Source organism: Agrobacterium sp. CFBP2214 (assembly GCF_030209895.1).
Classification (GTDB): Bacteria; Pseudomonadota; Alphaproteobacteria; order Rhizobiales; family Rhizobiaceae; genus Agrobacterium; species Agrobacterium radiobacter.
In genome coordinates, this window is record NZ_JARVRC010000006.1 from 115,344 (window position 1) to 173,014 (window position 57,671).

48 protein-coding genes and 1 riboswitch (2 of these 49 cut by a window edge) are annotated in these 57,671 nt (G+C 60.4%); of the genes, 13 read left to right on the forward strand and 35 right to left on the reverse strand.

Going from position 1 to position 57,671, the window contains the following annotated elements; all coding sequences use genetic code 11:
* The 8 genes from QRN60_RS16250 to QRN60_RS16285 form a co-directional block, all read right to left on the reverse strand.
* Positions 1-1,348 carry the 5' portion of a hydantoinase/oxoprolinase N-terminal domain-containing protein gene (locus QRN60_RS16250; protein WP_111817674.1) on the reverse strand. Its footprint begins 191 nt before the window's first position, so the window shows 1,348 of its 1,539 coding nt (coding positions 1-1,348); it begins with the start codon at positions 1,346-1,348; the stop codon falls past the left edge of the window.
* Positions 1,345-2,421: an S-methyl thiohydantoin desulfurase family protein gene (locus tag QRN60_RS16255; protein ID WP_003506758.1), complete on the reverse strand. Its 1,077-nt coding sequence runs from the start codon at positions 2,419-2,421 to the stop codon at positions 1,345-1,347. Before QRN60_RS16255 ends, QRN60_RS16250 begins: the two co-directional genes overlap by 4 nt.
* 115 nt (positions 2,422-2,536) lie before the next feature.
* Entirely contained in the window at positions 2,537-4,132 is a 1,596-nt protein-coding gene (locus QRN60_RS16260) for an ABC transporter substrate-binding protein (protein WP_162686914.1), read from the reverse strand.
* Positions 4,133-4,175: 43 nt separating this feature from the next.
* Complete coding sequence (locus QRN60_RS16265) at positions 4,176-5,309, reverse strand: S-methyl thiohydantoin desulfurase family protein (protein ID WP_013761623.1); 1,134 nt, start codon at positions 5,307-5,309, stop codon at positions 4,176-4,178.
* A complete protein-coding gene (locus QRN60_RS16270) occupies positions 5,302-6,858 on the reverse strand; it encodes a hydantoinase/oxoprolinase N-terminal domain-containing protein (protein WP_111817685.1) in 1,557 nt (518 codons plus the stop codon). Before QRN60_RS16270 ends, QRN60_RS16265 begins: the two co-directional genes overlap by 8 nt.
* A gap of 17 nt (positions 6,859-6,875) precedes the next feature.
* A complete protein-coding gene (gene nikE / locus QRN60_RS16275) occupies positions 6,876-8,522 on the reverse strand; it encodes a nickel ABC transporter ATP-binding protein NikE (protein ID WP_111817672.1) in 1,647 nt (548 codons plus the stop codon).
* Positions 8,523-8,526: 4 nt separating this feature from the next.
* Positions 8,527-9,408 (reverse strand): ABC transporter permease, encoded by an 882-nt coding sequence (locus QRN60_RS16280; protein ID WP_019564714.1) that lies wholly within the window; start codon positions 9,406-9,408, stop codon positions 8,527-8,529.
* Positions 9,408-10,436 carry an ABC transporter permease gene (locus tag QRN60_RS16285; RefSeq protein WP_111817671.1) on the reverse strand — a complete coding sequence of 343 codons (1,029 nt, stop codon included), beginning with the start codon at positions 10,434-10,436 and terminating at the stop codon, positions 9,408-9,410. Before QRN60_RS16285 ends, QRN60_RS16280 begins: the two co-directional genes overlap by 1 nt.
* A 136-nt stretch (positions 10,437-10,572) precedes the next feature.
* Between QRN60_RS16285 and QRN60_RS16290 the strand changes: the two genes are divergently transcribed.
* Positions 10,573-12,924 (forward strand): helix-turn-helix transcriptional regulator, encoded by a 2,352-nt coding sequence (locus QRN60_RS16290; RefSeq protein ID WP_162686913.1) that lies wholly within the window; start codon positions 10,573-10,575, stop codon positions 12,922-12,924.
* A gap of 3 nt (positions 12,925-12,927) precedes the next feature.
* Here QRN60_RS16290 and QRN60_RS16295 read toward each other — a convergent pair whose 3' ends face one another.
* The 10 genes from QRN60_RS16295 to QRN60_RS16340 are packed head-to-tail and all read right to left on the reverse strand — an operon-like array spanning position 12,928 to position 23,845.
* Entirely contained in the window at positions 12,928-13,638 is a 711-nt protein-coding gene (locus tag QRN60_RS16295) for a ribonuclease activity regulator RraA (protein ID WP_060724819.1), read from the reverse strand.
* Positions 13,639-13,672: 34 nt separating this feature from the next.
* Positions 13,673-14,482 (reverse strand): NAD-dependent epimerase/dehydratase family protein, encoded by an 810-nt coding sequence (locus tag QRN60_RS16300; RefSeq protein WP_111817670.1) that lies wholly within the window; start codon positions 14,480-14,482, stop codon positions 13,673-13,675.
* 11 nt (positions 14,483-14,493) lie between these two features.
* Positions 14,494-16,218 carry an L-arabinonate dehydratase gene (araD, locus tag QRN60_RS16305; RefSeq protein WP_111817669.1) on the reverse strand — a complete coding sequence of 575 codons (1,725 nt, stop codon included), beginning with the start codon at positions 16,216-16,218 and terminating at the stop codon, positions 14,494-14,496.
* 37 nt (positions 16,219-16,255) lie between these two features.
* Entirely contained in the window at positions 16,256-17,335 is a 1,080-nt protein-coding gene (locus tag QRN60_RS16310; protein WP_111817668.1) for an ABC transporter ATP-binding protein, read from the reverse strand.
* Between the two features lie 22 nt (positions 17,336-17,357).
* Positions 17,358-18,401: a carbohydrate ABC transporter permease gene (locus QRN60_RS16315; protein ID WP_060724823.1), complete on the reverse strand. Its 1,044-nt coding sequence runs from the start codon at positions 18,399-18,401 to the stop codon at positions 17,358-17,360.
* Entirely contained in the window at positions 18,394-19,362 is a 969-nt protein-coding gene (locus QRN60_RS16320; RefSeq protein WP_003506778.1) for a carbohydrate ABC transporter permease, read from the reverse strand. The genes QRN60_RS16315 and QRN60_RS16320 overlap by 8 nt, the downstream gene beginning before the upstream one ends.
* Positions 19,363-19,419: 57 nt before the next feature.
* The gene (locus tag QRN60_RS16325) at positions 19,420-20,691 is read right to left on the reverse strand and encodes an ABC transporter substrate-binding protein (protein WP_020808679.1); all 1,272 of its coding nucleotides are present in this window, start codon (positions 20,689-20,691) and stop codon (positions 19,420-19,422) included.
* Positions 20,692-20,713: 22 nt separating this feature from the next.
* The gene (locus QRN60_RS16330; protein WP_111817667.1) at positions 20,714-21,787 is read right to left on the reverse strand and encodes a Gfo/Idh/MocA family protein; all 1,074 of its coding nucleotides are present in this window, start codon (positions 21,785-21,787) and stop codon (positions 20,714-20,716) included.
* Positions 21,784-22,800 carry a Gfo/Idh/MocA family protein gene (locus QRN60_RS16335; RefSeq protein WP_020808678.1) on the reverse strand — a complete coding sequence of 339 codons (1,017 nt, stop codon included), beginning with the start codon at positions 22,798-22,800 and terminating at the stop codon, positions 21,784-21,786. The genes QRN60_RS16330 and QRN60_RS16335 overlap by 4 nt, the downstream gene beginning before the upstream one ends.
* Positions 22,793-23,845, reverse strand: a complete 1,053-nt coding sequence (locus tag QRN60_RS16340) for a Gfo/Idh/MocA family protein (RefSeq protein ID WP_111817666.1) — start codon at positions 23,843-23,845, stop codon at positions 22,793-22,795. The genes QRN60_RS16335 and QRN60_RS16340 overlap by 8 nt, the downstream gene beginning before the upstream one ends.
* Positions 23,846-23,948: 103 nt before the next feature.
* Between QRN60_RS16340 and QRN60_RS16345 the strand changes: the two genes are divergently transcribed.
* Both QRN60_RS16345 and QRN60_RS16350 read left to right on the forward strand, forming a co-directional pair.
* Positions 23,949-24,662 (forward strand): GntR family transcriptional regulator, encoded by a 714-nt coding sequence (locus tag QRN60_RS16345; RefSeq protein ID WP_020808676.1) that lies wholly within the window; start codon positions 23,949-23,951, stop codon positions 24,660-24,662.
* 33 nt (positions 24,663-24,695) lie between these two features.
* Entirely contained in the window at positions 24,696-25,616 is a 921-nt protein-coding gene (locus QRN60_RS16350; RefSeq protein ID WP_162686912.1) for an SMP-30/gluconolactonase/LRE family protein, read from the forward strand.
* Between the two features lie 24 nt (positions 25,617-25,640).
* Here the strand turns inward: QRN60_RS16350 and QRN60_RS16355 are convergent, their stop codons facing one another.
* The 10 genes from QRN60_RS16355 to QRN60_RS16400 form a co-directional block, all read right to left on the reverse strand.
* Complete coding sequence (locus QRN60_RS16355; RefSeq protein ID WP_111817665.1) at positions 25,641-26,954, reverse strand: HlyD family type I secretion periplasmic adaptor subunit; 1,314 nt, start codon at positions 26,952-26,954, stop codon at positions 25,641-25,643.
* Positions 26,941-28,788 (reverse strand): type I secretion system permease/ATPase, encoded by a 1,848-nt coding sequence (locus QRN60_RS16360; RefSeq protein WP_111817664.1) that lies wholly within the window; start codon positions 28,786-28,788, stop codon positions 26,941-26,943. The genes QRN60_RS16355 and QRN60_RS16360 overlap by 14 nt, the downstream gene beginning before the upstream one ends.
* Positions 28,789-28,802: 14 nt before the next feature.
* Entirely contained in the window at positions 28,803-29,558 is a 756-nt protein-coding gene (locus tag QRN60_RS16365; RefSeq protein ID WP_111817663.1) for a hypothetical protein, read from the reverse strand.
* Positions 29,559-29,661: 103 nt separating this feature from the next.
* Positions 29,662-32,433, reverse strand: coding sequence for a TonB-dependent receptor (locus tag QRN60_RS16370; protein WP_111817662.1), 2,772 nt, complete (start codon positions 32,431-32,433; stop codon positions 29,662-29,664).
* Between the two features lie 149 nt (positions 32,434-32,582).
* Positions 32,583-33,578 carry a FecR family protein gene (locus tag QRN60_RS16375; protein WP_111817683.1) on the reverse strand — a complete coding sequence of 332 codons (996 nt, stop codon included), beginning with the start codon at positions 33,576-33,578 and terminating at the stop codon, positions 32,583-32,585.
* A gap of 109 nt (positions 33,579-33,687) precedes the next feature.
* Positions 33,688-34,188, reverse strand: coding sequence for an RNA polymerase sigma factor (locus QRN60_RS16380; protein ID WP_003506803.1), 501 nt, complete (start codon positions 34,186-34,188; stop codon positions 33,688-33,690).
* A gap of 206 nt (positions 34,189-34,394) precedes the next feature.
* The gene (locus QRN60_RS16385) at positions 34,395-35,147 is read right to left on the reverse strand and encodes an ABC transporter ATP-binding protein (protein ID WP_003506804.1); all 753 of its coding nucleotides are present in this window, start codon (positions 35,145-35,147) and stop codon (positions 34,395-34,397) included.
* The gene (locus QRN60_RS16390; protein ID WP_003506805.1) at positions 35,141-36,208 is read right to left on the reverse strand and encodes a FecCD family ABC transporter permease; all 1,068 of its coding nucleotides are present in this window, start codon (positions 36,206-36,208) and stop codon (positions 35,141-35,143) included. Before QRN60_RS16390 ends, QRN60_RS16385 begins: the two co-directional genes overlap by 7 nt.
* A complete protein-coding gene (locus QRN60_RS16395) occupies positions 36,205-37,344 on the reverse strand; it encodes an ABC transporter substrate-binding protein (protein ID WP_111817661.1) in 1,140 nt (379 codons plus the stop codon). Before QRN60_RS16395 ends, QRN60_RS16390 begins: the two co-directional genes overlap by 4 nt.
* Positions 37,345-37,440: 96 nt before the next feature.
* Positions 37,441-38,574 (reverse strand): ABC transporter substrate-binding protein, encoded by a 1,134-nt coding sequence (locus QRN60_RS16400; RefSeq protein ID WP_111817660.1) that lies wholly within the window; start codon positions 38,572-38,574, stop codon positions 37,441-37,443.
* Positions 38,575-38,687: 113 nt separating this feature from the next.
* Here QRN60_RS16400 and QRN60_RS16405 point away from each other — a divergent pair, with 113 nt between their 5' ends.
* Positions 38,688-39,512, forward strand: coding sequence for a class I SAM-dependent methyltransferase (locus tag QRN60_RS16405; protein WP_111817659.1), 825 nt, complete (start codon positions 38,688-38,690; stop codon positions 39,510-39,512).
* A 39-nt stretch (positions 39,513-39,551) separates the two neighbouring features.
* Here QRN60_RS16405 and QRN60_RS16410 read toward each other — a convergent pair whose 3' ends face one another.
* The 5 genes from QRN60_RS16410 to QRN60_RS16430 form a co-directional block, all read right to left on the reverse strand.
* The gene (locus QRN60_RS16410) at positions 39,552-40,031 is read right to left on the reverse strand and encodes a pseudoazurin (RefSeq protein WP_060726926.1); all 480 of its coding nucleotides are present in this window, start codon (positions 40,029-40,031) and stop codon (positions 39,552-39,554) included.
* Positions 40,028-40,828, reverse strand: a complete 801-nt coding sequence (locus QRN60_RS16415; RefSeq protein WP_099087199.1) for an ABC transporter ATP-binding protein — start codon at positions 40,826-40,828, stop codon at positions 40,028-40,030. Before QRN60_RS16415 ends, QRN60_RS16410 begins: the two co-directional genes overlap by 4 nt.
* Positions 40,825-41,853: a FecCD family ABC transporter permease gene (locus tag QRN60_RS16420; RefSeq protein WP_003506816.1), complete on the reverse strand. Its 1,029-nt coding sequence runs from the start codon at positions 41,851-41,853 to the stop codon at positions 40,825-40,827. Before QRN60_RS16420 ends, QRN60_RS16415 begins: the two co-directional genes overlap by 4 nt.
* Positions 41,850-42,881 carry an ABC transporter substrate-binding protein gene (locus QRN60_RS16425; protein ID WP_060726927.1) on the reverse strand — a complete coding sequence of 344 codons (1,032 nt, stop codon included), beginning with the start codon at positions 42,879-42,881 and terminating at the stop codon, positions 41,850-41,852. The genes QRN60_RS16420 and QRN60_RS16425 overlap by 4 nt, the downstream gene beginning before the upstream one ends.
* Before the next feature lie 158 nt (positions 42,882-43,039).
* Positions 43,040-43,274: riboswitch (cobalamin riboswitch) on the reverse strand.
* Between the two features lie 39 nt (positions 43,275-43,313).
* Positions 43,314-44,192 (reverse strand): GNAT family N-acetyltransferase, encoded by an 879-nt coding sequence (locus QRN60_RS16430; RefSeq protein WP_080864845.1) that lies wholly within the window; start codon positions 44,190-44,192, stop codon positions 43,314-43,316.
* A gap of 203 nt (positions 44,193-44,395) precedes the next feature.
* Here QRN60_RS16430 and argE point away from each other — a divergent pair, with 203 nt between their 5' ends.
* The 9 genes from argE (at position 44,396) to QRN60_RS16475 (ending at position 55,579) form a co-directional block, all read left to right on the forward strand.
* Positions 44,396-45,520, forward strand: coding sequence for an acetylornithine deacetylase (gene argE / locus QRN60_RS16435; RefSeq protein WP_111817658.1), 1,125 nt, complete (start codon positions 44,396-44,398; stop codon positions 45,518-45,520).
* 23 nt (positions 45,521-45,543) lie between these two features.
* Complete coding sequence (locus QRN60_RS16440; RefSeq protein WP_111817657.1) at positions 45,544-46,467, forward strand: 2-hydroxyacid dehydrogenase; 924 nt, start codon at positions 45,544-45,546, stop codon at positions 46,465-46,467.
* A 26-nt stretch (positions 46,468-46,493) separates the two neighbouring features.
* Positions 46,494-46,850: a cupin domain-containing protein gene (locus QRN60_RS16445; RefSeq protein WP_003524651.1), complete on the forward strand. Its 357-nt coding sequence runs from the start codon at positions 46,494-46,496 to the stop codon at positions 46,848-46,850.
* On the forward strand, positions 46,847-47,302 hold the full coding sequence (locus tag QRN60_RS16450; RefSeq protein WP_111817656.1) for a GNAT family N-acetyltransferase: 456 nt from the start codon (positions 46,847-46,849) through the stop codon (positions 47,300-47,302). Before QRN60_RS16445 ends, QRN60_RS16450 begins: the two co-directional genes overlap by 4 nt.
* A gap of 128 nt (positions 47,303-47,430) precedes the next feature.
* The gene (locus QRN60_RS16455) at positions 47,431-49,473 is read left to right on the forward strand and encodes a hydantoinase/oxoprolinase family protein (protein WP_111817655.1); all 2,043 of its coding nucleotides are present in this window, start codon (positions 47,431-47,433) and stop codon (positions 49,471-49,473) included.
* A 3-nt stretch (positions 49,474-49,476) separates the two neighbouring features.
* Entirely contained in the window at positions 49,477-51,444 is a 1,968-nt protein-coding gene (locus QRN60_RS16460; RefSeq protein ID WP_003506832.1) for a hydantoinase B/oxoprolinase family protein, read from the forward strand.
* 141 nt (positions 51,445-51,585) lie between these two features.
* Positions 51,586-53,049 (forward strand): aldehyde dehydrogenase family protein, encoded by a 1,464-nt coding sequence (locus QRN60_RS16465; RefSeq protein WP_003506835.1) that lies wholly within the window; start codon positions 51,586-51,588, stop codon positions 53,047-53,049.
* A 13-nt stretch (positions 53,050-53,062) separates the two neighbouring features.
* Positions 53,063-54,106 (forward strand): tartrate dehydrogenase, encoded by a 1,044-nt coding sequence (locus QRN60_RS16470; RefSeq protein ID WP_111817654.1) that lies wholly within the window; start codon positions 53,063-53,065, stop codon positions 54,104-54,106.
* 15 nt (positions 54,107-54,121) lie between these two features.
* Entirely contained in the window at positions 54,122-55,579 is a 1,458-nt protein-coding gene (locus tag QRN60_RS16475; protein ID WP_111817653.1) for an NAD-dependent succinate-semialdehyde dehydrogenase, read from the forward strand.
* A 216-nt stretch (positions 55,580-55,795) separates the two neighbouring features.
* On the opposite strand, the gene QRN60_RS16480 is transcribed toward QRN60_RS16475, so the two are convergent.
* Together QRN60_RS16480 and QRN60_RS16485 are read right to left on the reverse strand one after the other, a co-directional pair.
* Complete coding sequence (locus QRN60_RS16480; protein ID WP_003506840.1) at positions 55,796-57,070, reverse strand: NAD(P)/FAD-dependent oxidoreductase; 1,275 nt, start codon at positions 57,068-57,070, stop codon at positions 55,796-55,798.
* 15 nt (positions 57,071-57,085) lie between these two features.
* A protein-coding gene (locus tag QRN60_RS16485) for a haloacid dehalogenase type II (RefSeq protein WP_003506842.1) crosses the window boundary here: on the reverse strand, positions 57,086-57,671 show its 3' portion. Its footprint extends 83 nt past the window's final position; only the last 586 of its 669 coding nucleotides appear in the window; its start codon lies beyond the right edge, outside the window; its stop codon occupies positions 57,086-57,088.

The window sequence follows — 57,671 nt, forward strand, 5'->3', positions numbered from 1 at the left end:
CCTGATCCACCTCACCGGACACCTGCGCCATCGCTGCGCCGAGCGCATTGGCAACGCCAGCATTTTCCACACGCAGCACCTCGGATGCGCCCGGCACCTGCTCCGGTATCAGGAATGCGCCGCCGCCGACCGCAACCAGCGGCACGTCTTCGGCTGATGTCTTCATCTGGTCGAAACTGTCGGCCACCATGTCGCGGATACGGCCGAGCGTCGCCTGCACGAATGCCGGATCGAGGCCCTTCACACGATCCCTGTCGCCCATCTCGATCAGGCCTGCCGCAACGGCGATATCCGATGCCGTCAGTGTCTCACCGCCGAAAACGCGGGCTTCGGTCAGGATGCGATACCCAACCGAGCGCGGGCCGATCTTGCCTGTCTGCGGGTCGACAATGGTGCCGCCGCCCAGTGCTATAGGTAGAAGATCGGGCATGCGGAACAGGGTGCGGACCCCGCCAATATGGACGATATTATTTGCCTCACGCGGAAAACCACCGACAAGGCAACCAATATCGGAGGTGGTGCCGCCGACATCCACCACCATGGCATCGGAAAGCCCGGTGAGAAAAGCCGCACCACGCATGGAATTGGTCGGGCCGGAAGCGAAGCTGTGCACGGGGTTTGCGGCAGCTACGTCCGCAAGCGCCACGGTGCCGTCATTCTGTGTAAGATAAAACGGCGCCTTCACACCTGCTTCGCGCAGCGCATCCGAAAATGCCTGTACCGTGGTCCTGCCAAGGGTCTGCAAGGCGGCATTCAGAAGTGCAACGTTTTCGCGCTCCAGAAGCCCGATACGGCCCAGCGTATGGGAAAGCGTGATGCGTGCATCGGGGATCACCGAACGGACAATCTCCGCCGCCCTCACCTCGCACTCCGTGGTCAGCGGCGAAAAGGTTGCCGAAATGGCGATCGAGGTAATGCCTGCATCGCGGATTTTCATCGCCGCTTCACGGACTTCATCCGGGATCATCGGCACCAGCGGACTGCCATCGTATTCATGGCCACCATGAACCATGAAGATCAGCGGATCGACGGCCTCGTAGAGATCCTTCGGCCAGTCGCACATGGGCGGCAGTGAAGAACCAGTCGGCAGCGCTATGCGGATGGCCGCAACTCGCTCCAGCCGGGCGCGCTCCACGACAGCATTGGTGAAATGGGTGGTGCCGATCATGACCGCATCGATCGGGCGATCTGCCGCGCCGACATGGCCAGACACGTGAGCGAGGGCCGCCTTCACGCCGGACAGGACATCCTGCGTGGTCGGAACCTTGATCGAGGCAACGATGGCGTCTCCATCGATCAGAACGGCATCCGTATTGGTGCCGCCAACGTCAATACCGATGCGTTTCATGGGAATACCGATCTGAAATCAATGTCATAACCGAAGGCACGCGGGCCAACGGCAGCAATGCCGGCAGGCGTCGTCAAGAGTTCCGGCGCCGGCAGGGCGATAACCGTGACACGCTGGCCATAGCGCACCGATTCCGTGCCGATGGCGCTGCCCGAAACGGTGTCGAGAAGGCAGATCAAATCCGGCGTCATGGCGACCGGCTGGCCGTCGCGGAAGGCGACCGCCCACTCATTCTGGAAGGCAAGTTCCATGCGTGAGCCGCGATCGGCGTCGATGCCTTCAATGGTCGTACTGCCGCGCAGAAAGCCACCGGTGGTCTCGCGGGCGACATCCACCACCTTGCCGCGGAACAGCTGTTTGCCACCCTCATGGTTGAGAACCGCCTGAACCGGGTCATCATGGCGTGCACGCGCCTCCATCACCGCGCGCCCGAGTTCGGTCGCCTTTGTGACGGTGTAATGAATGCCCCATTCCTTCACTTCCTTGCCGGTGCGCGGCGCCTTGCAGGTGGCGGCGGTGGAACCAACTTCGGTGCAGACCTTGCGCGAGATGCGCTCCATCCATTTCCACGATGCAGCGCGCGTCACGATCACCTCATTGTCTCGTACATCGACGAGCGACAATGGAAACATCGGCAGATTGCCGATGGCGAATGAGGTCATCTGCGCTTCGGGATAAGCACGTCCCATGGCATCGGCATTGACGACGGGCCGGTCGAGCATGGCGGCGGCGAGGAAGGACGATAACGCATTCGAGCCGCCGATTTCCACGCTCATGATCGCCCGGAAAGGCTTGCCGAGATAATCCTCCATGACCTCGACCGCGCGGGCAAGATGAACGGGGTCTCCCAGCCGTTCCTGACCAACAAGCGGTGCACCCATCTTGGAGACGACCGCAACCATGTCGTCATCAGCAAGCGCCATGGGGTCCATGACCTTCACCCGTCTGCCTTCGGCATAAAGACGGCGCAGATTGAGCGTCGAGATATAGGGATTGCCTCCACCGCCCGTTCCCAGAATCCAGGCGCCGGTGGCAAGAGGTTCGATATCGTCTTCGGAAAATTCCTGGATCATGCGTCATCCTCGGGCATGCCGCAGCCTTTCCGGCGCAAGCGATGCTCCTTCCCTTTATCGTTCCAAGTCTCATCGGCCCCGCCCTGCGGCGGGACCGCTTTTCATGGGACGGAGATCACTCCGCCTTGCAGTCCCAATGGAAGTTGGAGAAGTTCAGGTCCCAGCTCTGCATGGGAATGAACTCGTAACCCTGAAGGCACTTGTTCGCCGCATAACGGCGGTTCGGCGCAACCGCCCAGACATCCGGTTGAAGATCGGCGATCTTGGTCTGCAGTTCCTTGTAGGTTGCGTTCTGTTCGCTGGTATCGGTCGTGGCACGGACCTTGTCGATCAACCCGTCGATTTCCGCGTTCTGCAGCCATTCCATCGACATCCATGTGCCTGATGCCTTGGAGTGATACTGGTTGTAGAACATCGCATCCGGAGACGGATAGGTCGGCGAGATATTCACCTGCGTCGACGCAGGCGTCGTTTCAGGCTTGGAGGAAAGCTCGACGATACGGTTCCACGGCTCTGGCTTGATATCGAGCGTAATACCGATTTGCTCGAGGCTGGATTGCAAAAGCAGCGCCACTTCCGCCTCGAAGGCCAGCGAAGCGACATAGCTGTTGACCAGCGTGATCTTCTGGCCGGCATATTTCGACTTCGCCAGTTCTTCCTTCGCCTTTTCCAGATCGTAGACGCCGGGCGGAATATCGCCGTTATGCGCGTCCTTGAAAGCGTCGGATAGCGGCCCCTGCATGTCGAAACCGGGATAGATCACTTCCTGGATCGTCTTGTAATCCGTCGCATAGGCAATGGCGCGACGAACGTGAACGTCGTCTGTCGGGTAAACCTTGGTGTTGAGCTTGATGACGAAACCGCCGGCGGTGCGGGTCTGGATGAGCTTGTAATCCTTCATCCGGCCGATGGATTCATAGGTGTCGTTGCCAAGGCCGTGCGAGGAAAGGCCAAGTTCGCCCTTTTCAGCCAGCGCCTTGACGGTAGCGTCGTCGCTCGTCTGGACGAAGCGTACTTCGTCGATCGGCTTGCCCTTGGTCCAGCCAAGGAAATAGTCCGCATTGCGGGCAATGACCATATCGGCAGAACGGTTGTAGCTGACGAGCTTGTATGGGCCGGAACCGGCGGAATGTTCGCCCACATAGGCCTCGCCCCACTTGTCTTCGGGCTTGGCATTGGCTTCGATCAACGTCTTGTTCAACGCCATCATCAGCGGCGTGGAGGCCATGAAGGGCGAAAACTGACGCTCGATCTTCATGACGAGCGTCGCATCATCAGGCGCGCTGACGTTTTCGGGCTTCAGTACGCCGACGATGAGGTTCGACGGCCCCTTGTTGATGCCGAGCAGGCGCTGCACCGACCAGACGAGATCGGCAGCCTTGACCGCCGTGCCATCCTGGAACTTCGCATCGTCGCGCAGATGGAAGGTATAGGTCAGGCCGTCTGCAGAAATATCCCAGGACTTTGCCAGATGCGGCACGATTTCACCCTTGGCATTCACCGTGGTCAGGCCGTCATACATGTTCACGATGGCCATGTAGCCGGTATAGTCAGTCACTTTCGCCGGGTCGAGCGAGCTGAATATCTGCATCGTGTTGACCGCGACCGAAACCTTGTCATCCGCAAAAGCAGCGGAAGAAACAAGCGGCAACGCGATTGCCGTGCCGAGCGCAAGCACGGCAAGGCGGGAAGGAAGTCCTGGCATTTTCATTGTCGTTCTCCTCTTTATTGCGGGTCATTTGCCCCGCTTATGGTTAGGCAGCCTTGCCGACCGGGACGGGCAGCGGTGAGAAAGGAATGTCCGGGTAACCGAAAGCCGCCGGTCCAACGACTTCGAGCGCGCGGGCGCTGCGCAGCAGATCGTGGCAGGGGATCGCGACCACGGCCACGCGCTGGCCGTAACGCAGGACTTCGGTGGTGATCGGGTAACCGGTATCGACATCGAGCAAGACGATCAGATCAGGGACGGTCACTTCCACCTTGCCGTCACGGCGGAACAGCAGGAATTCGTTCTGGATCGCCACGCTCGCCGTCTGGCCCGAGCAATCGTCGAAGCCGGAAAGCTCGACATCGCCCACGGCGAAACCGCCGCGCAGATGGCGTTTCAGATCGGTGATCTTGCCGTTGAAGATGCGCCGTCCGCCTTCAAGCGCGCAGACTGCCGCAATCGGGTCTTCCTGCTGCTTGCGGGCACGGATCACCGCCTCGCCGAGCGCGATCGCCTTGGTGTAGGTTTTCGGAATACCATACTGGTGCACGTAGTGGGCCTGCATCGGCGCGGTCGCCAGCATTGCGCCGCCGCCCTGAGAAACGACGCAGGCGCGGGCCATGCGCTCGTGCCAGACTTCGGAAACAGCGTGGCTGAAGATCACGGCATTGCCGTGCAGGTCGCACATCACCGATGGCGTCGAACTGTGGCCGTAGATGGAGAAGGTCGTCATCTGCATCTCTGGGAAAGCCCGGCCCATGCCGTCGCAATCGAGGATCGGCAGGCCACCAAGCGCCGCCGTCACCAGCGGGTTCATGGAGTTCGAGCCGCCGATTTCCTCGCAGACGATGGCGTCTACCGGCGTGCGGATCAGCTCTTCCATGGCGCGCAGGCAACGCAGACCCTCACGGCCCTCGCGAATGCGCTCCACGCCAACAACGGGGGCGCCAATGCCGCCGATGGACATGCAAAGCGCGTCCGGCTCGATGGCGTCTGTCGCAAGTATCTTCATCTCGTAACCGGCCTTCATGGCCTCGAGTGCAAGCAACTTGCCCAGATAGGGATTGCCGCCGCCGCCGGTGCCGAGAATGCCCGCACCAATTTCCAGCGCGTCGAGATCTTCCCTCGTCAGCGTACGCAATGCCGCTTCGTCATATTTCAGCTTGCGCGTCTCAGCCATGATTGGCTCCGATTTCTCCAACGACTTTCACATGAATGCGGGTGGCATTGCCGGGCAGATAGGCAAGCGGTATATCCTCGCGCTCGATGACTTCCAGCGTTTCGGCCACTGCACCAGCCGCAATCGCCTTTTCGCGTGCCTCGGCCTCCGCCTCCGCAAGCGCGCTTTCACGCGTGCGCCCCTCGATCAGCGAGAAGACGCGGTCCGTCTCGCCGCTGATCTGCGCGATCGCGGCACCCACGGCATTCGCCACCGCGAAATTCTCGGGGCGGATGACGTCCAGATCACCGATACGGTCAGGCATGAGAATGGAGCCGCCGCCAACGGCGATCACCGGCACCGGTGATGACGAGATGCGGCTGCGCTCCACACAGGACTCGAGCATGTCGTTGATCTTTTTGACTGCGGCATCCACCAGCCGCTTGTCCAGAGTGGAAACCAGAGCCTTCTCGCCCACGTCCGCCTTGCCGGAGGCGACAGCGATATCAGTTGCAGTCAGGGTCGTACCGCCGAAGCAGAGCGCCTCACGGCGGACGCGGTAACCGACTGATTTCGGGCCAACGGTGAGGCCATGTTCGCCATTGACCACCAGCGAGCCGCCACCGAGACCGATCGAGAACACATCCGGCATGCGGAAATTGGTGCGCACGCCACCAATATCCACCGTCGTGGACGCCTGGCGCGGAAAGCCGTGCGACAGCGAGCCGACATCGGAGGTGGTGCCGCCGACATCCACGACCACGGCATCCTTGAGGCCGGTGAGGAAAGCAGCGCCGCGCATGGAATTCGTCGGGCCGGAGGCGAAGGTGAGCACAGGGAAGCCGCGCACCACATCCGCCGCCATCAGCGTGCCGTCGTTCTGGGTGATGTAGAACGGGCAGGTTATGCCCGCTGCCTTCAGCGCCTCGCCGAAAGCGGCAACGGTGCGGTCCGCAAGCGAAAGAAGGCTGGCATTCATGATCGCAGCACTTTCGCGGGCGAGCAGACCATGCCGTCCGATATCCTTGGACATAACCACCGGCAGGCCGGGGCAGCGCTCCTGCAGGATATCCTTCGCCCGCACTTCCATCGCATCATTGATGCCGCTGAAAACGCAGGTGACGGCCGCGGCCTTCAGGCCCTTTGCGCGGATATCGGCGGCGATGCGGACAATCTCGTCCTCATCGAGGGCTGAGATTTCGCGACCGTCGAATTCATATCCGCCGCGGACCTGATAACCGTGGTTACCAACGATTTCCCGGAGGTCATCCGGCCAGTCGACCATCGGCGGCAGGCCGGCGCCGGACGGCAGGCCGATCCGGATGGCGGCGACCTCGTCCATATGCCGCCGCTCGATCACCGCATTGGTGAAATGCGTGGTGCCGATCATCACGGCACCGATGTGTGCCCTGTCGATGCCCGACGCCTCGATCACCTTTTCAAGGGCTTCGATGACACCGGACGTCACATCTTCGGTGGTGGAGGCTTTCACCCCCGCCAGAACAGTCTTTTTCTGTAACACAACGGCATCGGTATTTGTGCCGCCGACGTCAATTCCAACGCGATACACGTCAGGCTCCTCTTTTATCAATCGGTCGTTTTTACGAGGAAGCGCATACGCTCTTCCTCTGTCACGGTGGGTTTCAGGCGCTCTTCCTCGTCGGTGACGACGGGGATCGCCGCGATAAGGGCGCGGGTGTAGGGATGCTTCGGCTCGGCGAAAACCGAAGACGTCACCCCTTCCTCGACGATCTCGCCACGCAGCATGATAGCGATGCGCGAACAGAAATTGCGCATCAGCGACAGGTCGTGCGAGATCATCAGATAGGTCAGGCCAAGCTCTTCCCGCAGCTGCAGCAGAAGGTCGATAACGGTCTTCTGCACGGAGACATCAAGCGCCGCCGTCGGCTCGTCGAGGATGAGGATCTTCGGTTCAGCCGCGAGTGCCCGGGCAATGGCGACACGCTGCTTCTGTCCGCCGGAAAGTTCATGCGGATATTTACCGAGATAGGATTGCGGCAATCGCACCAGCCCCATCAGTTCCTGCATCCGGCGTTCGCGCGCCTCACCGTCCATACCGATGGATTTCAACGGTAGGGTAAGCGTCTGCCTGACCGTGCGCTTCGGATTAAGGGAAGTGCCCGGATTTTGATAGACGATCTGCGTCAGCCGCTTGCCACGCCCGGGAGGTGGGGCGTCAATGACAAGATTGCCGGAGGTCGGGCGAGAAAGTCCCATGATCATCCGGGCGACCGAGGTTTTTCCAGAACCGGACTCGCCCGCAAGACCGAAAATTTCGCCGTCCTTCAGCGTCAGGTTCACATCGCGCACGGCGTGGTAACCGTTGCGTCTGCCGTAAATCTTGTTCAGGCCCTCGATGGTAACGATCGGCGAGCGTGTGCTCTGCGCCAGATCGGCGACACGCGGACCGTAGAGCGGCGGCACCGCATCCAGCAGCGAACGCGTGTAGTCCGCCGCGGGAGCGTGCAGGATTTGCGTGCAGGGACCGGTCTCGACGATGTCGCCATGGTGCATAACCACGACCCGATCCGCCACCTTACGTACGACACCGAGATTATGGGTGATCATCAGCAGCGCCATATTTTCTTCGGCAACCAGCTGGTTGATGAGATTGAGAATTTCGTCCTGCGTGGTGACGTCGAGCGCGGTGCCGGGCTCATCCGCGATGAGGAGCTTCGGCTGATGCAGCAACGCAAGCCCGATCAACACGCGCTGGCGCATGCCGCCCGAAAGCTCGGACGGATAGGCATTCATGACCCGCTCGGTATCGCCAAGCTGCACGCGGCGCAGAACCGCTGCGATACGGGTGCGGCGCTCTGTCTTGGACGAGTTGATGCCGTTGCGCTTGTCGGCAAAGCGCATGACATCATCGAGATGCGTGCCGATCTTGAAGACCGGATTGAAGGAAGACAGCGGGTCCTGCATGATCAGCGAAAACGCCGTTCCCTTAAGCGCCTCGCGTTCCCTTCGCGGCATGGCGAGCACATCCCGCCCGTCGATGACAATGGTGCCGGAGGCAATAGTGGCATTCTTCGGCAAAGTGCCGATGATCGCCTTGGCGGTGACCGATTTACCCGATCCGGTTTCGCCGATCAGCGCCACCCGCTCGCCGGCTGAGACTGTGAAGGCGACATCGCGCAGCACTTGGCGCGTGCGACCGTAGTTGGTGAAGGTGACGTTGAGGTTTTCGACTTTGAGAAGCGGTTCAGTCATGGCTTTAGCTTTCCACGTCGAACATGTCACGCAGGCCATCGCCCAGCAGATTGAAACCCAGCGTCACGTAAAGCACGGCCGCGCCGGGGCAGAGGACTTCCCACCAGAAATCCGGCATGAACTGGCGCCCATCGGCAACCATCGAGCCGAGATCGGGAGTTGGCGGTTTGACGCCGAAACCGAGGAAACTCAGCGTCGCGCCAAAGAGGATGACGAATGCCGCATCCAGCGTCGTCTTGACTGATATGACCGAGACGCAATTGGGAAGAATTTCGCGAAAGAGAATGTGCAGCGGACCCGCACCTGCAAGACGTGCCGCTTCGATGTAGTCCTCGGATGCGATGGATTTTGACACCGAATAGATCAGCCGCGCATGCCAGGTCCACCATAGAAGCGTGATCGCGATCATGGCGTTCATCAAGGTGGGTTCCAGCAGGTTGGAGACCGCCAGCGCCATGACGAGGGGCGGCATGGCCAACATCACATTCGTCAGGCCACTGATGATTTTCTCGGTCCAGCCGCCGAAATAACCGGCGACCAAGCCAAGCACGGTGCCGACCGGGACCGAGATGCCGAGCACGCCGATGACGAGAAGAAGCGAGACCCTGAGCCCGAAGACAGTGCGGGAAAAGATGTCGCGTCCGGCCTTGTCGGTTCCGAACCAGTGCTCCAGATCCGGCGGCATGTGGCGGGCACGGAAATCGACGACCGCGCCGATATGTTTGGGATAGGGTGTAAGCCAGGGCGCAAAGATCGCCAGAACCAGCACCGACAACAGGATCAGCGAACCGATGACCGCTGCCGGATTGCGGCTGAAGCGGTACCACATCATGTAACCGGCGCTTAAGCCCCGATCGGTGGGTTCGAGCATTTTCATATCAGCCATCAGCGAGCCTCCTTGCGGCGCAGGCGCGGGTCGATGATCGAGATCAAGACATCAACGATCAGGTTCGCAACGATGAAGAACAGGCCGGCCACCAGCACCACGGCAGTCACGGCATTGAGGTCTTTCTGAAGGATGGCGTTCAGCCCGTAGGATGCGAATCCGCCCCAGGCGAAGACCATTTCGATCACGAAGGCATTGCCGATCAGCGAGGCGAATTCGAGCCCCATGATCGTCAGCGGCGCGATGGAGGAAAGCTTCAGCAGATAACGGAAGATGATGACCCGCTCCGGCACGCCGAAGCTTTGCAGGGTGAGCACGTGATCCTTGCGCTGGTTCTCGATCATCGAGGAACGCGTGATGCGGGTGATCTGGCCGATACCGGCCATGGAGAGCGCAAAGGCCGGCAGCGCAAGGTGCTTCAGCGCATCCAGCACCACATCGAACCGTCCGGCAAGCGTACCGTCGATCAGGATGAAGCCCGTCGGGCCACCCTGCCAGCCAAGTGAATGATCGATCCTGCCGATAATCGGCCAGCCGGAGACAAAGCGGGCGGCCAGCAATTGCAGCGTGATGGCGAAAAGAAAGCTCGGGATCGTCACGCCGGTGAGCGACAGGATGCGGCCGATATGGTCAAGCGGACGGTCGCGGTAATGCGCGGTGATGACGCCGAGCGGGATGGCGACGGCAAACATGAAGATGACCGAGACCAGAACCAGTTCGACGGTCGCGGGAACAGTCTGCGCCAGATCAGTGGTGACGGGGCGCTGGGAAACCAGCGAGAAACCGAGATCGCCGTGCAGGGCGTTGCTGATGTAATCGAGATATTGGGCGGCGAGCGGCCTGTCGAGACCCATCTCACCACGCAGCGCATCCACCTGTTCCTGCGTCGCCGCAGGGCCGAGCGCCATACGGGCTGGATCACCCGGCACCACGCGAGCGAGAACGAAAATCATGATGGACAGGGCGATCATGACCAGCACGAAAGCGCCGAGCCTGTTCAAAATCGCGACCAGCGGATGTTGCTGCATCGTTGGAACGTTCCTTGTGCATCAGTTGCCTGAGCACAGGTTTTCACCACCACCCCTTTTGAACAATCTCTGAAAGGTATAGTTTTTTGAAAGATGAGTATAGGTTTTCAAGCTTAAATACCCTATCGCTTTGTGAATGACGCTCCTGCCCCGCACCCGCCTCTGCCGCCGCATCGCCAGCGAAACCGCCGGCGTAATCTTTCTGCGCGCCCCGGCGGGCGCAGGAAAAAGCGTGCTGCTGGAAATGCTCGCAAAGGAACTGGGAACGCAGATATGCCGCACGCACCAGCCGCGAAGCGATGATGCAGCAAATGACTGCCTTCTATGGGACGTGCCGGTTTTCGCACGGGCAGTGCGCATGCCCGCCGCCATTCTGGAAACGGTGCGTTTTATGGTCATTGCCTGCCGCCCGGATCAACGGATAAGCGGACTGGCCCGGCAGATCCTGCATCGCGGTTCGCTTACCATCGGACCGGATGAACTGGCGCTAGGGCAAGATGAGACCGAAAGCCTCCCCCCTCAACAGCGGCGTCTGGTACTGCAGGATTATGCAGGATGGCCGGCCTTTCTGTCGCTTGCCCGGCATCCGGATGAAAAGCTGTGTGCCGACTATCTTCGGGAAAACTACCTGCCGCATCTTTCACCCGCCCAGACGGTTGAGCTTTCATTCTGGCTCGAAAACCCCTCCGCAGAACCCGAGGCGGAATGGACAGAACTGCTGCCGCCCTTCCTGACTGGAACCCCCGAAAATCACCCCACCCTAATACGGCTTCTCACCCTGGCTGCGCGAGAACGTCTCTCCACCTTGCAGGCCGGCAGCGCCGTGGTGGAGGTCGCATCGGCTTTTGAAAAGGCTGGACATGCGCTCCCGGCCATGGCGATGCTGCTCGACCGCGGTTATGAGACCCATGCCGCGCAAATTCTTGAACGCGCCCATGGCCGCGAACTGATCTACCGAAGCAGCGTCGACAGGTTTCGCGAGATCATCATGCGGTTTTCGCAGGACATGATCGCAACGAATGAAACCGTGCTCTTTGCCGTTACCCGCGCATTGCTGAAACAGGGTGAATTGCAGCGCGTGCGCCATCTGCTCGGCAAAAGCCTCGGATCGGATTATCTCGATCCGCTGAAGGTGCTCGCCCGTGGTTCGCGTTTTTCCTTTGCCGCCCGCACCTTCCGGCTGAACCTGATGATTGCCGAAGATCTGACGCCCAATGACGCGGTGATAACGCGTCTCGCCGAGTTCATGGCCGATTATCCCATGGACGATCACGGCAAGTGGGCGGCCTATTACAATGCACTGCTGGAATTTGAAATTCGCCGCCGCAATTTCCGCGAGGCGGAGGCGGCTGCTGCCCGTGCGCTGATCTATCTGCGCAAGATGGGCGGGCAGCCCCTGCTCGAATTCTTCATCCACCTGCACCAGATCGTGTTGCGGCTGATGAGCGGTGATGTGCTTCTGGCGCGTCACGCAGCACAGGAGGCCCGCGCGCGGCTGGAACAGGTGCCGCATGATGCGGTGCAGGAGTTCCGGATGCTGCGACTGGCGGAAGCCTGCCTTGCCTATGAGGCCGGAAAGCCCCGCGATCTCCTGCATTTCGTCGAACATGAATTCGATCATTTTGCTGCGGCCGAGATATGGCCGAGCCTCATGCAGTTCGCCCTGCATTATGCTTCGCAGGTGCTGATCGACCATTTTCCGATGACCGTTCGCCCGGGTTTTCTAGACGGTCTGTGGATTCATCTGTCGGAAGGGCTGCAATTCCATGCGATGATGGAAATCAGGACGGCCATCGCCTATCAGAACGCCAACCGCTGGGCGGATGCCGCTGCAACCCTTTCCGCGATCCGCATGCCGATGGGCCGCAACTGGGTGGAGAGCGCACATGACGACCTCTCCCGGCTGACGCGGCGCGATGAAATCGCCTATGTCATGGCCTGGCTGCGCGATGCGGTGCATCTTTTCACGCCGCGCGCCTATCTCTCCCGCCAGATCGACGCGATGATCGCCAACCCCAAGGTCACCAACCGCGAGAAAGTCGCGCTCAGAATATGGCAGAGCTATGCCGCGCACCAGCGTCGCGACAATGCCGCCGCCCGTGCCCATATTCTGACCGCGCTTGAATCGGCAACCCGCCTTGGCTGCAGCGGGGTTCTGTCGGAAGAGCGCGTGTTCCTGTCGCCGCTTCTCAACAATCGCCGCATCCGCAGTTTCATCGAAACCTCTTCCGATGTCCGCACCGCGCTGTCGATTTTCGCCGCCTCGGTGAATTCACCGCAGGCACGCGCCCTGCATGGCGGGCTTTCGCAGCGGGAAGCGCAGATGCTGCAACTTCTGGCCAGCGGCATGTCGAACAAGAAGATCGCCCAGACGCTTAACATTTCCGAAGTGACGGTGAAGTTTCACCTCGGCAACCTGTTCCGCAAGCTGGATTGCAAACGCCGCGCGGAGGCGATCCGCGCGGCGAAAGCACTGGGCTGGCTATAAGGTTCAGCGGTTGTTCTTCTTGCGCCATTCGGCAAAAGCCGTCTGGTGTTCTTCCTTGGTGCAGGGGTAAAGCCCGATGATCGTCTGGCCGGCCTTGACCTGCTCCACCACGAAATCTTCGTAAGCCGTCATTTCCACCGCCTCGGTCGCAACTTCGTCGGCAATGCCCGCGGGGATGACGATGACGCAATCCGCGTCACCAACGATGATGTCGCCGGGAAAGACCGGCGCATCGCCGCAGCCGATCGGGCCGTTGATTTCGATCGCTTCGTGTTTGGTCAGGTTGGTGGGGCTGGAAGGACGGGTGTGGTAAGCCGGAATATCCAGCTCGGCAATGGTGGCCGCATCACGGAAACCGCCATCGGAAACGATGCCCGCACCGCCGCGAACCATCAGGCGGGTCACCAGAATATCGCCGGCCGAGGCGGCGCTGGCATCCTTACGGCTGTCCATGACAAGCACGTGGCCCGGCGGGCAGGTTTCGATGGCGACGCGCTGCGGATGGGCGGGATTGCGGAATTCGATGAGCTGGTTACGGTCTTCGCGGGCCGGCATGTAGCGCAGGGTAAAGGCCGGGCCGACCATGTTCTTGCCCTTGTAGCCCAGCGGGCGCACGCCCTGGATGACCTGGTTGCGCAGGCCGCGCTTGTAAAGCGCCGTCGCCAGGGTAGCGACGGAAATCGTCATCAGTTTTTCGCGCGTTTCATTGTTCATGTCTGTCTCCTCGCAATGGGCGGATGGATGTGTTTCAAGTCCTGTGAATGGGCTCGTCTATGAAGACGCCGCCCTGATATTTTGCGATCGCAGCCTCGGGATCGGGGCGCGGCACATCGCGTTCGATTTCTGCGCGGTAGCGCGCGGCATTATCGCGCCGCTGCCAACAGAGAAAATCGACATGGGAATTATCCCACCAGCTGTCATCATTGGCGGAAACGCCCCAGATGACCGGGCATCCAAGCTTCGGCACGCAGAAGGTGGCCTCGATCAGCGAAACGAAGTCGCCGTAGCTCAGCCAGGTCGACAGCATCCGCCAGTTGGAGGGCTTTTCTTCGCAAGAGCCAATCCGGACGATAGCAGTCTCCTGGCCGAATTTGGAATGGTAGAGGCTCGCCATCGCCTCGCCGAAAATCTTTGAGACGCCGTAAAGGCCGTCTGGCAGAAAGGGCGTGTCGGGAGCAAGCTGTTTGCCCTGCGGGTAATAACCGATCGTGTGGTTGCTGGAGGCGAATAGAATGCGCGGCATGCCGTTAAGCCTCGCCGCCTCGTAGAGATTGTAGACCCCGCGCAAATTGGCAGACTCAATCGGGTCGAAGGCCCTCTCGACGGAAACTCCGCCGAGATGAACGATGCCGTCGCAGCCCCTCACGAGATCATGGACCGCCTGCTCGTCCTCAAGCGCGCAACGAACGAGCTCTTCGTGAGATGCTGGTGAACCGAGATCAACGACGTCAGAAAGACGAATGATTTCGGCGACATGGCCAAGCCGCCCGCGCAGCATGCTGCGCAGCATGCTGCCCAGCTTGCCGCCGGCACCGGTGATGAGCAATCGCTTCAACATGATGGTGCCCCTTAGAAAATATCGGGCTCGCCGGCGGTGCGGCCGAAATCCGTCTGCAGGAAGTCGAAATCGCAACCTTGATCGGCCTGCGTGACATGCTTGGAGAAGAGATAACCATAACCGCGCTCATAACGCGGCGCAGGTGCCTGCCAGGCGGCACGGCGGCTGGCGATTTCCTCTTCGCTGACCAGCATGTCGAGGCGTCGCTGCGGCAGGTCGAGGCGCACGATATCGCCTGTTTTCAGGAGCGCGAGCGGGCCGCCGACGAAGCTTTCCGGCGCGACATGCAGCACGCAGGCGCCATAGGACGTGCCGGACATGCGGGCATCGGAAATGCGCACCATGTCCCGGTGGCCCTTCTTGATCAACGCCTTCGGGATGGGCAGCATACCCCATTCGGGAAAGCCGGGACCGCCGAGCGGACCGGCATTGCGCAGCACCAGAACATGATCCGGCGTGATATCAAGGTTCTCGTCATCGATCGCCTTCTTCATCTCCGGATAGCTGTCGAAGACCAGCGCCGGGCCTTCGTGCAGATGATATTTCGGATCGCAGGCAGCGGGCTTGATGACGGCGCCGTCAGGGCAAAGATTGCCGCGCAACACCGCAAGCGAGCCTTCCGCATAAACCGGATTGTCGAGCGAGCGAATGACGTCGTCGTTGTAGACCTTCGCGCCTTCGAGATTTTCACCCATGCTGCGGCCGGTCACGGTCAGCGCCGAACAGTCGAGGCGGCTTTCCAGCTGCTTCATCAGCGCGCGCAGACCGCCGGCATAATAAAAATCCTCCATCAGATAGTCTTTGCCGGAGGGGCGGACATTGGCGATGAGCGGCGTGACCCGGCCAAGTTCGTCCAGCTCGTCCAGCGTCATCGGCACGCCGGCGCGGCGCGCCATCGCGATCAGATGCACGACGGCATTGGTGGAGCAACCGGTCGCCATGGCGACGATGGCGGCATTGCGAAACGCCGTCGCGGTCAGAATACGGTCCGGCGTCAGCTCCTCGCCCACCATCTCCACGATACGCCGGCCGCAACCTGCCGACATGCGCTGGTGTTCGGCATCTACCGCCGGAATGGAGGAAGCTCCCGGCAGGGTGAGGCCAAGCGCATCGGTGATGGCGGTCATGGTCGAAGCGGTGCCCATGGTCATGCAGACACCGGCGGAGCGGGCGATGCCACCCTGCACGCCCCGCCATTCCTCATCCGTAACATTGCCGGCACGCCGCTCGTCCCAATATTTCCAGGCGTCCGAACCGGAACCGAGCACCTTGCCGGCATAATTGCCGCGCAACATCGGGCCTGCAGGCAGATAGATCATAGGCACGCCGGCCGAAATCGCGCCCATGACGAGGCCGGGTGTCGTCTTGTCGCAACCGCCCATCAGCACCACGCCGTCAAGCGGATGCGAGCGGATCATTTCTTCCGTCTCCATCGCCAGCATGTTGCGGTAGAGCATGGATGTCGGCTTGGTGAAGCTCTCATCGACGGAGAGCGATGGCATTTCGACGGGGAAGCCGCCCGCTTGCAGGACACCACGCTTCACATCCTTCACCCGCTCTGGGAAATGCGAATGACAGGTGTTGAGCTCCGACCATGTGTTCAGGATGCCGATGACGGGTTTGCCGACGAAATCCTCCTCCGCATAACCAAGCTGCATCATGCGCGAGCGGTGGCCGAAGCTGCGCAGGTCGTCGGGTGCGAACCAGCGGTCGGAACGGAGTTTTTTATCGGTCATGTCAATGGTCCTGCGTTGCGGGTTGCGCCTGGAGCTGTCAGTCCTGCCGGAGCGTCAGCCCGCTCGTCGTATCAAAAAGTTGGATGTATTCCAGCGGCGCTGACAGACGGATGACTTCGTCAGCCGATGTCGAGGTCTGGCCGGAAAGATGCAGCGTCACCCGGGTGCCATCACCGAGAGTGCCGTAAAGATAGGACTCTCCGCCCAGCTGTTCGGCGGTGCGCACAGACATGGTCAGTGCGCCTTCGCCACCCGCCTGCACATGGTTCGGACGGACACCGAGCGTCACTTTCTGACCGGGCTTGTAGGCAAAACCGGTCTGCGGCAGGGGGATCAGTTCGCCGGTGGCGATCTTCAGGGACGGCGTTGCATCCGAAGTCACTTCGCCGGCGAAGAAGTTCATCTTCGGCGAGCCGATGAAGCCCGCCACGAAGAGATTGGCCGGGCGGTTATAGAGATCGAGCGGCACGCCGAACTGTTCGAGCTTGCCGGCGCGCAGAACGGCGATCTTGTCGGCCATGGTCATGGCTTCCACCTGATCATGCGTCACATAGATCATGGTATTGCCGAGACGCCGGTGCAGGCTGGAAATCTCGCCGCGCATGTCGACGCGCAGTTCCGCATCGAGGTTGGAAAGCGGCTCATCGAAAAGGAACACGCGCGGCTCGCGCACGACGGCGCGGCCAATGGCGACGCGCTGGCGCTGACCGCCGGACAGATCCTTCGGACGACGCTCCAGAAGCTGGTCGATCTGCAGCATCTTGGCCACCTGGTTGATCTTTTCAACGATGTCCTTCTTGGGTGTGCCGATATTCTCAAGCCCGAAGGACAGGTTTTCGCGAACCGTCATATGCGGATAAAGGGCGTAGGACTGGAACACCATGGCAAGGCCGCGATCTGCGGCCGGCACCGCGTTGACCACATCGCCGCCGATGACGATATCGCCGCCGCTCAATTCCTCAAGGCCCGAGATCATGCGCAGCAGGGTCGACTTGCCGCAGCCGGAAGGGCCAACGAAAACACAGAATTCGCCGTGCTTGATATCGAGATCGACACCCTTGATCACATCGAGGGCACCATATGTCTTTTTGACCTGACGAAGCTGAATACTTGCCATTGTCGTATTTCCTCCCTGAGGATTATTTGCCGCCCGTCGATGCAATGCCGGTGGCGATGTATTTTTGCAGGAACATGAAGACCAGCGCGATCGGCGCAAGCGTCAGCACCGTCATGGCCAGAAGATTGCTCCATTCCGTCGTCATCTCCCCCTGGAAGGAGTTGAGCGCCAGCTGCAGGGTGAAGTTGTCATTGCGGGTCAGCACGATCAGCGGCCAGAGGAAATCGTTCCAGCGCCACATGATCGCAAGGATCGCCAGAACGGCAAGCGCCGGCGCCGAGAGCGGCAGGATGATGCGCCAGTAGATCTTCCATTCGCTCGCCTTGTCCATGCGGGCGGCATCGAGGATTTCATCCGGGATCGTCAGCATATATTGCCGCAGCAGAAAGACACCGGTCGGGGTGGCGGCACCGGGAATGATGACGCCCCAGAGACTGTTGATCATGCCCAGCTGGCTGGTGATGAGAAACAGCGGCACCAGCACGACGGTCTGCGGGATCATCAGCGTGCCGACAACCAGCGCCAGCACCACGCCCCTGCCCTTGAACTGGTATTTCGAGAGCGCAAAGGCCGCCATGGAATTGACGATTAGCATGATGAGGGTTGACGTCACCGTGATGAAGGTCGAGTTCCAGAAATAGAGCGGAAAATTGAAGCGCTGGAAAAGCTCGGTGTAGTTTTCCGTGGCGAGCGCCACCTTTTCAGCAGGCTTCAGCTCGTTGAACTGCATCTTCAGGACTTCAGTGGGCTTTGCCGGGTCAACCACCTGGGCAACGAGGCCGATGCGCCTGATCATGCCGAACTTGCGGCCATCCTTGTCGACATAGGCCGGCAGCGGCGCTGCCTGCCCGTCCACCACCACGGTTTCCTGCGTATAGGGCAGGAGGCGCGGCGGGAAACGCTGCAGATCGGCTTCCGTCTTGAACGAGGAGAGCACCAGCCAGACGACGGGGCCGAACATCATCAGCACGGCCACGCCGAGATAGGCGTAGGACAGCCAGTCGGTCCAGTGCAGCTTGCCGTTGCGGCCGCGGGTACGGGTCAGAAATGCGCCAATCCTAGCCATCGACCTTGCTCCTGTTTGCCCGGAATTGCAGGGCGGTCAGCACCACGAGCACCACGGCGAGCAGCAGCGAAGCGGCAGCCGCAAGGCCGAAATTGCGGGGCGTCCCGGCAAAGCCGGTCTGATAGATAAACTGAATGATGAAGGTGGTCGCCGAACCCGGGCCGCCACCCGTGAAGGCAAAGACTTCATCGAAGGTCTGCACGCCCTTGATGAGCGACAGGACGAGAACGACGAGCATGGTGGGTGCAAGCAGCGGCAGCGTAATGCGCCGGAAGATGCGCCAAGGGCTTGCCTTGTCGAGCTGCGCCGCCTCATAGACATCGCGCGGGATCGCCTGCAGGCCGGCCAGAAGAATGAGCGTGTAGAAGCCCATATGCGCCCAGACTGAGAGGAAGACCGACCAGCCGAAGGCAAGATTGGCTTCGAGCAACCAGTCGACCGAACCGAGGCCGAGGCCCTCCATCGCGGCGTTGAGAACGCCGAAACGTTGGAGAATCCACTTCCAGATCAAGGCCACAACGACGGGCGACAACAGCACGGGGAAGAAGAAGACGGCACGGAAGAACCCCCGCGCCCGGATATCGCGGTTGAGCACGATGGCCGTGATCAGCGAAAAGCCGACCATGAAACCCACCTGCAGCACCACGAAGAAAACCGTGTTCCAGACGGAGCGCCAGAACAGGTCACGCTCACAGGAATTGGGGTCGAGGTAGTTCTGACAGGAAAGAAGGACCGAGAAATTTTCGCCGCCCACGGCAGGGCGTTCGGAAAGCAATATGTGTTCGCTGCCGGTCACGGAATAGGCCATGTTCAGCACAATCGGCAGAAAGGCGAAGACCGCGAACAGGATCAGGTTTGGTGTGAGAAATACCCACGCGATCCGCCGATGGCCGAGAACCTTCTGCAGGAAGGCAAAGGGCAGTTCGACGATGCCCATGACGGGCGCAAGAAATTTATACATGAGGGTCCTCCTTCGATCCGGCGCGGCGCGGCATGCATCGCGCCGGAAGGCGATGGATCACTTTGCCTGTTTCAACGCTTCCTCGAGGTCCGTCTTCGCGCGGGCCATGGCCTCATCAACGGTGCTTTCACCGACGATGGCCTGCGTGATGCGCTGGACGGAGATGTTGAACATGGCGCGATTGTTCTTGTAACCCTGATAGGTGTAGGCAATCGGGCTAAGGCCGGGGATCTGGTCCAGCCAGGCGTTCATGGCCTTCTGCGTCGCAGGCGTCGCACCGGTATAGGTCACACCCTTGTCGGCCACGGCCTTGTGGGCCGGAACGTTGCGGGTGCGAACGGTGAAGTCGAGATAATTCTCGTCCTGAGCGAGGAAGTTCAGAATGTCGGCAACGATTTTCGGGTTCTTGGTCTGCTTGAAGCCGACAACGCCGGTACCACCAGGCATGCCGGTGCAGGCAGCGCCACCACAGGGCTGCGGCACGACTTCCCAGTCAAACGCATCGCCGACCTGGCTGTCGAAACGCGCGGTCTGCCAGCTGCCGGAATAATAATAGACCAGCTGGCCGTTGATGAATTCCTGTGCGGCGTCACGATAGGTATTGCCGCCCTGTCCGGCCCAGACGTCGCGCGCCATGGTGCCGTCCTTGTTCCATTCAACGAATTTCTTCACGAAGGTCGTGAAGCCTTCATCGACGAGAATGGGCTTACCATCGGCGTCGAAAATCTTTGCGCCATAGGAAATGGCCGGACCGGCAATGCGGTGGCCGGAACGGTCGATGGCCATCGGATAGGGCGTACCGGTTGCCTTGGCGACGGCACTAGCAGCCTTCGCCCAATCGTCCAGCGTTGCATCCTTGCCGGGTACGGCCACATTGGCCTGATCGAACAGGGTGCGGTTGATGAAAGCGCCGGTGATGGTGAGCTGGGTGTGCATGCCGTAGATGCCCTTGTCGTCAGGGCCGCTGCGGTACCATTTCAGCACGTTCGAGAAATTGTCTTCCCAATATTTCGCGTCCACATAGGGCGTGAGATCGAGATAATAGCGGTTGAGACCGCCAAGGTCGGTTACGGTTGCGAAATCCGGGCCGCTGCCACCGGCGAGTTGCACGGGCAGGCCTTCCAGAAGCGCCTTGTAAGGCACGACGTCAGTGACGATCTTGACGTCCGTATGCTGCTTTTCGTAACGGGCGAGAATGTCCTTGAGGATCTCACAGCCGTTTCCGTCATAAGCGCAGGTGAAGCGCACTTCCTGCGCCGCCTGGGCGGCGCCAGCAAAGGACGCTGCGCCAATGGCGAGCGCCAGTGCCATGCTGTATTTTCTGGTCATCTGGTTTCCTCCCTTTAGATGATTATGCGTTGGCGGATGCGCGCGGTGCCCAGCCCTTGATCCACTCGCCTTCAGCGGCGTCGGACAGGCGAACCGGCTTTCCTTCCCTGACCGAGCGATAGATGGCGGTGACGAGTTCGATGGACTGCAAGCCGTCATGAACCGTCACTTCCTTGCCGCCGCGTCCTTCCATCGCGTCGGCAATGGCTTCGACAAAACCGGCAAAGCCGTTTTCGCCATCGGCCACCGTTGCCAGAACGGTGTCGATCTGATCCTGCGTCGTCGGTGCACGGGCGATGAAACGCCATGTGTCTTCAGCCGGGCGGTAGGGCAGCGTGCCGCTCTCGGCAGTGAACCCTTCAAAGCAGAAGCGCAGACGCGAGGTATCTTCGGCCGCACCGAGCGTGACCGAGCTCGTCGCCAGCGCACCGCTTTTCATGCGGAAGCTGAGCGCCGCGCAATCTTCGGTTTCGATCTTGTTGACGCGCGTGTCGGCCATGGCGAAAACTTCGTCGACCGGGCCGAGAACGTGGCAGAGAAGATCATGGGCGTGAATGGCGTGGCCGAGGATCGCGCCGCCGCACTCGCCCTTCCACGTACCGCGCCACGGAATGTCGTAATAGCTGGCGCCCCGGTTCCAATGGACTTCCGAGCTTGCGACAAAGGCCTTGCCCGCAAGACCGGCATCGATCAGCGCGCGCAGCTGCCGCATGGCGTGTCCGAAACGGTACTGGAAGACTGGAAACACACCGCGACCGGTCTTCTTGACGGAGTCGATCAGCGCGTTGGCCTCTTCCAGAGAGCGGACCAGCGGCTTTTCGCAGACCACATCCTTGCCCGCAGCATGCGCCTTCAGCGTGACAGGGAAATGCAGGTGCGGCGGCAGGCAGACGTCGATGAGCTGGATGCTCTCGTCGGCCAGAACCTCATCGAGATCGGTGGTCAGACGAATGGAGGTATCATCGCCGGCGACGGAGCGGGCGCGCTCCAGATCGAGATCGCAGATCGCCTTGACGACAAAGCGTTTGGGCAGTGCGCGATAGCCGCTCAGATGCTGGGCGCCGATGCCGGCGCCAATGATGGCAACACCGATCATTTCGAGACTCCCTCAGCCTTGGCCTGTGCCTGAAGCGAGAGGTCGCAGACCTTGAAGACGTGTTCCTGCGTCATTGCCGTTTCCGTGCGGTTGCGGATATCGTCGCAGATACGGGCGAAATAGGGCAAACCAGCATCGGAAGCATCAATATACTCGCAGCGGTCGCCATTCACGAGAACGAGGCGGTCGGTGCCTTCCGTATTGCCGACATCGACATATTTGCGCAGCTCGATGTAACCCTCGGTGCCGAGGATCGTTAGGCGGCCGTCACCCCAGGTCGGCAGCGCATCGGGCGTGTACCAGTCGACGCGGATATAACCGTGGCCCTTGTCACCGCGCAGCACGACTTCGCCGAAATCCTGCAGGCCCGGATCATCAGGGTTGGCATAATTGGCAACGGTGGCAGCCACGATCTCCACTTCGGTCGAGCCGGTGAAGAACATGAACTGGTCGATCTGGTGGCTGGCGATATCGGTGATGATGCCACCGTAAGCTTCACGCTCGAAGAACCACTTCGGACGGATCTGGCGGTTCAGACGATGCGGGCCGAGGCCGACAGTCTGAATGACGCGGCCGATGGCGCCCTGCGCGACGAGTTCAGCCGCCTTGGTCACGCTCGGAACTTCAAAACGCTCGGAGAAATCGACGGTCCAGATGCGTTTGGTCTTGGCCACGGTCTGGCGAAGGCGATCGAGCTGTTCGAAGGTGGTGCAGCCGGGCTTGTCGGACATGACATCCTTGCCGGCTTCCATGGCGGCGATGGCAAGATCGGCACGCTTGGAGGGGATATCGGCAATCACCACGAGGTCGATGGTGCCATCTGCAAGCAGGGCTTCCTTGGAAGCGGCACGCGGCACATTCGGAAAGCGTTTGACGAAGCCCTCCACGACATCGGGCTCGCCTTCGGTCCACCAGCCGGCAAATTCCGCACCGGCGTCCAGCAGATTCTGGGCCATGCCGAAAATATGCCGGTGCTCTATGCCAAGAGCGACGAACTTGATTGCTTTAGTCATCCTGCAGTTCCACTTCCTTGCCGGTGTCGGCCGAGTTGATGATCGCGTCGATCAATCTGTGAGACAAAAGAGCCGCGTCACCGGTGACGACCGGCGGGCGTCCTGAAGAGATGGCGTCTGCGAAATCCTCGAAGACGCCCTGATGCCATTCATGCGTGAAAGCCATGGGATCGGCGCCGCCGCCCGTGCCGGCGGCCGCGCCGCCGAAAGTCTCGTGCCGGCCATCACGCCAGTCGACATGCAACAGGCCGGAGGCGAGCCGCATACTGGCATTGTCGAAATGCAGGAGGATCGATTCCGCAGCGCCGGGGAAACTTGCGGTGCTTGCGACGAGCGAACCGACAGCGCCGTTCTTGAAGCGCAGACCGGCAGAAACGTAATCTTCGGTTTCCATGCGATGGAAACGCGTCGTCGCCGCCATGGCCTGAACACGGGCGACCGGCCCCGTGAGGCTCAATGCCAGATCGATCGTATGAATTGCCTGGGAGATCAGAACGCCGCCGCCATCGCGCGCCAGGGTGCCGCGGCCCGGTTCATCATAATAGGATTGCGCACGCCACCACGGCACAGAAATTTCGCAGAGCCCCAGCGCTCCGAGCGTGCCGCCATCGACAAGCTCACGGGCTTTCTGCGATGCAGCCCGCATGCGGTGCTGGAAGATGATGCCGAGTGTGACGCCAGCGTCACGACAGAGAGCCACAAGACCATTGGCTTCCTGCGTATTCCGGGCGACGGGCTTTTCCATCAGGATGTGTCTGCCCGCTTTCGCGAGCTGTCCGACGATATCGATGCGGGCATTCGGTGGCGTCGCGATGATGGCGAAATCGACATCCGCATCACGCGCCGCTTCCTCGACAGAGGAATAAACGACGACATCGTATCCGGTGTGTTTCGACGCTTCCGTGGCCAGCGCCCTGGCGCGGCCGGAACCACCATCAACGATTCCCTTCAGGCGAATTTTCTCTGGGCTTGCCGCACAGGCAAGCACATGCGTCTTCGCTACCATTCCGGCACCGACGATGACGCAGGTCTTGATATTTTGCATTTCGGGAGCCTCCTTCCCAATGCGCAATCATTTGCATACCGGTATGCCGGTTGTCAACACACTTGTGTTCCGGTATACCGGTTATGAAAACGCTGGAGGGTATATGCCGAAAATTCCCGTAACAGGTGGCACCGTGCCGACGATGGAACGACTGGACCTTCACCGTCCGGTCGTTGACCAGATCTATTCCGCGCTGAAATCGGCTATCCTTTCGCGGGAGCTTTTTCCCGGCCAGGCGGTTTCGGAAAACGAAATTGGGCAATCCTTCAGTTCCAGCCGAACGCCGGTGCGCGAAGCGCTGAGCCGCCTGCGGGATGACGGCCTGATCGTCACCCTGCCAAGCCGCGGGACCTATGTTTCGAGGTTATCGGAAAAGAACATTCGCAGCGCGCAATTCATCCGCGAGGCCTTGGAGGTTGCAGCGGTTAGCAGGCTTTGCCAGATCGGCCTGACGGCGGAAGCCGAGCTGGAGATCGAACACGCCCTGAATGGCCAGCGTGCAGCCATGCGCCGCGGAGACAGAAAGGCTTTCCGCGTGCATGACGACCAGTTCCACAGCGCGCTTGCCGCTGCGACGGGTCTTGAGAGACTGGAAACGCTGCTGATCCGCGAAAAGGCGGGGCTGGATCGCCTGCGTGCACTCGCCATCACCGACGAGGCGCATATGGCACGCCTGCTCTCCGAACACGAGGCGGTTTACGACGCGATCAAGGCGGGGGACGAAGCCCGTGCGGCCGACGATTTGCGCAAGCACTTAAGGCGCGTCCTCGGCATTCTTTCGCAGGTTTTCGAGAACCATCAGGACTATTTCGAATAATTCTGCGGCATCTTTTTCAACGGTTCGAGCATCATGAATACGGCAAATCCCGGACAAACGCTTGCCATGTCACAGGCGAAACTTCTTTGCGACACGATGAGCACACTTGCGGAATCCCCTGTTTGGGACGAACGGCGACAGGTGCTTTTCTGGTGTGACATCCTCGGCAGAACGGTGCGGTCTGCAGCGCTTGAGCCGGGCTTCTATCGCGAATGGTCGTTCCCGCACACGGTATCGAGCCTCGGGCTTTGTCAGAACGGCGATCTTATCGTCGCCTGCGGCATTGATATTATCATCCTCGATCCGGATAGCGGCGAAACGCGTTTCCTCCATTCCATTCCGGCACCGGAAGGCATCCCCTGCCGGCTGAACGACGGACGGGTCGGCCCCGACGGCGCTTTCTGGGTGGGAACCATGCACAATGTGCCGCTCCCGGACATGCAGCCATATGGCGAACTTTGGCGGATCACCGAAAAGAGCGCCGAACGCATGCAGACCGGGCTGACATGCCCCAACGGGCTGGCCTTCTCCCAGGACGGATCGATCATGTGGCAGAGCGATTCCGTCCAGAAATGGATACGACGGCGAAAATTCGACAGCAGTAACGGCAGGTTCGATGAAGGCGTGCTGGTGGCCCAGATGACGGAAGAGACAGGAAGACCCGATGGCGGCTGTCTCGATAACAACGGCACTTATTACAGCGCGGGCGTTTCCGCCGGCCTGCTGAACGTTTTCACGCCCGACGGCAAGCAGGCGGAGGTCATCGCGGCCCCTGTCCCGCACCCCACCATGCCCTGCTTCGGAGGGCCCGATTTCAATATCCTGTTCCTGACATCACACCGCCACAACATGTCCGAGGACCGGCTGAACAAAGCACCATTTTCGGGCGGCGTCTGGGCGATCCCGACACAGACAAAAGGGTTCGCCGGCTTCCGTTTTGGCGACGATGGATAACGCCCGGAAGCCGGGTTCGAATTCCTATTCCTCCCGGAAGGCGCGGCTGATCTGGTCCGTCAGCGGCTTGGCGATATAGGACAGTGCCGTCCTTTCGCTGGTCTGAATGAAGGCCTCGGCCGGCATGCCCGGCACCAGCGGCGCATTGTTCAGCTTCTGCCGCTCGGAGACCGGCACGGAAATTCGTGCCAGATAATAGGAGAGGCCGCTACGCTGATCGGTGGTGATGTCAGCCGCAATGCGGCTGACATGGCCTTCCAGTTCCGGCGTGACCCGCTGGTTGAAGGCAGTCATGCGCAACATCGCCTTTTGCCCCACCTGCAGCTGATCAATATCCTTCGGAACGATCTGCACCTCCAGCGCCAGCTCATCGCCATCAGGGACGATGAGCATGATCGGATCGGCCGGGGTCACCACGCCGCCCACGGTATGCACGGCCATTTCATGCACCATGCCGGATTGCGGCGCGACGATATCGATGCGCTTCAGCTGATCTTCGGCGGCGACCTTGCGCTCGACGAATTCCCCCATCTGGGCCTGTATCTCGCGCAGTTCCCGACCGACCTCGGTTCGTAATTCCTGATCGATCTGCAGGATTTGCAGCCTGGTTTCGGTGATGCGCCCCGCCGTCTGCGCCTGATAGGCGATTTTTTCGCCACGCTCACCGCCGAATGTCGCGGCCTGTGTCTGCAGGCTGTTCAGCCGCTGCACGGACACGACACCCTGTTCGCGCAGGGATTTCTGCGAGGTAATTTCCGCCTCCAGCACGGCGAGGCCGTTATCATAGGCGACTTCCTGCGCCTTCAGCCCTTCGATCTCATGTTCGAACTGGGTGATGCGTTCCGAAAGCTGCGCTTTCCGCCCTTCGCGGTAAGATTTTCGGAATTCGAACAACTTGGTTTCACTGCGCATGGCGGAGGCGACATCGGGATCGTCCTTTCGCACGATGAGAGTCTGCGGAAAGACGAGTTCCGTCAGATCGTCACGCTCGGCCTCCAGCCTTGCCATCCTCGCATTCAACTCATCCAGACGTTTGGTGACGATGGCGAGATTGGCGCGGGTCTGGGTCGCGTCGAGGCGCATGACCACATCGCCGGCCTTCACCCTGTCGCCCTCGTTCACCAGAATTTCACCGACGACACCGCCGCTCGGGTGCTGCACCTTCTTGCTGTAGGAATCCACCACCAGATGGCCGGCGGCAACCACCGCGCCGGCAAGATTGGTCGTCGCGGCCCACCCGCCGACACCACCCAGCAGCACAACGCCGGTGGCAAGACCGGCAAGAAGATGTTTGCGGATGGAGTGGGACACATGGCTGCGCTGATCAATGTTTGACATCCGCATCTCCTTCCTGGCTGCTCTCTTCACGGACCTCTTCCAACACAGCAACCTGAGGCTGGGTATTGGCGACGACGCGCAGCGGCGAGACCGTCTGGGCGGATGCGGTAAATCCCTTGGCTGTCTGCGCCTGCGGAGCGCGCAGCACCTTCGACAACACCTCGTCGCGCGGGCCGAAGGCCTTCATCCGTCCCTCTTCCATCATCAGAATGAAATCGACGGCACCGATGGCGCTCGGACGGTGGGCGACGACGACGGCGATACCGCCCCGCGCCTTGACCGAAGAAATCGCCTTCACCACGGCGGCTTCGCCTTCCGCATCGAGATTGGCGTTCGGCTCGTCCAGCACGACGATGAAGGGATCACCATAAAGAGCCCGGGCAAGACCGATGCGCTGGCGCTGCCCGGCGGAAAGCGCCGAACCCGCCTCGCCAATATCGCTGTCATAACCCTTTTCGAAACGCAGGATCAGCTCATGCGCGCCGGCAACCCTGGCCGCCGCGATGATGGCCTCGGGATCGGGACTATCCTCGAAACGGGAGATATTTTCACCGATCGTGCCGTCGAACAGCTCCACGCCCTGCGGCAGATAACCGATATGGCGGCCGAGCGTTTCCCGGTCCCACTGTTCGAAACTTGCTCCGTCCAGTCGTACCTTGCCGGCAGCCGGCATCCACGCGCCGGTGAGAATGCGCGAGAGCGTGGATTTACCCGAGCCGGAGGGGCCGATAACGCCGAGCGCGTTTCCAGCGCTCACGACAAAACCGAGACCGGTGACCGTCGGCTTTCTCTCTCCCGGCGGAACGATGGTGACGTTTTCGACCCGCAATTCCTTTTCAGGCTTCGGCAGCGCCATGGCGACGGCATTGGCTGGCATCTGCACGAAAAGCTCCCTCAGCCGCGCCCAGCTCTGGCGGGCGGCCACGAAGGACTTCCAGTTGGAGATGGCAAGATCAACGGGCGCCAAGGCCCGACCCATCATGATCGAACTGGCGATCATCACGCCGCCGGACGCTTCCTGGTTGATGACAAGCCATGCCCCAACCGCAAGAATGCCCGATTGCAGCACCACACGCAGGGATTTTGCAATATTACCGAGACCGCCGGCCACATCACCCGCCTTGCGATTGGCGGCGAGATAGGCCTCGTTGGAATTCTGCCAGCGTTTGCCAAGCCGACCACCCAGCCCCATGGCCTGCACGACTTCGGCGTTACGGCGCGAGGCCTCCAGCTGCCGGTTGCGGGCCATGTTTTCCACCATGGTGTCGCGGATCGGCTTCTGCGAGAAAATATTGGTAAGGATCGTAAGGGAGACGAGCAGTATCGCGCTGGCAAGGGCCGTAACGCCGATCCAGAAATGAAACAGAAAACATATGCCGAGATAAAGCGGCATCCACGGCAGATCAAAAAACGCGGTCGGCCCCGTGCCGGACAGAAAACCGCGCACATTGTCGAGATCGCGCAACGGCTGCAGACCATCGCCCGGCATGCGATTGACGAGCGGCAGGCGCACCACCGCATCATGCACCCTGCCGGAGTGGCGCATATCGAAGTCTTCGCCGATACGGATCAGGACACGCGCGCGGATGATATCAAGCAGGCATTGAAAGCCGTAAAGGCCAAGTGCGAGAAGAGCGAGCCCGACCAGTGTCGGCAGGCTACCGCTTGCCAGCACCCTGTCATAGACCTGCAGCATGAAGAGCGGCGACGTCAGCGCGAGTATGTTGACCACGCCACTGACGAGCGCGACGCCGAGAAACGTGCTTTTAAGGGGCGAAACAACCGCCGCAGTGAGGGACTGCGGCGGCGTCTGCTGGTGGTTTTGAAAGCCCACAGCCTGTTTTTCCTTTACGCGGCAAGCGCCGATGCGTTGGCAAAAATGAAGTCCGATGCATCGAGCACATTTGCATCAACGCCATTCAGCGTGATGGAGACGGAAGTGTCTGCTGCAGAAAGGATAACGGCATTTCCGTTATCATTATACCACAACAAATCGTCCACCGAAGTTGCGCTCCAGGCGGAAACATCGAGCGTATCCGTGCCGTCCTGATAGCCGTAGGTTCCGGTTGGGCCGGCCTGCACGACATCATTACCGCCGGAGAATACGAAGGTATCCGCGCCGGCAAAGCCGGTCAGGGTGTTGGAGGCAGCCGTGTCCTCGATCATCGTGCCGGTGGCGGCAAAATAATCATAAAAACCAGCCAGCGAACCGAAGCGGGCAAGCTGGTAAACCGCGAGATCGAGAAGATCGCGAGCACCGGCGAGCGAATAGGCGCTGTCGGGATCGATCAGCAGTTCCTGCTGGCTGACGGCGATGCCGCTGGTGGACTGGCTGTAGCCGGTGCCGAGAACGATGCTGTCGACCGAACCCGTCAGGTTGCCCTGGGAGTACTGCAGAGCGCCGCTCATGACGATGCCCTTGCCGCCGGAGCTGCCATCGCCCCACGCCTCATAGGTCGTGTTCGGATCGATGGTGGTGGTGGCGAGAGAGCTGGTCTGAGCGTCGTAGAACGCACCATAGGTCGAACCGAAACCGCTCGTCCAACCGTTGAGGTAACCGATCAGGTCGGAGGAAGACTGCGTCAGTTGAATTGTGGTAGCCATAGGTGTACTCCTTTGCTGGCCAATAGAGGTACCTTCGTCCTGTAGCGAAGGCGTTTCATCTCCGGGACGGGCTGCAACCCAGCCCGGAGAATTCTTTCGCATTTCAGAACTTCACGTTCATCGTCGCGATAAAGGTGCGGCCCGGCGCCGTGTAGGCGCTGGCTGCCGGGATATATTTGCGGTCCGTCAGGTTGTTGACGGCGAAGCGAAGCGTGGCTTTGTCGTTGAAGGCATAGGAACCGTAGAGATCCACCGTCGTGTAGGGATCGGTCACCTCACGCAGATTGCCCTCCGTATCGAGCGTGCGCGACTGCGTTGGCGTGACGTGGTTGAGCCTTGCGCCCAGCGAGAATTTCTCATCGAAGAAACGCATGCCGCCATCGAGCGTCAGCTTCACCTTGGGCGCGACATCGCCGGGCCAGGCGACGATCTCACCCGTTGTCGTGGTAGTGCTGTTGGAGAAAACCTGTGTCTTTTCAGGCCATTCCGTCTTCAGAAACGTCGCCGAGCCGCCGATCCAGAAACTGCGGGCATCGTAATTGCCCTCAAATTCAAGCCCGCGCATATAGGTCGTGCCATCAAGATTGACGAAGCTGGTATAAGTGCGGTCGAGGACCTGATCCGTGACGAGATAACCGAGAGCGATGTAGTCCTTCACCTCCCGGCGAAAGGCGGCCATTTTGATGCGGATGGAATCGTCGTCCAGCAACACGCCGTCGAAACTCATATTCGCACCGATTTCATAGGTCGTCGCTTTTTCGGCGCGCAGGGCCTGGTTCGGAGCATATTCGTATCCGGCGCTATCGCCCGGACGCGCACCGGCGAAAAAAGCCTCGAGAATTGTCGGCGGACGCAGGCTTTGGGAATAGCTCACATAGGGGCGGAACCAGTCGACAGGTTTCAGTTCAATTGTGGCGGATGGCAGCCAGGCGCTGTAGGTGCGATCGATATCGACATTGTGCGCGGGATATTCTGTGACGGGTGTATTGGTGGTTATACCTGTTCCGGGCATGCAGTTGGCTGACGTGCGCGGCCAGACGCTAGCGAGAAAAACGTTATATCGCGAGGCCCACGACGGAGGATTGGCGGGACGAAAGACCTGATTGAAATAGTCCAGAGGCGTATAATGATTTTTCACCAGATCGCAGGGCACACTCGTCGTGACCGTTGTGTCCTTAACGCTATAGTAGGTCGCCGATCCCTTAAGACGCGACCAGTCGTAACGTACGCCGCCGCTCAAGGTGATCCAATCGGCCGGCTCCAGTTCACCGTTCAAAAACAGGCTGGCGACATCGCGCCGCCCGGCGGGGCTGAATGACGTGTAGCTGCTGGCGAAAGAGGGATTTTTCGCGATTTTGGCGCTTGTCGCAACGGATGTGGCAATATCGCGGAAGGCTTCCGCTCCATAATTCAGGCTGAGCGCGCCCGCCACCGTGTCAAAGCGACTGGTATTTTCCAGACTGCCGCCGAAGCTGCGCAGGCCCATGTCGAGATTCGTCTCTACCGCATAAGTACGCGCCGCCCGCAATTCATGCGTCATATTATCGTTCAGCCACAGCGACGATTTGAAGTCGATGAGCTCGCTCTCCGGGTCCCAGTCCAGCTTCGCAACAACGCTGTCGTTTCGCACGCTTTCCCGGTCAATCACCGTGGACGCGCCCTGAACGAAATCATTCTCCTGATGCATCCAGGAAAGCGAGGCCTTCACGTCGCCGAAGTCGCCTTCACCCTTGAAAAAGGTGGACCAGCCATCGCGGCCGAGCAGGTCTTTCATCGTCAGCGCGGTGCTTCGGGCCTCGCCCTTTGTTCCGATCTTGTATTCATCCATGATCGTGCGGCTGTAGCCGGCGACGAAGGAAAGAGGACCATCCGGCGAGCGGACGGCGCCGAGAACCGAGCCCTGAAAATCATAGCCATTGGTGCCGCGGGAAACATTCACTTCCCCACCCTTGTTCTCACCTGCGGCAATCAGATCATCGGCGCTGACGGTGCGGAACTCGACCTTGCCACCCAGAGAGCCGGCATTGCCTGAGCGCGCATTGGTTATTTTCTCGATTTCGACGGCACGGATGAAAGCAACATCGACATAACCCTGCCCGGCGCTTGCGGTGTAGCTCGTCGCGCCGCCGAAAGCCGCACCACGCTGCGCATTCTGCCGCGCACCATCAATGGAGACGACCACGCGGCCGCTTTCCTGCAAACCGCGCACATTGGGCGAAACGGTTGGGAAACTACCATTGCCTTCGCCGGCATAAACGCCCGAAACCCGGTTGAAAACATCGCGCGTGTTGCGCACGCCGGCCGACTGGATCGCCTCACGGCCAACCACGCTGACGCTGGCAGGCGTTTCATAAACCCAGTCGGGCGTGCCCTGATAACCGGAGCCGGCAATGGAATTACGCCCGGTTTTGCCGGTCACGGTAATGGTTTCGAGAACCGTCGTCCCCTCCGTCCCCGAGAGATCGACGGTCGATTGCCCCGTGCCGATGATGACGGTTCTGCCGTTTCCGGTGATGCGGAAATTGACCCCCGTTCCCGCCAGCAACCGCGACAGCGCATCCCGTACCGTGAAACTGCCAGTGACGGCATTGGTGCGCACATTGCCGGCAGACGGGGTGGCAAGCGTGACCTGAAGGCCGGATTGACGCCCGAAAGCGCCCACGACGGAGGATAGTGACTGGGCGGGAATATTGAATGGCCGCGTTGCCCCCTGCTCACCACCGGGGCGCTGAGAATTTGCGGTGTCAGTCCCGGTCTGAGCAAAAATAGGCGCGGCGAATGAAACGGCGATCGCCGTTGTCGCCAGCAGCACGCCCCTGCGCGCCTGCTTTGCCGCTTTTTCCTCTGAACCGGTCTTGCATGTCTGGAGGCGCATATTGCTTTCGTCTTCCTGTCTTTCGCTCCGGATATATCTTGACCGGATTACTCAACAAAAAGACGATTGCCTCGTCGATTTTTTTCAGACTTTCGGGAGAAATTTTATAAATTACTGAAAATAAATATGATTTTTTGTTTCGAAGTGTTTCAGAAACGGGTGATGATGCGGGCGCTGCCGCCGATCGCATGCACCTTGCCCTTGTAGGGTTCCACGAGCGCCTCCAGCGCGCGATCCGGGTCGCGCAGATCGTAAAAACCCGTCACCCTCTGTTCGGCAAGCCGCTTGTCGGCCATCGTCAGCCATGCCGGATGGTAACGCTGGATCTGCTCCACGACCGAGCCTATCGTCGCATCGACCACGTAGAGTTCACCGTTGCGCCAGCCGCCAATATCCTCGACGGAAACAGTCTCTTTGCGGATCGCGCCGGAAGCATCGACAATCAGCATCTCGCCCGGCACGAGCCGCGTTGACGGCGCATTGCGGAAGGACGCTTCCACGGAACCATGCGCCAGCGCCACTTGCGTCACTCCATCCGTCAGGTCGACGTCAAAAGCCGTGCCCAGCACCTGAACGGTCAGGTTTTTTGCCTTCACGACAAAGGGACGGGTTTTGTCCGGCACGACATCGAAAAAAGCTTCACCCTTCAGCACCGTCACATTGCGACGGCCATCCGTGAAATCCGTTGAAAGCGCGCTCGCCGCCGCAAGCTGCACCTTGCTGCCGTCTTCCAGCGTTATCGTGCGGTTTTCAGCGGTGGTGGTCTGATAATCAGCCTCCAGGCGAACGAAAAATGCTGGAACGAACAGCATCGCAAGACAGAGCGATGCCGCCGCTGCGGCCGCGCCGGCATAATGCCGCACGGACCAGCGCCGCCGCTGCGGCTTTGTCGCGGCCTCACCCGGCAGATGTGGCGCGTCTTCCCAGAGGCTCTTGAATTCCGGCTCTACCAGACCGAGGTTCCGCCACGTCTTGCATGTTCGTTCCCAGGCGAGACGGTTTGCGGGCGCAGCCGCCAGCCATTTTTCAAATTCCGCCTTCAGCCGCGGTTCGGCTGAGCCCGACTGCAAACGCAGCAGCCAGTCGGCCGCCTCTTCCGCCTTCCCGGCCGGCAGTTCAATTTTTTTCTCTGGATCAATGGTCATTGAACCGGGCCAGTTCCTTTGGGGGCGGAGGAGAAGCGTCGTCTTCTGCATTGCTATAAAGACGTTTGATGAGGAGTTTTTTTTCACAGGGCGGCACAATCAGGACAATTTACTTCATTTCTTTGGTAATCGCGGCAATGCTGCCCTTGATCAGACGGTGCGCGCTGGCCACGGACACGCCGAGGTGACGCGCAATCTCCTCCATATTGTAACCACCGAATCTGTGCATTTCCAATGCCACCCTTGCCTGAACCGGCAGGCCGGCCAAAATAGTCCGCATCTGCCGGACTTCGTCGCAGAAAAGCGCATGTTCCTCCGGTGTGCCACTGTCCTGCGGCATGCCCCAGAACGGCGTATCGTCCGGCCGTTCCCTCAGGTCCTGGCGGCTGCGCCTGATATTGTCGAGTGCAAGATTGCGAACGATGCGGAAAAGATAGGATTTGAGATTGGAAGGATTGCCGGAGGCCTCGGGAACGAATTTCAGGAATGCTTCCTGAACCACGTCCTCCGCATCCGCCCGCGACCCCAGAATGAGGGTGGCATATTTGATCAGGTCGACCCTATGCGCGACGTAAGCGTTATAACGCTTGTCATCTTCCCGTATGCCCATGTCTCAACCGAGAGAAATTTGAGGGATCGACCAAACCCGCCGTCCCCCGAATGGCCGCGCAGTTTTGCCGTTCAAAGCTCTAGCATCCAAACCGCGGCTCGAACAGATATTTCATGACTTTTATCATCAAGAATTTGTGCAGGCTGCGAATCCAAGCCCCCGTCGGCAAGCGGACCCGGCAACGGATGCGGCCGGGTCTTGACCTGTCAGATGGCCCCGTCGACGATGACCATGGGTCTGCCCTGCGAGCAGGGCTCGATACGGGCATCGATGCGATAGATATCGCGCAGCATTTCAGGGGTTATCACCGCTTCGGTACTGCCGCTCACCACCATTTCACCGCGCGCGATCACCATCGTATTTTCGCAATAACGAAGCGCATGGTTGAGGTCATGCAGGGCGATCAGCACGATCATGCCGGTCTTCTGCGCCAGATCGGTAACGAAGCCCAGAACTTCAATCTGCCGATGGAGATCGAGCGCGGAGGTAGGCTCATCCATCAACAGCACCTCCGGCTTGCGGGCCAGCGCCTGCGCCAGCGAAACAAGCTGCCGCTGGCCACCGGATAGCTCGCCGAGGCCGCGGAAAGCCAGATCGTGGATTTTCAGCGCCTTGAGAATGGCGTCGATCTCGAACAGCTCGTCATCGTGAACCCGCCAGCCGCCGCCCTGCTTGGCGGAAAGAAGCACGGATTCATAGACAGTCAGCACGGCGTTCGCACCGGTATCCTGCGGCATATAGCAGATGGCGCGGTTGCCACGCGCCGTGTCCGAGAGCTCGACCAGACCGGGACCAGAAATCAGGCTGGCGATGCGTTTGAAAAGCGTGGACTTGCCGGCGGCATTCGGGCCGATTACGGCCGTAACACTACCGCTTTCCAGCGTATCGATGCCGACCTTGGAGAGTACAGTGATGCGCCCATAGGCGGCGCCGACATCTCTCAGTGCGAGCGCTACCATGCGCGTCTCCTGTTGCCGAAAATAAGCGCGAAGAAGAAGGGTACGCCGACAAGCGCGGTGATGACACCGATCGGCAGGATGGCACCGGGAATGAGGATCTTGCTGATGACCGAGGTTGCCGACAGAAGCAGCGCGCCGCAGATCACCGAGCCGGGCAGGAAGAAACGCTGGTCTTCGCCAACAACCATGCGGGCGATGTGCGGACCGACCAGCCCGACGAAACCGATGGTGCCGACAAAAGAAACCGGAATGGCCGCCAGAAGGCTGACCGTCAGCATGGTCGTCAACCGCAGCCGCCGGACATTGATGCCCATGCTGGCCGCCTTGTCGTCACCCAGCCTCAGCGCCGTCAGCGCCCAGGCATTGCGCATGAACATCGGCACGGTGACGAGGAGGATGGCGGCCGTGATATAGACCTTGTCCCAGGTCGCCTTGGTCAGGCTGCCCATGGTCCAGAAAACCACGGCGGCAAGCGCCTGTTCAGACGCCAGATATTCAAGCAGCGACAGCGCCGCATTGAAAGTGAACACCAGCGCGATGCCGAGCAGCACGATGGTTTCAACCGTCACCCCGCGAAGCGTCGAGGCGAAATGGATGAAGAGGGCCGCGACCATGGCCATGATGAAAGCATTGATAGGCACCATGTAATGCACCGCGCCCGGAAAGATCGCCACGCCGCCAACCAGCGCCAGCGCCGCACCAAAACTTGCCGCGGCGGAAATGCCGAGCGTGAAGGGGCTGGCAAGCGGGTTAGACAGGATGGTCTGCATCTGTGCGCCCGCAACCGAAAGCGACGCGCCGACAGTGACTGCCATCAGTGCGATCGGCATGCGGATATCCCAGATCACCACCCGGAGCTGGTTTCCGACGGCAGCCGGATCGGCAATGGTCGCCAGAACCTCGGAGAGCGTGTAGCGCGCCGGGCCGAGCGCCATGTCGGCGGCCATGCTGAAACACAGGGCGATAAAAAGCCCGAAGAGGATGATGATCCTGCGCGCGGCAAGGGCGCGATATTGATCGCGCCCACTGATGCCAACCGCGCTTTCATTCAGCGAACTCATTGGTTCAAACCTTTTTCCAGCGAGGCGAAATAGCCCGGCTTGTAGGTGACGGGAAGGAATTTGCGGTGAAACTCCTCAAAATTCTTTTCGGGATCGAGATCGGCGAAGAGATCGGGATGGAACCACTTGGCGAATTGCTGGATCGGGAAGAACTCGTAAGGCGCGCCATAGAACTGATGCCAGACGGCGTGGACATTGCCTTCCTTCACGGCCTTCAGTTCAGGAAACGGCGTGCGCTTCATCAGGTTGGCGAGCCTATCGCGGGAAAGGGTCATATCCGCGCCGCGGCCGACAGGAACGAACTGGTTGATGTCGGATTCGGCCGCCCAGTTGGAGCCTGTGACGATGACATGGTCCGGATCGGCAACGACGAGCTGCTCTGGATTGAGATCGCCGAACGTCGTATTGATGATGCCGTCGGCAATATTGTGGCCGCCGGCAAGATCGACCATCGCACCGAAATTGACTGGCCCGAAAGTGCGGCAGCAATTGTTTTCGCCGGAAATGCCGGGCGCACGTTCGATGAAGACGTTCGGGCGCTTCAGGTCCTTGACGCTTGCTAGCCGATCGGTCACGCGGGCGATTTCAGCACGGCGGTAGGCAATGAATTCCCTCGCGCGCTCTTCGGCGCCAAACAGCTTGCCGAGAATCTCGACCGAGGCTTCGCTGTTCTTTTCAGGATCGATGCGGAAATCGAGATAGATGATCTTGATACCGGCGGCGGCGGCCTTTTCTTCGAAACCACTTTCCTTCGCGGACTTCTCCGCTTCCAGATTGAGGGTGATCACATCCGGCGAAAGGGTGATGGCGGTTTCCAGGCTGAAATCGCCCTGCGGCACATAACCGAAACGCAGCAGTTTCTCGATCTGCGGAAAACGCTCGACATAGGCGGCATAACTGTCGGGATCCTTCTTGAGAAGGTCGTCACGCCAGCCGACGATGGTATCAAAGGTCTGCTCGCCCTTGAGCGCCGCGATGACGTGCACCTGACGGGCTTCACCAACGATAACGCGCTTGGCTGGCAGGTCCAGCTCAACCTTGCGCCCGGTGACATCGGTGATTTCCCCGGCACGAGCCGTCACGGCGAGAAGGGAGAAGGCCAGCACCGCAAGATGCCTGAGAGCGTTGAGCCGCATGAGAAGTCCTCATTGAGTTCCAAAACAAAGCGATAAAGCCGCATGGCTGCGGCTTTATCCATCGGTCGGACGGCGCTCCCCTTCACCGTCCCTGTATTACTTGGCGTCCTTCAGCGAAACGAAGTAGCCGGGCTTGTAGTCGAGCGGCAGGAAGCGGGCATGCAGCTCCTTGAAGGTCGCCTCGGGGTCCAGATCCTTAAAGAGGTCGGGATGCAGCCACTTGGCGATTTCCTGAATGGCCACGAACTGGTAGGGATTGTTGTAGAACTGATGCCAGATGGCGTGGACATTGCCGTCCTTCACCGCCTGCACACCGGTGAAAGCCGGGCGCTTGGTCAGGTTTTCAAGCTTGCGATGCGCTTCCTTCAGATCCGCGCCATAACCGACGCCGACCCAGTTGCCGCCCGGCACATAACCGTTCCAGTTGCCGCCGGTGATGATGACCTGCTCCGGGTTGGAGGCGATGATCTGTTCCGGATTGACGTTGCCGAAGGTGCCGGGAATGATGTCCTTGGCCATGTTGATGCCGCCGGCAAGCTCCACCATCTTGCCGAAATTCTCGTTGCCGAAAGACATGCAGCAATCGTCGGAGTAACCGCCGGCGCGCTCCATGAACACGACAGGCTTCTTCGGATTGGCTTTTTCAAGCGTATCGGTGACCTTGGCGATGGAGTCGGCGCGGAACTTGATGAAGTCCTCGGCGATCTTTTCCTTGCCGGTCAGCTGGCCCATGAGGCGCATGCTCGGCTCGGTATTTTCCATCGGCTTTTCGCGGAAATCGACGTAAACAAGCGGAATGCCGACCTTGGCGAGTTTTTCGATGTAACCCGCTTCTTCGGTCGCCGTCTTGGCGTCGATATTCATCAGGATCACGTCAGGCTTCAGCGAAACGGCCTGCTCGATATCGAACGTGCCGTCCTTCATGCCGCCGAAAGTCGGCAGCTTGGCAATCTCGGGATATTTGGCGAGATAGGCGGCGTAGGTTTCCGGATCGGCTTTCGCCAGGTCGTCGCGCCAGCCAACGACGTGCTGGAAAGGGTTTTCCTTGTCGAGCGCAGCCAGGAAATAAATCTGGCGACCTTCGCCGAGGATGACGTGCGATACAGGCACATTGACCTCGACATCGCGGCCGGTCACATCCTTGACGGTGACCTTTTCGGCGAATGCCGGCCATGCGGCGGATACGAGAAGGCCAAGGGCAAGTGCCGCAGATTTGGCTGAAATGCGCATCGGATATTGCTCTCCAGTGTTGACTGGCGCGGCTGTATTATTTTCTGACTGTACTAGTCAACATTTATGTTTTAGAGCCATTCTTAACTGACCGGTACATGAGCTGAACACCGATGATCGATACTATCCAATATGGCAAAAACGACAGTCTGAGAGACGAAATCAAATCCTATTGGTCCGGCCGCGCCGCGACTTTCGACCTTTCGCCCGGGCATGAAATTTTCTCCGAAGACGAGCGTGCAGCCTGGCACGCGCTCATCCTGAAACATCTGGGCCGCGGAGAGGGCCGCAAGGCGCTTGATCTCGCCAGCGGCACCGGCGTCATCTCACACCTGATGGACGATCTCGGTTTTCAGGTTACCGGCATGGACTGGTCGGAAACGATGCTGGCCCTTGCCCGGGAAAAAGCGAAAAAACGTGGACGCAGCATCCGCTTTTTCGTCGGCGATGCCGAAAACACCATGGAGCCGGATGAAAGCGCCGACGTCATCATCACCCGTCATCTGGTCTGGACGCTGGTGGACCCACAGGCGAGTTTTGCCGAATGGTTCCGTGTCTTGAAACCCGGCGGGCGGCTTCTGATCGTTGACGGCGATTTCGTGAATACCGGCTGGCGCGAAAAGCTGGTGAAGAAACTGGCGGCCAGCCTCGAAAACATCGGCCTCGTCAAACCGGACCAGCCGCACAAGCCGGCGGACCCGGAAAATACCTTCAACAGCATCCTCTCGCGGGTCTATTTTTCGAAGGGCGCAAGGGCCGGCGATGTCGCGGCGCTGTTACGCACGACCGGTTTCGAACCTGTCGCGATCGATCAGGAACTTCAGGCCATTCACCGCGCCCAGGCGAAAAACTTCAGCCTTCTAAAAGGCGTCCTGCGCGGGCTGCAGCATCGTTATGCGGTATGTGCGGTGAAGCCGGATGTTACTGGCAAAAGCTGAGGCGGCATCAACCGCCGCAGCTGGGCCTCCGACATCGCTTTATTTTTCCGCCTGCTCGAAAAGATCGTCGAACCGTGGTTTGGCGCGACCCGGCACGTCCACCGTCCTGTAGCTCTGCGGCAGGGTCGCATCGCCCACCTTGATCAGCATGACCATGCCCATGCCGTAATGCGGCGAGCATTTTATGCCGTAAAAGCCCGGCTTTTCGAACCCGGTCTCGAACTCGTCATTGATCCGGCTTTTGAACCCTTCGACACCTTCCGGAACCATGCCATCGATGGTCGCGGCATTGTGGCTCTTGTGAGTGGGCACAAAGCGTACGCGGTCGCCGGGCGCGATTTCGAGAAAATCGGGCTCGAATACCATCGGGCCCTTTTCGCCCCGGTTCAGCATTTTCACCTCGAAGGTCTCGGCTGAAGCCTGAAGCGGAAAGCCCGTGACCGTCACGGCAATTGCGGCAGCGGCGCAAAACAGTCTGGTCTTTGCAACGGCGTTTGCGAGCATCGTCAACATCATCATCGTGCCAATACTTTCCTTGGGTGCTCGGCCCGCCCATGGGCCGGCAGAAAACGAATATGGGAAAAGCCGCCCTCGTCCGTGGTGACGACACATTCGACTCCGAAAACCTCGGCTATTGTCGCCGGTGTCAGAACGTCCCGCGGCGGGCCGACCGCGATCATCTCACCCCGATGCATGATGGCGACGCGGTCGCAGAACATAGCGGCGTGATTGAGATCGTGCAGCGCCGCAACGACGGTCAGGCCCTGCCGGCGCACCAGATCGAGCAGGCCGATCTGATGGCCTATGTCGAGGTGATTGGTCGGTTCGTCCAGAAGCAGGATATGTGGCTCCTGCGTCAATGCGCGCGCGATATGCAGACGCTGGCGTTCGCCGCCGGAAAGATGATGCCAGTTGCGCTCCGCCTTGTCGGCCATGTCGACATTGGCAAGTGCCGCATCAACAATGGCGTCGTCATTCTGTGACCAGGCGGAAAGCGGCCCGAGATAGGGCGTGCGCCCAAGCTCCACGGCCTGCCGTGCGGTGATGCGCTCTGTCGTTTCAGCCTGTTGCTCCACGAAGGCGAGCCGGCGGGCAAGGTCGCGGCGTCCCAGCGAGGCAAGCGGCTCCTCGCCAAGCGTAACGTGCCCCCGGCGTGGTTTGCGAATTCCCGCCAGCATGGAAAGCAGCGTGCTCTTGCCGGAACCATTCGGGCCGATGATGCCCAGAAACTCCCCGGAACCGACATTGAGCGAAACGCCGCGCACGATATCGATATTGCCGGCATGGAAATGCAGGCCGTGGGCGGATAACTTCATGACCGCGCCCTCTTTTGCCCCAGGATGAAGGCGAAGGCGGGCGCGCCGACCAGCGCGGTGATGACGCCGATGGGCAGCACCTGCCCCGGAATGACGATGCGCGAGAGAATATCCGCGACTATCATGAAAACCGCACCGGTCAGTGCCGTCACCGGCAGCAAGATGCCATGGCGAACGCCGACGAAGATGCGCGCGGCATGGGGAATGACGAGCCCGACGAAACCGATGGAGCCGACCAGCGACACCATCGCGGCCGTCATGATTGCCGAAACCGAGATCAGCACCGCATAGACCCACCGCACCGGGATACCGAGTGAAGCGGCGGCTTGACCGCCGAAGGCAAAGGCATCCAGCGCCCGGGCATACCAGAGACACACAGCAAGACCCGCAAGGCTGACCGGCAGCGCCAGCCAGACATCCGGCCAGCGCACGCCCGAGAGGTTGCCGAGCAGCCAGAACATAATGCCGCGCGCCTGTTCCGCATTGGCGGATTTGGTGACGATGAAAGAGGTCATGGCGTTGAACAGCTGCGACCCGGCCACCCCCGCCAGAATGATGGCGCTGTTGCCATGTCCCGCCCGCACCGCGAGAAGGCTGACCAGAGAAAAGGCCACAAAAGCACCGATGAGCGCGCCGGCCGGCATCGTCAGGAAACCCGCGCCAAAACCCAGAAGCGCGACAGCGACGGCACCGGTGGAGGCGCCGGCGGAAATGCCGAGAATATAGGGATCGGCAAGCGGGTTGCGCAGAAGCGATTGCAGCACCGCCCCGGCGAGCGCCAGCGAAGCCCCGCAGCAGGCGGCGACAACGGCGCGGCTGAGGCGATAACTCCAGACAATGCCCTCATCCAGCGGCTCCAACGGATAACCAGCATGGAAGACACGGTTGGCGATAGTTTTCGCCACGACGTCAAAAGGAATGGCGGTCTCGCCGATGGCCGCTCCAGCCATCAGCGCGACGAGCAGCAGGGCGAGCGCGGCGAAAGCCAGTCCCACCCTGCCGAAATGGACGGAAAGACCGTTCACTTGGCGAGGCCGGCAGCCGAAATCGCTTCAGCCAGCGTTTCGATGCCTTCAATGGTGCGAATGGTCGGGTTCATCGCCTGCGCATCCATCTCGAAGACATGACCTTCCTTGACGGCGGGCATGATGCTGGCCACGGGATCGCTGGCGAGGAACTTCAGCTTGACGGCGACATCGTCAGCCGGGAAGCGACGGCGGTCCATCTTGCCGGCGACGATGACGGAGGGATTTGCCTTGGCGATGGTTTCCCAGCCGACGGTCGGCCATTCCTCATCGCTTTCGATGACATTCTTTAAGCCCAGCGCGGACATGATGTAACCGGGCGCGCCGTTGCGGCCAGCCACATAGGGGTCGATATCCAGCTCGGCGCTGGAGAACCAGAAGACGGCCGAAAGCTTGCCATTTGCCAAGGCGATCTTGGCGCGGGCGGCTTCCTCACGCTTTTTCAGGTCGGCAACGACTTCCTCGCCGCGATCCTGCACGTTGAAGATTTTGGCGAGATCGCGGATTTCCTGATAGATCAGATCCATGGTGAAGCCGGTGTTGCGCACGCCGTCGCCACCGCCGGAATTATCCTTGCCGATGCAATCGGCAGGCGAGGTATAGACGGGAATGCCGAGTTCGGCGAATTGCGCCGGCGTTCCGACGACGCCTTCAGGGCCGATCTGCCACTGGAACTGGGTCGTTACGAGGTCGGGTCTCTTGCCGACAACCGCCTCAAAGCTCGGATCATTATCGGCCAATCGCTCGACCTTGGCATTGGCCTCCTCGTAGCCCTTCAGAACCGGGCCGATCCACAGCGCCGTGCCGACCACCTTGTCAGCAACCCCGAGCAGATAAAGAACCTCGGTCGTGCTCTGGCCGACGGATACGGTGCGGGCGGGAGCCTGTTTGAAGGTGATCTCCTGACCGCAGCTGTTGATCGTCAGGGGGTAAGTGGTTTCGGCAGCGTTAGCGTTGGCAAGAGGCAAAACCGCAAACGCGGCGGCCAGAAAGCCGGCATGGACCGGCAGGCGTCTAGAATGAAACATGTGTTCTCCAGTCGAAAGTAAAACTTATTCCAGAGCAGCAGGCGTCAGAACGCGCAGCAACAGCGGGACGTCTTGTACGGAGAACGACGACGGGACGCAAACCAAATGTTATGAAATAACATTACAATCTCCTCCTCCGGGCTTCCCCGCCCGTAACGATGGTTCATATTTTGACGGCAGGTCTCCTGGCTCACGGATTTGCGTCACTCATCTGCCTTCCCGCATTCCAGAGAATACAGTGGCATGACGCCTTGAAGCGTCACTGGGATGAACGACAATCCGCTTACAGTTGCGGGGGCAGCCACGGCATTGGGCGAAAAAGATCGCCCGCACCATGTTCCCTATTAATCCCTTCGCCTTTCGGCTGCAGGAACCGTCGCTTTCTCACATAAGGGGCAACGGGCGGGGCGTCAATTGCGATAGTGCCGCACCTCAGCACAAAGACGGGCCAGCCAGGGCGAAAATCATTGCGGAACCAGAGCCAGCCGGTTGCGGCACGTTTTTCGACATGGTGGTAAGCGTTTCGATCACCACCAGGCCGGATTGCGTCAGAAAGTCGGTCAGAAGACCACTGTCACGCACGGCATCGAGACGGACGAGCTGATCGTCCAGATCGGAAAAATGCCGCCTGACCAGCGCAATGGCCTGCGTTTCCTCACCCGCAACGACCGGGCCGACAATATGGCCCCGTCCCGCTGCGCGCCGCAATGCAAAGGCCACGAGACGATCCGCCTCGAACAGGCCATAACCCTTATTTTCCCGCAGGAGACGCTGCAGGACGCGCTGGCGCGAGACACCGAAAGCCGCCTGATCCAGATCCGCAACAGCGGACAAATGGTCCCCCGAAAGCGGCTCGATCCTCTGTTTTCTTCCGAGCGTCGGCATCTCGGCAGGGCAGCGCGCCTTGCCACGAAGGAGATGTACTTTTTCCGCATCTCCGGCAAAACCCAGCCGGGCAAAAAGCCGCCGTGACGCTTCCGTAGCGTTCAGCCGCAGTGCAGCGTCAGGGTAATCTGCCATGAGTTGCCGCACCAACCATGGTGCGACGCCCTGTCCCTGCAAACGGGGGGAAACGATGACCATGCCGACCGTTGCGAAACCTTCATCATAAGGAAACAGCATGGCGGTTGCGACAACGCGGTCGATTTCGTCAAGCGCGGCAAGGCCGATGCCACATTGACGCAGGAAACACCATTCATTCGCGTGGTATCGCCATCCGACAGCCATGGAGAGGGCATGCAGATGATCGGCCTCCACATCGGCGATATCCACGGTTCGCAACTCGAAACTATCGACCTTGAGCAGCTCCATGACAAACGGCTCTCATTCCCTCCGGCGCGGAACCTTGATCCCGGCAGCCCAGCCCACGACATCCGAAGATAACCAGCCTTGCCGGCAGGAATTTTCCGAAAGCGCTGGAAAGACACAACAATCTACCGAAAACACCCCTATTTCAGCAGATAAACGCCGCCGGCCACTCTAAGCTTTTCGACGTTGAAGCGGCGGAGACAGCCATGAACGCAATCGAAATTCTGGAGCGTCTTGTCGGCTTCCCATCGGTCGTCGGAACCGCCAATGGCGATATCGCCGGGTGGATCGCCGATTATCTGGATAGTCACGGCGCGAAAGTATCGCTGCTTGCCGGTCCCGAGGGCGACCGCGCCAATCTCTTCGCCAGCTTCGGGCCGACAGATACCAGCGGATACATCCTGTCCGGCCATATGGATGTGGTGCCTGCCGGTGAGCCGGAATGGTCCTCCGATCCCTTCACCCTGAGAGCGGAAGGCGAGCGTCTTTACGGACGCGGAACCACCGACATGAAGGGATTTCTGGCCACGGTTCTCGCCGCGGCACCGGCATTTTCGCGCATGGCGCTGAATCGCCCCGTTCATATTGCCTTTTCCTATGACGAGGAGGCGGGCTGCCGCGGCGTCCCGCACCTCATTGCCCGATTGCCGGAACTATGCGCAAAACCGGCGGGCGCGATCATCGGCGAACCGAGCAATCTGCGTGCCGTGCGCGCCCACAAGGGCAAGGCCGCTGCACGCATCACCATTCGCGGCCGCTCCGGCCATTCCTCGCGGCCGGATCAGGGCGTGAACGCCATCCATTTGATCACCGGCATCATGGCGAAGGCTGTCGAGACCGCACAGGCCCTCACGCAGGGCCCCTTCGAGGCGACATTCGAGCCCCCCTATTCTTCCCTACAGATCGGCACGGTGAAAGGCGGACAGGCGATCAACATCATTCCCGATCTCTGCGCCATCGAACTGGAAGCACGAGCGATTGCCGGTGTGTCGCCGCTCGCCCTGCTCCAGCCGGTGCGTGACGGCGTCGAAGCGCTCGCCGCTGAGGGCATCGACATAGAATGGGCACCGATGAGCGATTATCCGGCGCTGTCCCTCGCCGCCGATGCGCCGCTCGTGAAGCTTCTGGAAGAATTGACCGGCGCGCCCTGCATCGCCGCCGTCAGCTACGGCACGGAGGCCGGGCTCTTTCAGGCTGCCGGCATCGACGCCATCATCTGCGGCCCGGGCGATATCGGCCGCGCCCACAAGCCGGACGAATTCATAACGGCCGGCGAACTTTCGGCCTGCCAGTCAATGCTGGAAACACTGGCGAACCACTGCACGGTTTAAACCTTCGGAACCACGGATATCAGATGACGTTTTTCTTCAATTCCGACGCGAAGCGCGGCGAGATTTTCCGGCAGGCCCTGGCCCGCGACCTGCCGGAGCTGCCCTTCTCGATGGATGCCGCCAGCGTGGATGCTGATACGGTTCGATATCTCATCACCTGGACCGTGCCTGATGATATCGGCCGTTACCGCAATCTCGAAATCCTGTTTTCCATCGGTGCGGGTGTCGATCAGTTCCACATCGATGCGGTCCCTGCGCATGTGAAGGTCGTGCGCATGGTGGATGAAGGCATCATCCGCATGATGCAGGAATATGTAAGCCTTGGCGTGCTGGCGCTTCACCGCAACCTGCCGGTCTATTTAAAACAGCAGCGCCAGCAACTCTGGAAGGCTTTGCCGCAGCGTCAGGCGGAAGAGTGCCGGGTGGGCGTTCTCGGCCTCGGCATGCTGGGTGTTGCGGCGCTGGAGCGGCTGAAACCCTTCGGTTTTCCACTTTCCGGCTGGAGCCGTTCCCCGCGCGCGATCGACGGCGTAACCTGCCATCACGGCGAAGCCGGATTGGCCGCCATCCTCTCGACAAGCGATATTCTCGTCTGCCTGCTGCCGCTGACCGAAGAGACCGTGGGGCTTCTGAACGACGAACGTCTGGCAATGCTTCCAGAAGGCGCTGGCCTCGTGCACGCCGGGCGCGGCAAACAACTCGACCACGACGCCCTCGTCGATGCGCTGGATAATGGCAGGCTCTCGGGCGCGGTGATCGACGTCACCGAACCCGAACCTCTGCCGGAAGAGCATCGTTTCTGGACCCATCCGAAAATTCTCCTGACACCGCATATCGCCAGCGTCACCCAGCCGCATTCGGCAGCACGCACCGTTGTCGAGAACATCAAACGATACCAGTCCGGCCTCGAGCCGCTCGGCCTCGTCGACCGCAACCGCGGATATTGATCATACCGTTCCAGGAAAGGACACCCATGCCGCTTCTCAAGACCATCGACACCCATCCCGCCTTCGAACCGAAAGCTTCCAAGGCCCTGCCGGAACGCCTCATCTCCGGCGATCCCTCCTTCAAGACCTGGCCGCTGGACGAAGCCCGCAACGGCACCGTCCACACCGGCATCTGGGAAGCGACGCCGGGCGAAAGCCGTTCGATCAAGGGCGAAACCTTCGAATTCTGCCATATTCTCGAAGGCGTCATCGAAATCACGCCGGAAGGCGGCGCACCGCTGCGTTATACGGCGGGCGACAGTTTCGTCATGAAGCCGGGCTTCGTCGGCGTATGGAAAACCATTGAAACCGTCCGCAAGATCTATGTTACGGTGAACGGATGAACTGGGAACCGGCCATTTTCGAAATCACCCGCGACGGCTACGTGCTGAGCACTGATCCGGCGCGTGTGGATTTCGATCTGGTCCATGGTTTTCTCGCCCGCGATTCCTACTGGGCGCAGGGAATGACCGCCGACCGGCTGAAGCGGGCGCTTTCGCATTCGCTGCCGGTCGGCGTCTACGCCCCCGATGGTTCCATGGCCGCCTTCGCCCGTCTGGTGACGGACTATGCCGTTTTCGGCTATCTGCGCGATGTCTTCACGGTGGAGGATCATCGCGGTCGCGGCCTTGCTTCCTGGATCGCCACCGAGATACGCAGGCATCCGGAGCTCTCAACGGTATCAAGCTGGATGCTCGCGACCCGCGACGCCCATGGCGTCTATGAAAAGGCCGGCTATCGAGCCGCACCGCATCCCGAATATTACATGACGGTGCCAAAACCCGGCGAAGGCTGATCAGCCTGACTTGCACGTCATGTCGGCCATCATCATAACCTGGAGCTATGACCCTTGCCCCATAAATGCTTGGCCCTTTTCCGGTCCCGATGACAGCATCATCAGGACTGGAAAAGGAGACGGAAGAGATGGGATATCGCATTGGCGTTGATGTGGGCGGGTCATTTACGGATTTTGCCGTGTTTGACGATGGGACCGGCTCGCTTTCCACCCTGAAGGTGTTTTCCCGCCCCGATGCGCCGGGAGAAGAAATCCTTCTCGCGCTCGATACGCTGAAAAAGCGCGACGGCATCGAAGCGAAGGACGTTTCCTATTTCACCCATGGAACCACCGTCGGTGTCAACACGGTGATCCAGCGCAACGGCCAGAACGTCGCCCTGTTCACCACGGAAAATTTCGAGGACGTGCTTGATGTTGCACGCCTGAAAATCCCGCAGATCCACAATCTCTATTCCGTGCGGCCGGAACCGCTCATCCCGCGTGAACGGGTTTTCGGCATAGCCGAACGCATGCTGGCGACCGGCGAGATAAAGCTCACGCCGAACGAAGAGAATGTGGCGAAGGCTGTCGCCGGAGCAATTGCAGCCGGTTGCGACGGCATCGTTCTCGCCTTCCTGCATTCCTACCGTAACCCCGAAAACGAACGGGCCGTGAAGGCGATGATCGAGCGCATCGCACCGCAATTGCCAGTGGTCTCCTCTGCCGAGACATGGCCGATCATCCGCGAATATGAGCGCACAGTCACCGCCGTCATCAGTGGTTATGTCCAGCCGCGCGTCGCACATTACCTCGATCGTTTTGAAACGGTGCTGCGCAGGCAAGGCATTGCCTGCCCGCTGCTCATCACCAAGACCAATGGCGGCGTCATGGGCATCGATCAGGCGCGGCGCGAATGTGTGCAGATGATCCTGTCGGGCACCGCCTCCGGCGTCATCGGCGCGGGTTATCTGGCGAAGGCCAGCGGCTTTGAGCGGGTGATGAGCCTGGACATTGGCGGCACCAGCGCCGATGTGGCCGTTATCCTTGATGGCGAGGCCCAATATGGGGTCGGTGAGCTGATCGGCGATTTCCAGATTCATGTTCCCTCCGTTTCCGTCAGTTCCGTTGGCCAGGGCGGCGGCTCGGTCGCGTGGGTGGATAGTCTCGGCCTGTTGCAGGTCGGACCGGAAAGTGCCGGTTCGACGCCGGGGCCTGCCTGTTACGGACGCGGCGGCGACCGCCCGACAATCACGGACGCCATGGCGGCCGCCAATCTCATCGGCCACATGCCGCTCGGTTATGGCGCAGTGACCGTCGATCACGCCGCAGCGCGCGCCGCCCTCTTGCCGCTTGCCGAAAAACTCGGCCTTTCCGTCGAGGCGCTCGCCGGCAACATCGTCGATATCGCCGTCTCGGGCATGTATGCGGAGGTGAACGCCCTGACCTCCCGCTTCGCCATCGACCCGCGCGAATTTCACCTCTTCGCTTTCGGCGGCGCGGGCGCGATGCTCGCCTGTTTCCTTGCCCGCGAACTGGATATGAAAGGTGTGGTGGTGCCGCCCACCCCCGGTGTCGTTTCCGCGCTCGGCGGCCTGATTGCCGATCTCAAGAATGATTTCATCCGCACCACCTATTGCGAGGTGGACGACAGGGCGGCCTCTGATCTCGCCCCCCTTCTCACCGAAATGCAGGAGACCGGCCGCAACTGGCTGAAGGAACAGGGTTTTAACGGTGATTGCGACATGCGGCTTTCCGCCGACATGCGCTATCGCGGCCAGTCCTACGAAATCGAAACCACGCTGCAGCCGGAATGGCTGGGCAGAGGCCACGCCGGCGCCATCAACAAGGCTTTCCACGAAGAACATGCCCGTCTTTATGGCCATTCCGATGAACGGGCGGCCGTACAGATGGTCAACCTCAGGCTCGTCGTTTCCGGCCGAACACCGAAGCCCCCTCTTCGGGAGACAGGCATGGCCACCGGTCCCGCTAAACCGCGCTTCCACGCGAAAGGCTGGTTTGGTGGCATGGAACACGACATGGCTATCTATCATCGTGCCGATCTGGCGGCCGGACACGATTTCGATGGTCCCGCCATCATCCTTCAGGACGACACCACCACCGTGGCGCCGCCCGACTTCTCCGTCCATGTGGACCATTTCGGCAATCTCGTCATTACCAAGAGGGAGTTTTGATCCATGGCCATCGATCGCCGCAACCTCAAGGTCCTTGCCAATTTCTGCTCTGCCGCCGCCGACGCCATGGCCTTCACGCTGATGCGCACCGCCCATTCCGCCTTCGTCAAGGAAACCGAGGATTTTTCCTGCCAGGTGGTGACGCGCGAGGGGCTTGCCTTCGCCAATCCCCGGCAATTCGGCGCGCCCTGGTATAGCGGCATCGATTACGCGCCGCTGATTTCCATGTTCGAGGAGTATGAAGACGGCGATATCTGCATCACCAACGATCCCTATAGCGGTTTCGTCGCCACCCACTCGCCGGATATCCACATCTGGAAACCGGTCTTCCACGAGGGCAAAATCGCCTGTTTCGTGGTCGGGCACATTCACAATACCGACGTCGGCGGCGCGGTTCCCGCCTCATTGTCCCGCTCGCTTTCCGAAATTGAGCAGGAAGGCCTGCGCATCCCGCCAGTCAAGCTCGTTCGCAAAGGCAGGCTCGATCCCTTCATCATCGACATGATGAAGGCCAATGTCCGCATGCCGGAACAGAATATCGGCGACCTCCACGCCCAGATCGCCTCCGTCAACATCGGCGAACGCAAGATGCAGGAGATCGTTGCCCGTTTCGGCTTTGATGATTTTCTGGACGGTGTGCGCCAGATTTTCGACTATGCGGAAGAGCAGACCCGGCAAATCCTCACCAGGGTTCCCGATGGCGATTACTTCTTTGCCGACTATGCCGACGAGGATTCCGTTGGCGGCCGGCCATGCCGCGTGGCGCTGACGCTGAAAATCCGCGGCGGCGAGGCGGTTCTCGACTATACCGGCAGCGATCCGCAGCTCGGCTCGTCGCTGAATATGCCAACCGGCGGTCGCGAGCGACATTCACTCGTCATGGTCGGCCTGACCTATGTGCTTTATACGCTCGATAACAGCCTGCTTCTGAACGCCGGGACCCTGCGCCCGGTACGGGCCGTGCTGCCGGAAGGCACGATCGTCAATTGTCAACGCCCGGCCGCTGTCGGCATGCGCTCACTCACCTGCGCCATGACCCAGATCGTCACCATCGGCGCTTTCGCAAAGGCCCTGCCCGAGCTTATTCCCGCTGCCTCCCCCGGCGGAAACGCCATCATGAACATCAAGACCAGCGACCGGAGCGGCCGCCCGGTCATGGCCTCCATCGGCCCGGTTGGCGGCGGTGGCGGCGGTACGCCCTTCTGCGACGGCAGCGACGGCGCGGGCGGCGCCACCGGCTTTCTGCGCAACACGCCGATCGAAATCAGCGAAGCGGAGGTGCCGATCCTCTTCCGTCGTTATGGGTTGCAACGCGATACCGGCGGGGCAGGCCATTTTCGCGGCGGGCTTTCGGCCATCATGGAGTTTGAAATATCCTCGCCGGAAACGGTGGTCACGGCACGCAACCGCAATCGCTCGCTGATGGCAAGCTGGGGCGTCAATGGTGCGGGCCCGGGGCTGATTTCCCGCTTCCTCCGCAATCCCGATACGGAGGGCGAAATCTCGCTCGGCAATACCGACATCGTCCATTGCGGCCCGGGCGATGTCATTCGTGTCATCGGACCGGGAGCCGGCGGTTACGGCGACCCCTTCACCCGCCCGCAACAGGCCGTGCTTCGCGATGTGCGGCGTGGTGCGGTCTCGGCAGAAAATGCTGCAAGACACTACGGAGTCGTGCTCATCGGCGATGAGATCGATGAAGAAGCGACGGCCGCCCTGCGCTCCACACCGCGCCGAAAGACGGACGATATCATCAGTTATGGACCGGAGCGGCTTGCCTTCGAGGCGGTCTGGACCCGGGAACGTTATGACCTGTTGACTCAATTTCTGCAAAAATCGCCCGTGGGATGGCGTTTCTTCCTGAAACACCGGGTGTTTGAAGCAGTCGAAAACGAAGGCGACGATCCCCGGCCTCTTTGCGAGCGGATGGCCGGGATTTTCGACCGGATAAGTGCACGCTACGGCGTTTGACCGGCGGCCTGCCTTCGCCGCCGAAGATTGCGCTGTCTGCCGGTGGCAAAACAGGATTTTCATTCACCGCCCACGCCGCAGTCGGTCGATGCTGCTTGCCGTCAGGGATTAGCGTTGGGGCATATCCAGAGAGGATTCCACATGACGCTCAGCTTCGATCCAGACAGCTTGTCCCTGCCGATCGGCCATTTTATCGGCGACCGGCTGATTACGGCGGCAAACGGCATCGACATGCACCGCCCATCCGATGGCGTTGGATATGCCGGTTGTCCCAAGGCGGATGCAGCGCTGGTCGATGAAGCGGTGCAGACTGCCAAGGCTGCGTTGAAGAGCAGCAACTGGGGCGGCGTGCGCCCGCGTGAGCGTACAAAGGTCTTGCAGCGCTGGGCCGACCTGATCGAACAGGAAGCCGAGACGCTGGCGAAAATCGAAGCGCTCTCCTCGACGCGGCCCGTGGGCCAGCTGATCGCCGGCGATATCGCCGTCACCGCCGAGCAAATCCGTTTCTTTGCCGAATTCGCCGACAAAGAAGGCGGCGATCTGGTGCCGACCGACGATGCGAGCCTCGGCATGATCATGACCGAACCCTATGGTGTCGTCGGCGCCATCACGCCATGGAATTTCCCCGTCTCCATGGCGGGCTGGAAGCTCGGCCCGGCGCTTGCCGCCGGCAATGCCGTGGTGCTGAAACCCTCGGAAATGACGCCCTTCTCCAGCATTTTTATGGCACAGCTGGCGATCAAGGCGGGGCTCCCCGCCGGTCTCATCAATATCGTACTGGGTGACGGGCCTGTGACGGGCAATGCCATCACCGGGCACCCTGATATCTCCAAGGTCAGCTTCACCGGCTCCACGGCCGCGGGCGCCGCCATCATGGCCAATATCGCCCGCACCGGCATCAAGCCCATGACGCTGGAGCTAGGCGGCAAGAGCCCGCAACTGGTCTTTGCCGATGCCGATATCGAAAAAGCGGCGGCGGCCATTGCCGGCAATATTCTCTCCAATGCCGGGCAGGCCTGCGTGGCCGGTTCCCGCATTATAGTTGAAGAAAGTGCGGCAGATGCCCTTTCCGCCGCGATCATCGCCCGCATGAAGGCGGTGAAGCCCGGCCCGACATGGGACGAGGCGTCGCAATATTCGCCTATTATCTCCGAAGTGCAGCGCAAGCGCATCGACGGCATCGTTCAGGCGGCCGTCGCCCATGGCGGCGAATGCCTGACGGGCGGCGCGAACATGGACGGCCCCGGCTATTTCTACCAACCGACGCTGATCGCCAATGTCGACCAGACATCTCCCGCCGTCACCGAAGAAATCTTCGGACCGGTGCTGACGCTGCAGACCTTCCGGACGGAAGAAGAGGCTCTGGCGCTTTCCGATCATCCGACTTACGGTCTGGCGGCGGGTCTTTTCAGCCGTGATGTCTCGCGTGTCTTGCGTCTGTCGCGCGCCATTCAGGCGGGAACGATCTGGGTCAACCGTTACGGCCGCTCCCGCGACCACATATTGCCGACAGGCGGTTACAAGCGCTCCGGCATCGGCAAGGATCTCGGCCGCGAGGCTTATCTGGCCAACCGCAAGAGCAAAAGTGTCCTCATCGGACTGTAACAGGGGAAACGTCTTGAAAACGCATCGCATCGCACTCATTCCCGGAGACGGCATCGGCAAAAGCGTAACTGATGCCGCCTGGCAGGTGCTCAACGCCGCCGCCCAAACCTCCGGTTTTGCACTTGAAGGCACGGAATTCCCCTGGTCCTGCGCCTTCTACAAGGAAACCGGCGCGATGATGCCGAAGGACGGTATCGAAACCTTGCGCGGCTTCGACGCCATTCTGCTCGGCGCAGTCGGCTGGCCGGCGGAAGTGCCGGACTCAGTCTCGCTGCACGGCCTGCTGCTGCCGATCCGCAAGGCCTTCGTGCAATATGCCAATATCCGCCCTCACCGGCTTCTGCCCGGCGTGCAGGGACCTTTGAAGGCCGATGGATTCGACATTCTCTGCATCCGCGAAAACACGGAAGGCGAATATTCCGGCGCGGGCGGCCGCGTGCATCAGGGCACCGATGATGAAGTTGCGGTCGAAACCTCGATCTTCACCCGCAAGGGCGTGGAGCGCATTTTGCGTTTCGGCTTCGAGCAGGCGCAAAAGCGTCGCGGCAAGCTCGCCTCCATTACCAAGTCCAATGCCCAGAAATATTCGATGGTCTTCTGGGACGAGGTGACACACAAGCTCGCTGCCGAATATCCCGATGTCGAAGTTTCCAGCTATCACATCGACGCCATGGCGGCACGCATGGTGATGGCCCCGGAAAGCCTTGATGTTGTGGTCGCCTCCAACCTCTTCGGCGACATTCTGACCGATCTCGGCGCCGCCATTCAGGGCGGCCTCGGGTTTGCCGCTTCCGCCAATATCAACCCTGACCGCAGCGCGCCTTCCATGTTCGAGCCGGTGCATGGATCGGCCCCCGATATCGCCCATCTCGGCATCGCCAACCCCATTGCCGCCATCTGGTCCGGAGCGATGATGCTCGAGCATCTCGGCGAAAAGGATGCAGCAGTGCGCGTCATGGCGGCGCTGGAAACGGCGACCGGCCGGGGTATCGGTACGCTTCCGGGCAAGGACAAAACAGACGCCATCACCGCCGCGGTTCTTGCGGCACTCGACTGATTTCGGAGAATTATGATGCAGGGCTTGAAGGACAAGGAACTCTTTCGCCAGACGGGCTTGATCGGCGGCGCATGGAAGACGGCGGCGTCGGGCAAGGCGGTCGATGTCATCGACCCCGCGACGCAGGCCGTGATCGGTACCGTTCCCGATATGGGGAGCGCGGAAACGCGCGCGGCCATCGAGGCCGCCAACGCCGCCTTCGGACCGTGGAAGAAGAAGACCCATGCGGAGCGTGCGGCGCTGCTCGAAAAATGGTTTGCGCTGATGATCGAGCATATAGACGATCTCGGCCTGATCCTGACCACGGAACAGGGCAAGCCGCTCGAGGAGGCAAAGGGCGAAATCCGCTATGGCGCATCCTTCGTCAAATGGTTTGCGGAAGAGGCGCGGCGCATCGGCGGCGGCACCATTCCGTCGCCGACGCCGGACCGGCGCATCGTGGTGCTGAAGGAGGCTGTCGGCGTCTGCGGCATCATCACGCCATGGAACTTCCCGAACGCCATGATCACCCGCAAGGTCGCGCCCGCACTCGCGGCTGGCTGTACCGTGGTCATCAAGCCGTCGGAATTCACACCGTATTCCGCCTTGGCGCTCGGCGTACTCGCCGAACGAGCCGGCATTCCCGCAGGTGTCATCAACATCGTCACCGGCATGCCGACGGAAATCGGCAACGAAATCATGGCGAACGAGACGGTGCGCAAGATTTCCTTCACCGGCTCCACCCGCGTCGGTTCGCTTTTGATGCGTGGTGCCGCCGACAGCATAAAGCGACTGTCGCTGGAACTGGGCGGCAATGCGCCCTTCATCGTTTTCAACGATGCCGATCTCGATCTCGCCATTGAAGGCGCTCTCATTTCGAAATTCCGCAATGGCGGCCAGACCTGCGTCTGCGCCAACCGCATTCTCGTCCAGTCTGGTGTTTACGACGCCTTCGCGAAAAAACTGGCGGATCGCGTCGATGCCATGCGGGTCGGCCCCGGCACGGAAGCGGGGGTCTCCATCGGCCCGATGATCAACGAGCCGGCCATCGCCAAGATCCGCGCCCATATCGACGACGCTATTTCGAAGGGCGCGACGATCATCACCAAGCCGCGCAGTCTGCCGGAAGGTCCGCAATATACGGCACCGGTGGTGCTGACGGACGCCACGACCGGCATGCTTCTGGCAAGCGAAGAGACCTTCGGGCCCGTCGCACCGCTCTTCCGCTTCGAGACGGAAGAAGAAGCACTCGCCATCGCCAATGGCACGCCCTTCGGCCTCGCCGCCTATTTCTATACCGAGAGCCTCAAGCGCGCCTGGCGTGTGGGCGAGGCTTTGGAATTCGGCATGGTCGGCCTCAATACCGGCCTCATTTCCACCGAAGTCGCCCCCTTCGGCGGCGTGAAGCAATCCGGCCTCGGTCGCGAGGGCGCGCAGGTCGGTATCGAGGAATATCTGGAGATCAAGACCTTCCATATCGGTGGGCTCGCTTGAGCCTTTTTCTCATCCCCGCCTAAAGGGCCGCTCTGCGGCCCTTCTTTTTTGAAGCGTGGAATTGAAAAAGCGGCAGCATTTACACGCCGTCGCCCCGGACTCGGTCCGGGTCCATTGCGATCAAGTCATTGATCGCAAGAAACTCTTTCACCGCGCAGACGCGCGGTGGCTGGATGCCGGATCAAGTCCGGCATGACGGAAGAACTAACAGCCCTTCTACTGAATCTTATCCAGCATCTTGTAATAGAATCCCACCAGCGGCAGGAACCAGGGCTTACCGAAATGACCCGGCACCGCCGGCCAGTCCAGCCCCTTCAGCGGATTGTTATCCGGCCGCCCGAGAATGGCGTCGGCCATGATCATGCCGAGATGGGTGGAAAGCTGCGCACCGTGGCCGGAATAGCCCATGGCGTACCAGACGCCGTCATGGAAACCTGCGCGCGGATAACGATCCTTGGTCATGTCAACCAGTCCGCCCCAGCAATAATCGATCGGCACATGGGCAAGCTGCGGGAAAATGCGATGCAGGCTTTCCGTCAGGATCGCACCGCTTTTGGAGTCCGAACGCTGATCCGAAGTTGCGGAAAAACGGGCGCGGCCACCAAAGATCAGCCGGTTGTCAGGCGAGAGCCGGAAATAATTGCCAATATTCATGGAGTTGACATAGGTGCGGTTGCCGGGAACCGAAGCCTTGATTTCGGCATCCGTCAGCGGCCGCGTGGCGATGATGAAACTGCCGACCGCGATGATGCGGCGGCGGAAATAACCGAAGCCGGAGGGTGTGTAAGCCCCAGTAGCAACAAGCACATTGTTGGCCGTGACCTTGCCGCGGGCGGTTTCCAGCTCATGGAGCTTGCCGTTCTGGATGTGTTTCGTCACCGCCGCTTTTTCGAAGATCACCGCGCCATGGCGGCTGGCGGCTTCGGCAAGGCCGGCCACATAGCGGCCCATATGCATCATTGCGCTTTTCTTCGAGAGCATGGCGCCATAAAAGGGCGAGCCGATTTCCGCCTCGAGATCAGCAGCCGACAAGAGAGCCGTATCGGGATCGACCTCGGCGTGCAGCGCGTCGAAATTCCTTGCCAGACCTTCGAAATGCTGCGGCTTGGAAGCGAGCTTCAGCTTGCCGGAGCGGCGGAAATTGCAATCAATCCCCTCCTCTGCGATCAGTGCTTCCAGCGTGTCGACTGAATCGTCCAGCGCCTTGTAGAGGGCGATCGCGCGTTCCTTGCCCAGTTCCGCCTTGGCGGAGAGATAGGAATGGGCAAGGCCATTGTTGAGGTGCCCGCCATTGCGGCCAGAGGCGCCCCAACCGACCCGCTCCCCTTCGAGAACGACCACCCGCGCGCCCGCCTTGGCCAGCTGGCGCGCGGCCCCGAGACCGGTGAAGCCGCCGCCGATGACGGCGACATCATAATGACCTTCGACGGGACCTTGCGCGGCACCTGAAAATTGCGGCGCGGTATCGTGCCAATAGGAGACGAACTTCATGGTCCCGACCTTTCCTTACAATCCAACCACGCCTGCCAGGCCGGAAATATCTGATATCTCGACATAACCATAATAGGGATTGGCGGGCTCGTGGCCGCGATTGACCCAGACCTTGTTCTTGATGCCGAGATCGTGGGCCGACATCAGATCGTAACGGAACGAGGAGGAAACATGCAGCATATCTTCCGGACCGCAGCCGAGCATGTCAAACATATATTCGAAGGCCTTGAAACGCGGCTTGTAAGCCTGTGCCTGCTCGGCGGTATAGACCGCATGGAAGGGTGCGCCGAGCTTTTCGACATTCGACATGATCTGCGAATTCATGGCGTTGGACAGGATGACGAGGGGAATTTCCTTCGCAACCTTCGCAAGGCCGGCCGGAACATCGGCATGCGGCCCCCAGGTCGGAACGCGCTCGTAAACGAAGGTGGCATCTTCATCCTTGAAAGCGACACCATTGCGCTTGCAGCTGCGCGAAAGCGAATTGTGGACCACCTGAGCATAGGGCTTCCAGTCGCCCATGATCTCATCAAGACGGTAGGCCGCAAAATTCTTGATGAACTGCTGCATCTGCGCTTCATCCAGGCGATCACCATAGAGA

Coding starts and splice junctions, on each gene's coding strand:
- QRN60_RS16255 (WP_003506758.1), bottom strand. CDS start 2,421: ATGATCCAGGAATTTTCCGAAGACGATATCGAACCTCTTGCCACCGGC.
- QRN60_RS16260 (WP_162686914.1), bottom strand. CDS start 4,132: ATGAAAATGCCAGGACTTCCTTCCCGCCTTGCCGTGCTTGCGCTCGGC.
- QRN60_RS16265 (WP_013761623.1), bottom strand. CDS start 5,309: ATGGCTGAGACGCGCAAGCTGAAATATGACGAAGCGGCATTGCGTACG.
- nikE (WP_111817672.1), bottom strand. CDS start 8,522: ATGACTGAACCGCTTCTCAAAGTCGAAAACCTCAACGTCACCTTCACC.
- QRN60_RS16280 (WP_019564714.1), bottom strand. CDS start 9,408: ATGGCTGATATGAAAATGCTCGAACCCACCGATCGGGGCTTAAGCGCC.
- QRN60_RS16285 (WP_111817671.1), bottom strand. CDS start 10,436: ATGCAGCAACATCCGCTGGTCGCGATTTTGAACAGGCTCGGCGCTTTC.
- QRN60_RS16290 (WP_162686913.1), top strand. CDS start 10,573: ATGACGCTCCTGCCCCGCACCCGCCTCTGCCGCCGCATCGCCAGCGAA.
- QRN60_RS16295 (WP_060724819.1), bottom strand. CDS start 13,638: ATGAACAATGAAACGCGCGAAAAACTGATGACGATTTCCGTCGCTACC.
- QRN60_RS16300 (WP_111817670.1), bottom strand. CDS start 14,482: ATGTTGAAGCGATTGCTCATCACCGGTGCCGGCGGCAAGCTGGGCAGC.
- araD (WP_111817669.1), bottom strand. CDS start 16,218: ATGACCGATAAAAAACTCCGTTCCGACCGCTGGTTCGCACCCGACGAC.
- QRN60_RS16310 (WP_111817668.1), bottom strand. CDS start 17,335: ATGGCAAGTATTCAGCTTCGTCAGGTCAAAAAGACATATGGTGCCCTC.
- QRN60_RS16315 (WP_060724823.1), bottom strand. CDS start 18,401: ATGGCTAGGATTGGCGCATTTCTGACCCGTACCCGCGGCCGCAACGGC.
- QRN60_RS16320 (WP_003506778.1), bottom strand. CDS start 19,362: ATGTATAAATTTCTTGCGCCCGTCATGGGCATCGTCGAACTGCCCTTT.
- QRN60_RS16325 (WP_020808679.1), bottom strand. CDS start 20,691: ATGACCAGAAAATACAGCATGGCACTGGCGCTCGCCATTGGCGCAGCG.
- QRN60_RS16330 (WP_111817667.1), bottom strand. CDS start 21,787: ATGATCGGTGTTGCCATCATTGGCGCCGGCATCGGCGCCCAGCATCTG.
- QRN60_RS16335 (WP_020808678.1), bottom strand. CDS start 22,800: ATGACTAAAGCAATCAAGTTCGTCGCTCTTGGCATAGAGCACCGGCAT.
- QRN60_RS16340 (WP_111817666.1), bottom strand. CDS start 23,845: ATGCAAAATATCAAGACCTGCGTCATCGTCGGTGCCGGAATGGTAGCG.
- QRN60_RS16345 (WP_020808676.1), top strand. CDS start 23,949: ATGCCGAAAATTCCCGTAACAGGTGGCACCGTGCCGACGATGGAACGA.
- QRN60_RS16350 (WP_162686912.1), top strand. CDS start 24,696: ATGAATACGGCAAATCCCGGACAAACGCTTGCCATGTCACAGGCGAAA.
- QRN60_RS16355 (WP_111817665.1), bottom strand. CDS start 26,954: ATGTCAAACATTGATCAGCGCAGCCATGTGTCCCACTCCATCCGCAAA.
- QRN60_RS16365 (WP_111817663.1), bottom strand. CDS start 29,558: ATGGCTACCACAATTCAACTGACGCAGTCTTCCTCCGACCTGATCGGT.
- QRN60_RS16370 (WP_111817662.1), bottom strand. CDS start 32,433: ATGCGCCTCCAGACATGCAAGACCGGTTCAGAGGAAAAAGCGGCAAAG.
- QRN60_RS16375 (WP_111817683.1), bottom strand. CDS start 33,578: ATGACCATTGATCCAGAGAAAAAAATTGAACTGCCGGCCGGGAAGGCG.
- QRN60_RS16380 (WP_003506803.1), bottom strand. CDS start 34,188: ATGGGCATACGGGAAGATGACAAGCGTTATAACGCTTACGTCGCGCAT.
- QRN60_RS16385 (WP_003506804.1), bottom strand. CDS start 35,147: ATGGTAGCGCTCGCACTGAGAGATGTCGGCGCCGCCTATGGGCGCATC.
- QRN60_RS16390 (WP_003506805.1), bottom strand. CDS start 36,208: ATGAGTTCGCTGAATGAAAGCGCGGTTGGCATCAGTGGGCGCGATCAA.
- QRN60_RS16395 (WP_111817661.1), bottom strand. CDS start 37,344: ATGCGGCTCAACGCTCTCAGGCATCTTGCGGTGCTGGCCTTCTCCCTT.
- QRN60_RS16400 (WP_111817660.1), bottom strand. CDS start 38,574: ATGCGCATTTCAGCCAAATCTGCGGCACTTGCCCTTGGCCTTCTCGTA.
- QRN60_RS16405 (WP_111817659.1), top strand. CDS start 38,688: ATGATCGATACTATCCAATATGGCAAAAACGACAGTCTGAGAGACGAA.
- QRN60_RS16410 (WP_060726926.1), bottom strand. CDS start 40,031: ATGATGATGTTGACGATGCTCGCAAACGCCGTTGCAAAGACCAGACTG.
- QRN60_RS16415 (WP_099087199.1), bottom strand. CDS start 40,828: ATGAAGTTATCCGCCCACGGCCTGCATTTCCATGCCGGCAATATCGAT.
- QRN60_RS16425 (WP_060726927.1), bottom strand. CDS start 42,881: ATGTTTCATTCTAGACGCCTGCCGGTCCATGCCGGCTTTCTGGCCGCC.
- QRN60_RS16430 (WP_080864845.1), bottom strand. CDS start 44,192: ATGGAGCTGCTCAAGGTCGATAGTTTCGAGTTGCGAACCGTGGATATC.
- argE (WP_111817658.1), top strand. CDS start 44,396: ATGAACGCAATCGAAATTCTGGAGCGTCTTGTCGGCTTCCCATCGGTC.
- QRN60_RS16440 (WP_111817657.1), top strand. CDS start 45,544: ATGACGTTTTTCTTCAATTCCGACGCGAAGCGCGGCGAGATTTTCCGG.
- QRN60_RS16445 (WP_003524651.1), top strand. CDS start 46,494: ATGCCGCTTCTCAAGACCATCGACACCCATCCCGCCTTCGAACCGAAA.
- QRN60_RS16450 (WP_111817656.1), top strand. CDS start 46,847: ATGAACTGGGAACCGGCCATTTTCGAAATCACCCGCGACGGCTACGTG.
- QRN60_RS16455 (WP_111817655.1), top strand. CDS start 47,431: ATGGGATATCGCATTGGCGTTGATGTGGGCGGGTCATTTACGGATTTT.
- QRN60_RS16460 (WP_003506832.1), top strand. CDS start 49,477: ATGGCCATCGATCGCCGCAACCTCAAGGTCCTTGCCAATTTCTGCTCT.
- QRN60_RS16465 (WP_003506835.1), top strand. CDS start 51,586: ATGACGCTCAGCTTCGATCCAGACAGCTTGTCCCTGCCGATCGGCCAT.
- QRN60_RS16475 (WP_111817653.1), top strand. CDS start 54,122: ATGCAGGGCTTGAAGGACAAGGAACTCTTTCGCCAGACGGGCTTGATC.
- QRN60_RS16480 (WP_003506840.1), bottom strand. CDS start 57,070: ATGAAGTTCGTCTCCTATTGGCACGATACCGCGCCGCAATTTTCAGGT.